We start from the raw sequence: 57671 nt of genomic DNA, 5'->3' as shown, positions 1-57671 counted from the left end.
ACAATTATTCTTTTAGTAGTCCTTTCCGGACATCTCACTTCCATTGCTCAAACAGATACGATTCCTTATGGTATCGTCAAGAACATGCCTGTTTTCTACAAGCAACTAAAACAACAGCTCACTTATCCGATGGCGTGGGGAAATTCCTCTGTCCGCAAATTCGATAAGTGGCGCTCACAGGCACGGGAAGTATTATTGGAATGCATGCAGATTCTCCCTCCCGTTCCTACGGATTATGATATGACAATAGTTGCTACAGAACGGCGCAACGGATACGAAGTCCGGAAAATAATGTTCAATGTATCAGAATGGTACCGTATCCCCGCATACCTGTTAGTACCGGATGGTAAAGGCCCTTTTCCGGCAGTTGTCATGCTGCATGACCACGGAGCCCACTTTTCTATTGGCAAGGAAAAGATGGTACGCCCGTTCGGAGTAACTCCAGAGATAATGGCGGATGCCGACAAGTGGGCGGTAGATTGTTACGACGGACAATATACAGGAGATTATTTTGCCGAACACGGATACGTAGTATTATCCATAGATGCTCTGTTCTGGGGAGAACGTGGCCGAAAAGAAGGAGTAGATTATGACGGACAACAGGCTTTAGCTTCCAACTTCCTGCAAATGGGCAGTTCTTGGGGTGCTTTTATCAATATGGATGATGTGCGGAGTGCAGAGTTCCTTGCTTCGCTCCCATTTGTCGATAAGAACAAAGTGGGTTGCCTCGGTTTCTCAATGGGAGCCTACCGTTCCTGGATGCTTTCGGCAATCACCGACTGCATAAAAGCCTCCGCCTCCATCTGCTGGATGAATACTACCGAATATCTGATGACATTAACGAATAATCAGAATAAAGGCGGCTCGGCCTTTTCAATGCTGATACCCGGTCTGCGCCGCTACCTGGATTATCCGCACGTGGCAAGCATTGCATGTCCCAAACCAACCTTATTCTTCAATGGTACCCAAGACAAACTATTCCCTGTAGAAGGAGTAAAAGATGCCTATAGCATCATGCAGTCTGTTTGGCAGAGCCAGAAAGCCTCCGACCGTCTGGTTACTAAAATATGGGAAGAGAAGCACTTTTTCAATAAAGAGATGCAACGGGAAACATTGGAGTTCTTTAATAAATGGTTGAAATAAATCAAGTTCATACTCCAATCATGAAACGAATCGGAATACTATTCACATTTTGCATAGTCGGCATCACCCTATGCCTGGGGCAATTGCCACACACCTTTACACAATATACCTCTGAAGATGGGCTTGCACAAAAAACCATACAGGGAATTATGCAAGACCATAAGGGAATCATGTGGTTCGCCACATGGGACGGACTTTATAAATTTGACGGATATACATTCAAGAACTATAAAGCACACCCGGGAGACAGTATCGGACTAAGCAACAACCGCCTGGACAACATAAAAGAGGACAAATACGGCTATATCTGGGTGCGAAGCTATGACCACCAGGTTTATCGGTTTAATCCAAGAACCGAGCAATTCCAGGCAATTCCTTATGAAAACTATCTGTCTCAGGACATATATGTGCTTCCATGTGGAGATGTATGGGTGGTTACTGCACTCAATGAATTAATCCGCATAACCATTCAGCCCGACACCCGGGAAATGAAAGCTACAAATTTCTTCAAGTCCCATCAAATCTCATCTTCAGAACGGATTAACTCTATCTTTCAAGATAAGCAACAAAACCAGTGGATACTTACAGAAAACGGGTTATACAGGTTGAGTAAGGATAAGGAGGAAGAGCAACTATCCTCCTACTTCGTCTCTCCCTCCATAAAGGATAAGCAACCCTTTTATGACGTATTAGAGAATGAACATGCCATTTACTTCACATCCAAACGGGGATGGATGTACGAATACCACCCCGATAACGGTCAGTTTTCAAGAGAGGAATTCACCACCCACTCCTCTATAAAGTCTGTCCGGCAACTGAAGCACAATAAACTATTTATCGGTACAGCTTCCGACGGCTTCTTCATTCACGACCTCAAAAGCAAAAACTTCCGTCATTACAACACCGCCACCTGCCCTTCATTAAGGGATAATCAGATTAAAGAAGCATATGTAGACTCCAACGGAGAAGTCTGGATACGTCTGAAGACTAAAGGAGTAACGCACTTCAACCCGGAAAACGAACAATTCGATTTCTTCATCCTGAAAGATAAATATGGGAAAGACATAGTCGATTCCCGACCTGAAATGTATATCTATGAAGATATAAACGGGGCCTTATGGTTGCATCCCTCCGGCGGTGGACTTGCCTGGTATGACCGTAAAAACAACCGGATAAAGCCATTCTACAATCCTGCTTTGCAATCCGGATGGAGTTCCGACAATAAAGTTACCGCCGTTTTCACAGACAAACAAGGTAGCCTATGGTTGGGCTCGTATGGAAACGGACTGGAGAAAGTCTCTTTCAATACCAACCACTTCCATCTTTTGACAGCCGCTCCGGATGATCCTGAATTTCCCGGCAGCAACATTCGTGCTATCTATCAAGACCGTGACGGATATCTATGGACCGGAAACAAAGATAAGATAGTGCGGGTTTACGACAAAGAACAACGCTACATAGGTAATCTTACAGCACAAGGAACCATTTCTCCCCACACCACAGATGAACTGGGCATTGCCTATGCCATTACGCAGGACCACGAAGGAACTATCTGGATTGGTACCAAAGGCAACGGGCTATTTGCAGCCACTCCCCAAAACAAACCATTGACCTATCGCCTGAAGCAATACACAGCCGATACTAACAACATATACAGTCTGAGTGGTAATGAAATCTATAGTTTGTATGAAGATAAACAGCAACGAATCTGGATTGCAACATTTGAGGGCGGAGTAAACTATCTGGAGAAAGGAGTGAATGAAGAATCCGCCCGGTTCATTAACTACCGGAACCGGTTAAAAAACTACCCCATTACCCAGTGTTACCGCACGCGCTTCATAACTTCCGATGCCCAAGACAATATCTGGATAGGCAGTGCCACAGGATTGCTGATGTGCGAGGGAGATTTCAGCGAACCGGAGAATATCACTTTCCATCGCTATAGCCGCATACCGGGTAACCCGCAAAGCCTCAGCAATAATGATGTGCACAATATCTTTTTCACTCAAAAAGGAGAAATGTATGTGGCTACTTTCGGAGGTGGGCTGAACAGATTACTATCACTCGACAAAGAGCAGGCCACATTTAAAGCCTATACCATGAAGAATGGGCTTCCCTCAGACGTGTTATTATCCATCGAAGAAGATGCAGACGGCAATTTGTGGTGTGCTACCGAAGAAGAGCTTTGCAAGTTTATACCGAACACGGAGAAAATCACAAACTATCCTTCCAGAGTTTTTCCGAGACGGATTAATTTCAGCGAAGGAGCTGCACTACGCACACATTCCGACTATCTGATGTTCAACACTGTGAAAGGTATCCTTTATTTCTTTCCGGATTCAATCCACACCAGCACTTATACTCCCCCAATCATTTTTACCCGCCTGCAACAGGCGGAAAAGACGGTAACACCCGAAGAAGGCGGCATACTAACCACCCACATCGATGATACCCAACTCCTGACATTGCCTCATGACAAGAATGGATTCAGTATTCAGTTTGCAGCGTTGGACATGAAATACCCTGATAACATTTCTTACTCCTACCAACTGGAAGGGTTCGAAAAAAACTGGAATGATATAGGGAACCAGCGCACCGCCACTTACACCAATCTTCCTAAAGGACATTATACCTTGAAGGTTCGCTCCACCAACAGTGACGGCGTATGGGTAGAAAATACACGCACATTAAATATCATTGTGCTCCCCTCCTTTTGGGAAACCCCTTGGGCGTATCTTCTCTATGTACTCTTCATCCTGTTAGTCATTTTCACAGCCGCCTATATTCTATTTACAATTTTCAGGCTTAAACATAAAGTCTCTGTTGAACAGGAGATTTCAGATATTAAGTTACGCTTCTTTACGAACATCTCTCATGAACTGCGCACGCCGTTGACTCTGATTGCCGGCCCCATAGAGCATGTATTGCAACATGGCAAGCTGGATAATGAAGAAAGGGAACAATTGGTGTTAGTGGAACGCAACACGAACCGTATGCTTCGCCTTGTCAATCAGATACTGGACTTCCGCAAAATCCAGAACAAGAAGATGAAAATGAGAGTGCAGCAGATAGACCTTATCCCCTTCACCCGCCAGATTATGGAAAGCTTCAACAGGCTGGCAGACGAACATCAAATAGACTTTGGAATGACTACGCAAGTCTCCCAACTCAAAATATGGGCGGACCCGGATAAACTGGAGAAGATATTATTTAACCTTTTATCAAATGCATTCAAGTATACGCCTCAGGGCAAGCAAATTAAAGTGATCGTGCAGGACGGAGAAGATGAAGCAGTGATTGCGGTAGAAGACCAAGGCATTGGCATTGCCGAAAGCAAACAGCAGTCGTTATTCATCCGTTTTGAAAACCTGGTGGACAAGAACCTGTTCAATCAGGCCAGCACCGGCATCGGTCTTTCGCTCGCAAAAGAACTGATTGATATGCATCACGGAACGATAAATATCCATAGTAAGCCCGGTGAAGGAAGTTGCTTTACGGTAAAACTCCCCAAAGGCAAGGAGCATTTCGACGAAACTGTTGAGTTCATCCTGACTGATTACACCATAACCGATGTTGCTCCGGGATACATGAATGCCTCACTAACCTCCCTTGCCGAAAGCGAAGAAGAGAAACTGAATAATGAAAAGGAGACCATCCTGATTGTAGAAGATAATCAAGAACTACGCTTCTTCATCAAAACCATCTTCATCCAGCATTTCAATGTGATAGAAGCCGAAAATGGAATTATCGGATTGGAAAAGAGTAAGAAATACCTTCCGGATATCATTATCAGCGACGTGATGATGCCCGAGAAAGACGGCATTGAGATGGTGCGTGAGCTTCGCGAAGACATGAGCACCAGCCATATTCCTATCGTAATGCTTACAGCCAAGTCAACTATTGAAAGCAGAATAGAAGGTCTGGAATCAGGGGCGGATGATTATATCACCAAACCCTTCAGTGCAGCTTATCTGAAAGCACGGATTTTCAATCTGATTGACCAGCGCAAGAAATTGCAGGCATTGTTCTGTGCCAGCCTGTTGCCCACATCCATTGAGCAACAACCGGACAAAGGAAAAGAAGAGGCTCCCTCCCTCTCTCCCAACGACCGGAAATTCATGGATAAGGTAATGGAGACCATAGAAAAGCATCTGGATAACGGCGACCTCATGGTTGAGGACATTGCCAATGAAGTAAACATGAGCCGCTCCGTATTCTTTAAGAAGCTGAAAACACTGACCGGACTATCGCCCGTTGAGTTCCTGAAAGAAATACGCATGAAACGTGCCGCCCAACTGATAGAAACTGATGAATACAGCATGGCTCAAATAGCTTACATGGTGGGGCTTAATGATTCTCACTATTTCAGTAAATGCTTTAAGCAACAATACGGCATTACCCCAACTGAGTATAAAGAAAGCCGGAAACTGAACATGGATTGACGAAAGGCTATCGAATGCATTTTGCCAAGGCTGCGGCAAGATTTCCTTGCTACTAACCTTTGATTTACAGACTTTTATTCAGGAATGACAAAACAGCTTCCTGTACCTTTATCCCGCAATCATGCGGCATATCCCATAACTCAGTAACAAGTTTATCACCTGCCGAACGGCTTTCCCAAACCTTCCTCATTTCGGCAAAAGCTGCATTCACTCCCACCGGAGGAAACAACTTATCATGCTCGCCATTCAGGAAAAACATGGGTTTGGGACAAGCGATAGAAGCAATATGTGGATAATCCAAATAACGTCTGATACCCGGCAACATATTGGCAAACCCTCCTCTTTCGCGTCCATACTCCCACGAGAACTGGCAATCCGTAGTCACCATCCAGCAAACCGCAGCTCCTGCCTTTACTTTATCTGTCAGCGCCGAAAGCATCCAGGCACGGTACGCCCCCATGGAGAAGCCCACACAGCCGATGCGTTCAGGGTCAACTTCCGGCAATGTCGCCAGGAAATCAGTGGTGTACATATCTTCATAGTTCATAAAAGCACTCCAACTACGTCCCAACATCATAAAGTTGCCTGCCACAGCCATATGTCTGTCACCGTCAATCCCTTCTTTACGCCCGCGTTCGCCCCAGAATATGGCATCAATAGAGATAACCACATAACCATGAGCCGCCAGATAATCGCCTACATATTGCCCACCATAGCATTGTTTAGCCCATGCATCAGCATCAGCCAACACCTCGGGAGACACACCGAAGGGACGAATCATTTTCTCTTTGCCAATTGTATAATGCCCTCCGTGGTCATGAAGAAGTACAACTGCCGGAAATGGTCCTTCGCCGTCAGGAACCAGCATATAGGCATTCACACGCGAATAGCCCGTCAGGTTGAAACGCAGTTTCCTTGCTTTATACCCATCCCGTTGTTCTTCCGCAACTACCTCCAACTTATAATCAGTAGTATAAGGAGGCGGGGCCAACATGGCATCCAGTACTGCATTACGCGCCTTTTTACGCCATTTCTTAAAGTTCTTGACCGGACTGTTTCCCCAGGCCATAGGGTAAGTCAACTCTTGCTTTAGCTGGTCCAGAAAAACCGGCATCTCTCTTTCCAGCTCGTAGCCGGATAAATGCTGAGAAAGGGCGGCCACCGAAGTGACCAACCCTAACACGCAAAGAATGAATTTGTTTATCATATCAAAAACATATATTAATAATTCGGATTTTGTTTCAAATTAGGATTATTATTCAACTGAATGGCAGGTATCGGATAAATTCCCCTCCACTCTTCCGTAACGCCGGTTTTATAGAACCAGGTATCTGTGAAGTAAGATCCAAAACGAATCATATCACGGCGGCGTTGATTCTCCCAGATGAATTCACGGGCTCGTTCTTCTTCTATCTTTTTCAGGGTCAGTTCATCCCAATCGGCCACTCCGCTGCGCCGACGCACCTGATTGACCAATTCGAGTGCTTCGTCCAACTGTATTCCTTGCCTGAACAAAGCCTCAGCCTTCATAAGAAGAACATTGGAATAGCGTTCCAAAATATAATCATTATCCGCTTTACTGCCGGACCATGCTACACCTATCGGTGAATATTTCAATACCCGGTAGCCTTCATTATCCTGTGCGGCAACCATATCTTTGATAGTTGTCAGTACGAGTTGAGTACCTTTATCATCGCATAGCGGAGTCACTCCATCCTGATAATACTGAGGTCCGTATTCCAGAAGTTCCAGCCGTTCATCACCTTCTTCATATCTCTTCAAGGCATCATCAGTGAAGCAATATCCATTGGCCGGAGCAAAAGATAAGTTATACTTTTTCTGGTCGAGGGCATGCTGAGTATAAAGTATAAACTCATTTCCATCCACACCTTTCGACGGGTCTACTGCAAAGGAAGAAATGACTTCCGACGAGTTTGCTTCGTTGGTGGCAAGGAAACAGTCTCCCACTTTATTTTCCAAGGAATAGGCATTTGTTCCGATAACATGATTACACATCGTCACCACATCAGCCCAATGAGCCTCGCCGGCATACACCTCAGCATTCAGGTAGACGGAAGCTAACGCTGTATATACCGCCTCTTTTGTCAAACGGGGATAATAAGCAGCACGATTCACTTCTTTAATGGAAGGCAACTCCGCAGCCGCCTCTGTAAACTCTTTCACCACGAATTCATAAACTTCCTTTCTGGATGCCGTTTTCGGCAAATCATTCGCGTCCACTTTAGCTCCTGTGAAAAGAGGAACATTTCCGAAATAATCCATCGCATAATAATATCCGTAGGCACGAAGAGCCCGTGTCTCTGCAATCAAGGCTTTCAAATCATCTTTCATGGGAGAGGACTCCATACTGGCTATCACAGCATTGGCAGCACCGATTCCCGGAAACAAATAGGTTCCCCAGCAGGTCTCAAGACGGGCATTGTCCGGTGTTATCTTATGCGCCATTATCTGCATATTACCTTCGTCATACCAACCACCACTGGCACGCCCCGGACAGAAAAACTCATCCGTTCCAAACTCTCCTATTCGCCAGCCATCACCGCCTGCCCTGGACATATATGCCAGATATTGATATACACCGACTACAGAAGAGAGAGCTTCTTCTTCTGTCTGATAATAGGTCTCAGGAGAAAGTCTGCCATATAATTCTTCATCCAGATTAAGGCAACCGGACAACATACTGATTCCGACGCCACAGGCAACTATGCTTTTAAATATTCTTCTTGTTTTCATCTTCTGATAATAAATTAAGGTTAAAATGAAACGTTGATACCCATTGTGAAAGTACGTGCTTTCGGATAACTCAGATAGTCGATACCCATCGGAGCCACACCGGTTCTGGAAACTTCGGAGTTTACTTCAGGATCCAGACCGGAATATCCAGTAATGGTGAACAGGTTCTGACCGGAAACAAACACACGTGCACGGGTAATGCGCAACGGTTTGAAACTGAAATCATAGCCCAAAGAGAGATTGTCCATACGCAGGAATGAACCATCTTCTATAAATCTGGAAGAGAACACTTTGGCTTCTTCACGACTCACACCGGCGGTCACAGCTTCTTTCAATACATTTCTACCCGGCAGGTTATTCAGATAAGAGAGGTTATTTGCCGTACAGTTATATACATCATTGCCTACACTACCACGCAGATTCATACTCAGGCTCCAGTTTTTATAGCGCAAAGTAGTAGAGATGCCGTATGTAAAGTCGGGCTGTGCGCAACCGATGATTTCAGACTCACCATCATTGGCAAATTGTTCTTTTCCATCCTTGATACCAATGAACTTCTTTCCATAGAAAGTTCCCAAAGGTTGCCCCGGCATAACCAACTGGGCATAAGACCCGGAAAGACCCTGCCCCTGGCAAGGAGCCACCTTCATATTTTCCCCGGTCCACTTATCATTCGACAGACTTATCAACTCATTCTTATTACGACTGAAGTTCATATTTACATCCCATGAGAAGTCCTTTGTACGCAGCACACCGAATCCTAAATCAATCTCAATACCCTGATTCTTTACTGAACCTACATTGGCAATCTGCGAAGTAATCAAAGACGGAGAAGGAACTGCTACGGAAAGCAACAAATCGGTGGTTTTCTTATAGTAATAATCAATACTACCATGAATTCTTCCGTTGAAAAGTCCGAAATCCAGACCTATATCCGTCTGCGCAGTCTGTTCCCACTTTATATCCGGATTGGAGTATTGTTGCGGCAATACAATAGTCACTTTTTCACCGCCTACCAAATATCCGTTAGTGCTGGCTCCCAGCGTATTCAGAGAATTGTAGTTACCTATTTCCTGATTACCTGTGATACCATAGCTGACACGCAGTTTCAGGTCGGTAAGAATATCGCTATGATAGAATTCTTCTTGAGAAATTCTCCAGGAAGCTGCTGCCGAAGGAAAAACGCCCCACTTGTGGTCGGCACCAAAACGGCTGGAACCATCACGACGTACAGTAGCAGTAAACAGGTATTTATCTCCATAATTATAGTTTATACGGCCATACATAGATATCAGCGTATTGCTTTCGGCAAAGCTGCTTATGCTCTCCACCGTCTTTGCCGCAGCAAGGCTATACCACTTGAATGTATCAGACAAAAAGCCATAGGCACGGGTATGGTTACCTTCATCATAAAAATATTGGTAAGAATAACCCAACATGGCATCAATAGAGTGTTTGCCGAACTTCTGATTATACTTCAGGATAGTTTCCAGCAATTTAGAATAATCTTGCAGCTTTTGCACGCTGACGTAGCCGCCATTACCATTGCCAAGCAGGTTGCTCTTGGATATATAGGAGTTACGCTCAATCGAATTATAAGTGTAGCCCAGATTCACCTGAAATGTGAAAGGTTTATAGAAATTCCAGTCTGCAGTCAGATTACCCAGAAATTTCCTGTTCTTACGTTCATCCAGAATCTCCGATGCAAAAGACACCGGGTTGACACGATAAGGAGGTACATCATTGAAATCACCTTCATCATTATAGACCGGATAAGTAGGATTAAAGACATAGGCTTCGTACAGCATGCTACTTCCCATTTCACTACCAACCGTATTGGATACCGGTGCCTGGTCTGCATTTGTTTCACCATAGTTCAAGTTCATGCTCAGTTTCAGTTTGCCATCCAGTGCCGTATGATTAATATTCATGCGGGCATTGGCACTGGTCATACCGGAACCTAACATGACGCCTTCCTGATCACTGTACCCCAAAGATGCCCGGTAATTTGTATCCTCACCCCCGCTCATAAAAGAAAGGTAATGGTTCTGAGAAATTGCCGTACGAAAAATACGGTCTTGCCAGTCTGCATTATCACCTTTATCATCCAATGTCAGCCCTAAATCATTCACTACCTTACGGTATTCATCACCAGTCAATACATCCAGCTTATTGCTCACATTAGAAATACCTAAACTATAGCTATAGTCCAATTGCTTAACTCCCTTCTTGCCTTTCTTGGTAGTAATCATAATGACTCCATTAGCGCCACGGGAACCATAAATGGCAGTAGCGGAAGCATCCTTCAGAATATTGATGGATTCAATGTCATTAGGGTTAATAGAAGCCAAGGGATTCGCCGACTCCTGATCGAAGAAGTCCGTATTGCTACCATTGGAAGCAATGTGGCTGGAACTTACACCGGCAGAGCTATTAATAGGTACGCCATCAATTACATATAATGGATCATTGGAAGCAGAGATGGATGTACCTCCACGAACACGGATGGTATTAGAGCCACCGGGCTTACCGCTATTCTGGCTGATATTTACACCGGAAAAGGCACCCTGCATTAATTGCTGAGGACTCAAATCGGTACCTACTTTAAACCGATCGCTACTAATGGAAGAGACTGAACCGGTTAAATCAGATTTTTTCATCGTACCGTAGCCTACCACCACTACTTCTTCCAAAGCCTGGGCATCATCCAGCAGTACTACATCAATCGTACTCTGTGAACCTACCACAATTTCTTGTGCCACATATCCTATATAAGAAAACACAAGAGTGATTTTTCCTGAGGGAACCGGCAAAGTATACTTACCATCCATATCGGTAATTGTTCCTACGCTTGAATTACCCTTCACCGTGACATTCACACCAATCAGCGGTTCTTGCTTCGAGTCAGTCACCGTTCCAGTAATCGTCTTGTTTTGTGCGTACAGGCATTGTGTCAATATCAATGCCAATACAAAACATAACTTTCTAAAATCAAAATGCAGTTTGTTTTTCATATTAATACATTTGGAGTTAATAAATAAAGATTCAAAGTTTCTCTATAAGGTTTTGTCTTTCACCTTGCCATGCAAAGGAGGGGATTATCTTGATTTTTAAGGTGAAAAATATGCTCAAATCGGTTAAAAAAATAGTCCAACTGGCTCGGAATGCCTTTATAGAGGGGCTTTAAACAATTATTCCACATATTTTCTACACTTTTTCCCCCTCGGCAATCGTTTATTTTACAACAGAGAGGTTTATAAAAAATCCTCTCCGATATATTCTCAAAGAAAGTATACCAGAGAGGAAAGAACATAGAATAATTCCTGCTTATTTCAGGTGTTTCAATATCCACTTCAACTGCCCGTATTCCGTATCATTGGAAGTCCAGTGTTCATTAATCGGAGTTATCAAAGCTTCCTTCGGACAATCCAGTGTATTATAAACAGCATAGCTGGTGGTCGGCGGGCATACATCGTCATTGTATCCCCAGGTTATGTAAGTAGGCACCTTTATCAAACGGGCGAAATTCACCACATCATAATATGCCATTGTCTTCAGCTTATCAGGGGTATCCATACCTTCTGTCCGGAAGAAGTGGGGGTAACCACCTGCACGTCCGGCTTTATAACCGGCCATATCACTCAAAGCAGGATGATTGGCAACACAAGCAGTAACACGGTTATCCAAACCAGTAGTAATCAGAGCTAAGGCTCCACCCTGACTGCCACCCTGGACAATGACATTCTTGCCATCCCATTCCGGCAAAGAAGTCAGCAGATCAATGCTACGCACACACCCCAGATAAACACGCTTCATATAATAATTATCACGATTATCCAGCCCATTGTTCAGATAACCGTTTTCTCTACCGTTAAAGGCATTACTGATTTCTTTGAATTCTTCCTCAGACATTGTCGGGTTCAGTCCATGTATCTCGATTTCAAAACGGATGCATCCTTCTTCCGCATAATACTTATGGCGCAGAGGTTCCTTGATGGTTTTGATACCTGCTCCCGGAGGACAAAGCACAACCGGACAAGAGCCTTTCGCTGCGTTTTTCGGGTAAAAAAGATAGCCATAAATACCCTGTCCACGATTATTCAGCATTAACTTAATAAAGTAACAATCCACTTTATCTGTGCAATATTCTTTTGCCAGTTCTTTCGTATAAGTCAATGGATACTTGGCAGCTTCCGCTTTATTGTTATCCCAGAATTCATTGAAGTCTTTGGGCATCTGCGTATAAGGCTTGATGTTTTCCGGAGAGAAACCGACTTTCACATGATGCTTATAACTCTTTCCATCCACGGTTGCCGTCATCCGGCAGTCGCGAAAGCCCGGTTCTTTCATTGTTCCGATAGGAATTACGGCTTTACCTTTTTTCAAGGTAACAGAACCAGAGGTTTCAGCAGGCATCATATCTCCGCCTATCTCATAAGATACGGTCACGCCATCCTGTGGAATACCATATTTATAGAATTGCACTTCAACCGTAGCTCTTTCTCCGATCTTATAAATCCAATCAGCATGATTGGGCACAGTAACCCAAAGCACATCGCTCCGGTACGGGTAGTTCTCCGCGATAACAAACGACAGAGGAAATAACAGAGCAAATAACAGTACCAATAAGTTCTTCTTCATCATTGTATTCTAATGTTTTTCTAATTTCTAATTGATTTCAGTTCTAATCAGCGTTTTATATCCAATAGTTCATTACCGTTTTTCACCGGATTCCATCCGTCGTTTCCGGCAAGTACGGTTTCTATTTCATAACCTTTGGTGTTTTTCAGTTGATGGGAGAAAGGTGCACGCGCTTTCGGATCGGCTCCTTCGCCCGTACTTTCATATTCAGCATAAAACACCGTCTTCTCAGCCTCTTTCTTCCCCCAATTATTCCAACCGGCAGGAACGATATGCTTACCTAAATTGCAACGGATAAAGACAGCCTGCGCATACGAACGCCAGGGACGTGAGAGATACACCTCCGTTACGCCCTCATCAGCCGTCAGCCGACAATCATAAAATACATAGCCATACTTCTGCCCCTGATCAGTAGAAGGCGCCGTCACATAACCACCTCTTTTGCTATGGATATGGCAACGGTTGAACACTGCCGTAGACCAACCGAAAATGAAATCCACCGTACCTTCTACGTAGCAATCTTCATAGTACTGACGACAATCTTTTCCATAAGTATAGAGCGTATCCTGGAAACCGAGGAAACGGCAGTTCTTGAAATAAACGCGATCAGCACTCACAAAACAGGCTACAGCCTGCCCTACCGGTCCGGAAGAATTTTCGAACGTGATATTCTCTACATAAAAATCGGGAGCATAAATATAACAGGAAGATGATCCGGAAGTCCCTTTTTCCTCACCGAAGCAATTCTTCTTCTGCGCATAATCGTCATAGGAAAGCACCGCTCCCTCTTGCCCAATCAGGGAAATATTGATCTTGCTTTCCGGAACTACGATTTTTTCTTTATACACACCTTTGCGAACCAGTATCGTAGTGCGCACATTCTTACGGAAATCAGGCACGGCATCAATAGCCTCCTGTACCGTAAAGAAATCTCCGCTTCCATCCTGTGCCACCACGAACTCATAGTGGCGAACATATTTCGCCAATTCCGGAACTTCTTTAACAATCGCATCTATAGCCAGACCAGCCACAACACGTCCACCATAAATATTCAGGTGCGTGTTATCTTCGCGACCTTTCGGTATGGCGGCAACCTGATTAGCAGATACCCACATGAATAATTTCTTAGACTCTACCGGACCCATGCCCTCCACAAGGTCATGAGTAACCTTATTCATATCCACAAATGCCACACCCAACTCTTTTGCCACATTTCGCGGAGAGTCCAAGTAAGCTCCGTGCGTATCAATCAATTTGTTTCCGTCTGCCGTACCGAAGTTACGACGCACAATGGAATTAAACAAAACCGGAATGCCACCTTTGGCACGCGTCTCGTTCACAAAGCGTTTCAGATTCTCATCAAAAGTGCTACCCGGTGCCGTGTATCGTTTTGGGTCCGACTTTTCATCATTGTGCCCGAACTGGATAAATACATAATCCCCCTTCTTCACCTGCGAAATCACCTTCTCCCATCGCCCTTCATCAATAAAGCTCTTGGAACTGCGTCCATTCACAGCATGGTTATCCACACGAATTTCCTCAGAAAGATATCCGGGTAGCATCTGTCCCCAGCCACGTTCGGGGTTCCCACCTGTCAGTGACTTATCAGCCATAGTGGAGTCACCAATCATAAAAATAGTAATCACAGGTTTGTCCGCTGTGAAAGCCGAGAGCAGAAAGAACAACCCCAGCAGTAATGTCAACTTATGTTTCATAGTTCATTATATATAAAATAGTATTATTATTTTCCGTGTGCAATATTACCTAAAACCAGAGGGTTTGAAGTGTAAAAAAAGTCGCAATCGGTAGAAAAATTAATATTAATCGTATATTTGCCAGCAAAATAACTAATTTGACTGGCAAAATGAGAAAGACAAGAAGTAGCACCTTCATTCTTGAAAAAGAAATTACCTGGGAACCCGCAGGCGAAGGAGTAGTGCGCCAAATCATGGGTTATGACGGACAAGTGATGCTTGTAAAAGTGAAATTCGAACAAGGTGCCGTTGGTACACCACACACCCATTACCATACACAAACCACCTACGTGGCAAGTGGAAAATTTGAGTTTACCGTGAACGGGGAAAAACAAATAGTAGAAACCGGAGACGGCATCTACATTGAACCGGATGCAGAACATGGCTGTGTATGCTTGGAAGCGGGCATTCTGATAGACTGTTTCAGTCCTATGAGAGCTGACTTCCTAAAGCGCTAATACCTTGTCAACAAGAAGTTAAGAGTTTGTCAACAAACTCTTAACTTCTTGTTGACAAATTCTTAACTCCTTGCAAGAGATTGATAATCATCATTTCACAGGTTTCCAATCGCTACACATTCTATAGATGTAGCTTAAATCACTATATTGGGCTGCTTCCTTTTTAGTCAACTGTTTCGCCCACTCCACACGACCGGTCGTTGAAGCACCTTCTCCCGTACTTCCGTACTCTGCATAGCGGGCTGTTTTTTCATTTTCCACATTCCCCCAGTTGTGCCACCCTTCGGGACAGATATGTTTTCCCATCTCACAATTAATGAATACGGTAGCGGCATATGGTCGCCAGGGACGCCCCAGGTATACTTTATTCACTCCCGGCTCGGCAGTCAGCCTGCAATTTCTAAAAACATAGCCCACTGCAATATCTTTGGGGGTGGAGGCTGCTGTCACATAAGAATTGGTTTTACTACGGATTTCACAATTCTCAAATAAGGCGGTAGAAGGACCGAAGATGAAATCGGTGGTTCCTTCAATGTAACAATCCACAAAATAAAGGCGTGTGCCTGCAACACCAGTATAAATGGTATCCTGATTTCCCAAAAGACGGCAATTTATAAATACCAGTTTGTCACCCTCCGTATGAAGTGCAACGGCTTGCCCCAGTCTGGGTGCATTATTTTCTATAGTCAGGTTCTTAAAAGTAATACTGTTGCCCTGTACTTTCACCGTATAAGTACGGAAAGTTCCCATCTTATTAATATTGGCATGGTCATCATAAGTGATAATGGTATTTTCCACACTTTCACCGATGAAATCCACATTCTGAATCCAAGACGGGACAATCACTTTCTCTTTATAAACGCCATTTTTTACCAGCACTGTTACTTTATAATCCATAAAAGCGCGGATGCCTTCCATTGCTTCTGTCAGCGTACGATAATCACCCGAACCGTCGCGGGCTACTACAATCGTATCTTTCCATTGGGTCTGTGCCGACAGTGGCGAAGGCAGACGCTCCCATTCCAGGCTTGCCATGATAAACGGACCTACTGCTTTGGGGTCGTTACTGCGGATTGTTTCATTAATATAATAGGTGTAGTCACCCATACGGTAGTCCTTACCACCCAAACCGGCAACAGCACAAGCTTTAGTAATGGTCACCACACCGTCTTTATCCACTTCGATAAAGTTATTGAGAATACCTTTATATCCTTTCAAAGCTACTTCCAGATAAGATTTATCAATATAGCCTTTACGCACAGCCTTGAACAAGGCATATACGAACATGGTAGAACAGGAAGACTCCAGATAGTTGCCCTCTTCACCGCTCTTATCCAGCACCTGATACCATAAACCTGTCTTCGGATCTTGTATACGTTTCACTTGGGCAGCAATGTTATTCAGGATAACCAGCATGGAATCACGTCCCGCCTCATGTTTCGGAATAAAATCCAGTGCATCTACAAATGCCATAGCATACCACCCCATAGCACGTCCCCAGCTATGTTGTGACTGTCCGGTAACGGGATCTGCCCAACGCTCCTTACGGCTTACATCACAGGCATGCCGATAAAGCCCGTTCTTCGGATCATACGTATGGCGTGCCACTGTTATGAACTGGTTCACAATATCCTTATAATCCTGCACACGGTTATTGCGGAAAGCATATTCAGCATAGAAAGGTGCTCCCATATAAAGACCATCCAACCACATCTGATTCGGGTATACTTTCTTATGCCAGAAACCGCCGTCCTCATTACGTGGATGGGTATCAAGCTGACTACGTAATAAGTCGATAGCTTTCTTATATTTCTCATCTTTCGTCTGTTCGTAGATGCGGAACAGGAATTTACCTGAATTCAAGCGGTCAATGTTATATTCATGCAATTTATAAGTTTCAATGCTTCCATCCTTGTGTATCATTGTGTCTGCATAAGCCAAGGCATAGTCGAACATTTTCTTGTCCCCATACGTATCATATACATCCAGCATGGCTTGTAATTCCAGTCCGTGACAATAATCCCATTTCAGTTTCGGTTGGAAATCCAACTGCCAGGATTCCGGGCAACGAATCATTTCCGATTCTACCATACGTACCGACCACGGTTGCTTATCGCTTACCTTCTGAGCGGCCAAATGGGTGGAGCAAATCAGTGCTCCCATAACAAAAGTTTTACAAAGCAGATTGTTCATCATTCTGTTCTTGTTTTTAGGTATATAGATTATTTTAAGTAATGTGACAAAGATAGCGGTTCTCCCCTAATCCGTTGTGTACTTTTCGACCGAAAAGGTGCATTATTTATTTTCGTCCTCCACAAGCTTAGTTTTTCGTGTACGAGAACAACCGTTTTCGTGCGCGATAACGAGTTTTTTTGCCATTTATTTGCATTTGGAACAAAAAATGCAGGAAAATAGACGAAATTTGTATTGATATACATCAAATAATGTGTATTTTTGGCCCCAGAAATAAGAATTAATAATTTTAAATCAACGTATCATGAGTTTAAATCAAAATGCAGTGGGAAAGATGACCAACTACAGATGGACCATCTGTGCCATGTTATTTTTTGCGACAACAGTAAACTACCTTGACCGTCAAGTGTTGTCATTGACGTGGGATGAATTTATCAAACCCGAATTCCACTGGGACGAATCACACTACGGAACAATCACTTCTGTCTTCTCTATTGTTTATGCAGTCTGCATGTTATTTGCCGGTCGCTTTATTGACTGGATGGGTACTAAAAAAGGGTTCCTCTGGGCTATTGGTGTATGGTCGGCAGGTGCTTGTCTTCATGCTCTTTGCGGTATTGTAACCGAGCATTTCGTAGGTTTGCACAGCGCAGCCGAACTAATGGGAGCTACAGGTGATGTAGTGGTAACAATTGCAACTATCAGTATGTACTGTTTCCTTGCTGCACGTTGCGTACTGGCACTCGGTGAGGCTGGTAACTTCCCCGCAGCTATCAAAGTAACTGCCGAATATTTCCCAAAGAAAGACCGCGCGTATGCTACTTCTATCTTTAATGCCGGTGCTTCTATCGGTGCTTTGGTTGCTCCGTTGACTATTCCTTTGCTTGCCAAAGCTTGGGGCTGGGAAATGGCTTTCATTGTAATTGGTGGTCTCGGATTTATCTGGATGGGATTCTGGGTATTTATGTATTCCAAACCTTCTGAAAGCAAGCACGTGAACAAAGCTGAGCTTGAATACATCGAACAGGATAAGCATGAAGAAGGTGCGGCTCCAGTTGTAGAAGAAAAGGATGAGAAAAAGATGAAATTCTGGCAATGTTTCAGCTATAAACAAACCTGGGCATTTGCTTTCGGTAAGTTCATGACTGACGGTGTATGGTGGTTCTTCCTATTCTGGACTCCTTCTTATCTGAATACACAATTTGGTATCAAAACTTCCGAAGGATTAGGTATCGCACTAATCTTTACTCTGTACGCCATCACAATGCTTTCAATCTATGGTGGTAAACTACCTACCATCATTATGAATAGAACCGGATTGAATCCCTATGCAGCGCGCATGCGTGCAATGTTGATTTTCGCATTCTTCCCGCTGGTAGTGTTATTAGCACAACCTTTGGGTACAATTTCACCTTGGTTGCCGGTTATCATGATTGGTATCGGTGGTGCAGCTCACCAATCCTGGTCTGCCAATATCTTCTCTACTGTAAGTGATATGTTCCCGAGAGCAGCAATTGCAAGTATCACTGGTATCGGTGGTATGGCTGGTGGTTTTGGTTCTATGATCCTCCAGAAAGTAGCAGGTAACTTGTTTGTATACTCATCCGGAAGTACGATAGTAGACGGAAAAGAAGTAGAAATGACTCATGACTTATTAGAGCAAGGTGCACAGTTCGTACGTCCCGCCATGGAATTCATGGGATTCTCCGGTAAACCTGCAGGATACTTCATTATCTTCTGTGTATGTGCGGTGGCTTACCTGATCGGTTGGGTTGTAATGAAGGCTTTGGTACCTAAGTACAAACCTATCACAATAGAATAATTCTCTATATTAAGGTATAAATAAAGCGCATGTAGTCTTACTTAAAAGATTTACATGCGCTTTTTATATTGAACTATAACAAGAAACTGCTTGTTCCCCTAAAATATCCTCCCGTGAAATAAGAAATTGACGATTCACACGAAAAAACAAGGATGGGTTGATGCACTCCGCAACTTCATCCAGTGTTTGTGGAAAGATATACTCTTTACCGTCAATCAGTACCACCTTCACTTTGCAGTCCTGAATATAGAACAGTAAAATCATATCTACCGAAACAGGTAACAGCTTATCTCCTTTTATAGGAATAAGAAAGTGTATTTTATAACTTTCCTGCTTTTTTAGAGAACGTATTAATTACAATAAGGAACTGTCGGGAGTATCTGAAACATGGAGACAATCCAGTTTCCGGAAAGCCTTTTCCATATCGCTTTTACCTATGGGCTTCAACAAATAGTCTACACTGTTTACTTCAAAAGTGCAGAGGGCATATTCATCATAAGCCGTAGTAAAGATGATAGGACAAGCTACATCTACATGGTCAAATATTTCAAAAGCGGAACCGTCTGCCAAATGAATATCCATAAAAAGTAAATCGGGCATGAGATGTTCAGCAAACCAATCCAGTGCTGCTACAATACTGTCAAGTACAGTTTCAACAACCGTTTCCGGCTTTACTTCCTGCAATAGAGCCTTCAGATTACGAACAGCGCCGTTTTCATCTTCTATGATAATCACTCTCATCAGGCATTTGGTATTAAAGGGATACGAACAATAAAATTATCACTTTCGGTGATTTGTATTTCTCGTTTATAGAGCAAATAATAACGTTTCATCAAGTTAGCCAGTCCGATGTCGGTTCCGCAAGAAGCGGTAAGCTTGGATTGCACGGGATTGGAAACAATCAATTCTTCTCCTTCGGCATATATACTGATATTCAGTGGACGGCGAACGCTTATTTCATTATGCTTCACCGCGTTTTCTATCAGCATCTGGATGGCCATAGGAGGTAGATAACAGTTTTCATACTGTTTATCGATATGGATATCAAAAGAAAGATTATCTTCATATCGCATCTTTAACAAGAACATATAGGCGGAAGCAAAAAACACTTCATTTATCACATCTATAGGCTTCATTCCCGGAAACAGGCTTTAGCTCTCGAACACATCGAAGAACGAAACCAGTTCCGGAAAATGAATCAGTGTTGCCACAGAAATGAAAACAATAAGGATAAATCAAAGTATATCTCTTTTTCATTCTTGTTGTTTAGTTGCAAAGATAGGATTTATTGCTCAGCCTCAGCCGCCTGCTTTAGAATTCTTGCCGTGATATACATCTCGGGACGGAATTGGCTGTTCACAGTATCAACTTTTGCATAAACCTCGACAGAGCGGGTGTCTTCATCCACTTTCTGGCCAATGGTTATCAGCGTAGCTTTGAAAACACTCTTTCCCATGCCGTTGAAGCGAAACAGCACCTTAAATGTACTTCTTGCCATACTCGTCTTTTTTAAGTGCAAAACTAATTATCAACGAGTTGCACCTTGATAAGACTACCGAAGCAACAAACTACCATTTACGACACCATGTGTTAAAAATCACCTTTCACAGGGTAACGATTAGAAAACCTAACTGCTTCATAAATCCGCTTTCCTTTGCACTATCTCATTTTTTCGTCTGTCCTCTTTTGTCTTCACAAACGCCTTATTAACAAGCATTCCGAAGTTTTTTTCCCTTTTCATTAGCCTTTTTCAGAGATTTTATGTAACTTTGTCTTCCGCGAACATAATAGTAGTAGTTGTTTAAATGTTATAATCGAGCACTATAAATTTAACACTTTTATTACTATGTTTCTATTTTTCAATAATATATTTATCATCCTTATGTCTAACTCACGTTGAATAGGAACATTTCACCTTAAATGTAAATGAGAATAACAAACAGCCATATTCAATACCTAGGAAGTAGTCCTCTAGATGAAAAATGGGGATTAACAGTTACAACTGTAGGATATCAGCGTATTCCAGCCCACAGTATCTATCCATCCAACCAACAACATCCACAAGGATATGTATTCAACCCACAAAAAGGACGTATACTTTCAGAATATCAGCTGATATATATATCCGAAGGTTCCGGATACTTTGAATCAGCTTCCTGCAAAAAACAAAAGATCAAGGCCGGCACCATGCTATTAATTTTTCCGGATGAATGGCACACATACTATCCGGAAGAAAAAGGTTGGTATGAACATTGGGTGGGTTTCAAAGGTAATATGATTGAGAACTGGATCGCCAATAAATTCTTTTACAAAGAAAAACCAGTTTTTGAGTTAGGAATTAGTTCCATCATTATTGGCTTGTATGAAGATATAGATGCGCATGCATCCAAAGAAGATGCCGGATACCAACAACTCATTTCCAGTATTGTCTTATATTTAATGGGTGAGATTTATTTCAAGGATAATAACTCTGCTTTCAAAGAATCTACAACTGTCAGAAAGATTAATGAAGCCAAAGCTCTTATGAAAAGGAATATCAGTAATCCCATATCCGCAGAAGAGATTGCTAAACAGTTAAACGTTAGTTATTCATGGTTACGAAGTAGGTTTAAAGCCTATACAGGAATTTCCCCCACACAATATTATCTGAATTTACGTTATATAAAAGCGAAAGAAATGCTCTGTACAACCCATATGAGCATTTCAGACATTGCCTTCGCACTGAATTTTGAGACAGTGTCGCAATTCTCCTCATTTTTTGCTAAAAAAGAAGGCATTTCTCCCAGTACCTTCAAAAAGAAATATCACTTAGACTAAAATCCATCCAACAAACCAAATGTCGAGTGAAATGGATCACCCGAAGTTTCCGGTGCATGCGTTAAAATCATATTCTCCAATAATTAAATTTCAGGCGAATAACTTGCACAGCCTAAAAATAAAGAATGCTGTATCTCTGACTCCCCTGAGTTGTGCCCTGAACATATTGCATTGAACGATTCTGCAGCTGCATTGGTAGCCCTTCTTCGGAAGTAGTTTAGTATAGTAATGTAGTTGTTCTTGAAAGTTCTTATATCAATATTAAAGGACTCCCTTTTCATTCCCAATACTTTCTCATACCACTTGGCTAGATGTACTCCTTGCTTGTGTTTAGATTATCTAAGATTAAATAAGTTTCTGAGTTCTGTCATGAGTTCATAAGCGTGTTCCAACACGGGAAAATGATCAAAGAGTATCCGTATCCGCCGGGATTGCTCCGGCTTCCATTTGTTGGAGGGCATCATCAGGACATACTTGGTACGTGCAAGTATTTGAGGCATAGTTTCTCCGTTATATTTTTAAGGAATAAAGTCATGTCCGCATTCATCACAAAATTCTGTAATATCTGCACTACGAACTCCCTCTATGATGGCTACAAGAGCACCTTTCTTGCCATGAGCATCCTTATTAGTGACAATAGCAAACACCTCGTTACAACTAAAGGAAGTTTTGTCGATACTCAAATAAGGACCGCAATTCTTAGGGAAGACAACGTAGCAGATGCCGCTACTTTCAAGCAAAAACATACCACTCTACTGGCTATAACCACTAAGGGTATATTTGTATAGACGGAAAAGGGTATCACCGTTGACACCATACAAATGACCAATGGTATTTATGCTCAGAGGCTCAATCTTCTCCTTTTAAAAAAGAAACCAAATCGGCGATAATAGGGTACCACCTTCTTGGCAGTAGTCAATATCATAACTGAAAATTTCACCCATGTCTTTATCGAGCCATTTGCATTTGCGCATGTGAAGAAACAGGGGAACACCATGGGGAATTCTGACGAATCTCATCAAGCCATACGTGAAAAGAACCCGAAAGTTTCTCTACTTTAAATATATTGAATACGCCCTTCAAACCCGAAGGGAGAAATTCCCAAAGCATATTTTCTGTTGTCATGCCGCAAAGTAACAATTTTATCAACAGGAGACATGCACCGGAAATTTCGGGTGATCCATAAAAGTTAATATTTTAGAAATGACAATCTTACGTTATGAAGTGAAAATACCTGTCATCAGAAAAATGTGTCATTTTTAATATATTTCAAGTCAATAAATACAAATGAAATTGATTTAAAAAAGGCAAATTTGCAAATAGATTATAGACAATATAAAAATGAGATAAATATGGAAGATAAAACGGTTTATGCAGGACTGGTTGGAGTAGGGTTGAATACGTATTGGGCACAGTTCCCCGGACTATATGAACGTTTGTGTGGCTATCAAAAGCAAATAGCAAAGCAATTGGAACAGGAACATGTTTGTATTGTGGATGGTGGAATGGTGGATGAGCCCGAAAAAGCAATAGCTATTGTCAATGAGTTGAGACGGAAGTCCATTGATGTATTGTTAGTATATATTTCAACGTATGCCCTTTCATCTACGGTTTTGCCTTTAGTACAACGATTAAAGATTCCTGTACTATTATTGAATATACAACCGACGTCTTGTATTGATTATGCTTATCTGAATAGTTTAGGCGATAGAGGTTTGATGACCGGCGAATGGCTGGCAAATTGCCAGGCTTGTTCAATCCCTGAGGTTTCGAATGTATTCAACCGTTCCGGTATTCATTATGAAATCATTACGGGTTATTGGGATGAGGCATACGTTTGGACGGAATTAAGGGAATGGTTGGAGGCGGCTGTTGCCAAGAAAGGAATGCAAAATAATCGGATGGGCGTATTAGGACATTATTATGGTGGTATGCTAGATGTTTATTCTGATTTGACTTTACAGTCTTCTACATTTGGGACTCATATCGAGTTGCTGGAAATGTGTGAGCTAAAAGCTTATCGAGATGCCATTACTTCGGATGAAGTGAAACAGAAATTAGCAGAGTTCCGGGAGCGTTTTGATGTGGTTAGTGAGTGTGAAGAAAGTGAGTTGGTCCGGACAGCCAGGACATCTGTTGCCTTAGATAAATTGGTTGAAGTACATCATTTAGGTTCAATGGCATATTATTATGAAGGCTTTGCCGGGAATGATTATGAGAATATTGTCACTTCGGTTATTGCTGGTAATACTTTATTGACAGGGAAAGCTATTCCAGTTGCGGGAGAATGTGAGATTAAGAACGTGCAAGCCATGAAGATTATGTCTCTATTGAATGCCGGAGGTTCATTTTCAGAATTATATGCCCTCGATTTTAAGGAAGATGTAGTTCTGTTAGGGCACGACGGACCTGCTCATTTCACCATGGCGGAAGGACGGGTCAAACTGGTTCCTCTTCCGATCTATCATGGAAAGCCTGGTAAGGGTTTGTCTATTCAAATGACGGTTCGGCATGGAGCCGTTACATTATTGTCGGTTTGTGAAGGGAAAGACGGATTGTTTCTGTTGGTCGCAGAAGGCGAATCCGTTCCTGGCCCTATTTTGCAAATTGGAAATACCAACAGTCGGTATCGCTTTGCTTGTGGTGTCCGTTCATTTATAAATAATTGGAGTAAAGCTGGTCCTTCACATCATTGTGCTATCGGAATCGGACATGTTGCCAGTAAGATAAAGAAATTGGCAAGTCTATTGAATATCTCTTGTGTAGAAGTGAAATAAAAAAGTAAAACCGAAACGTATGAATTTGTTAAAATATACTTTGCTTGCTACCGGTTTGTTCCTATCAGGTATAAATCATTGGGTAAGTGCCGAGGAACTGAAAGAAATGAAACGTATGTTTGTCTCTCCTCCAGAATCGGCAAGGCCAGGCGTTTATTGGTATTTTATGGATGGAAACCTTTCCAAAGAAGGTATGACTAAAGATTTAGAGTCTATGAAACAAGCAGGAATCGGGTCTGTAGTCTTTTTGGAAGTCAATGACGGCATACCTCGTGGTAACGTGGATTTCTTAAGTCCGGAATGGAAAGACTGCTTTAAACATGCAGTCAAGGAATGTGAACGCTTGGGGATTAGTATGATTTTGGGAATCGGACCGGGCTGGACAGGCAGTGGTGGTCCATGGGTAAAAGGCGAAGAATCAATGCGACATCTGGTTTCTTCTGTTACCAGAGTAACCGGTGGCAGTAAGCAGACAATCGCTTTAAAGAAACCTTTGCCTAAACATCCTTTTTTTGGTGAAGGGAAGTTTACACTGGAATTGAAAAAAAGATGGCTCGATTATTATGAAGATGTGGCTGTTTTGGCTTTTCCGGCAACAAACAGTAAGGTCTCTATTAAGGATATAGAGGAAAAAGCCCTGTATTATCGGGGCCCTTATAGTTCTGTTCCGGGTGTAAAACAGTTTATTCCGCGAGAGGAACAAGATAAACTGTTGGAACCGGGTGATGCTGTTTCTGTAGATCAGATTATTGATTTGACTTCTTTATTGAAGGATGAATCGGTTATTTGGGATGTTCCTTCTGGAGAATGGATGATTATGCGTTTTGGGATACGTAATAATGGAGCTGTCACTCGCCCTGCACCTCTTCCAGGCGTTGGTTTCGAGTGCGATAAGACGGATACGACAGCGTTGATGGCGCATTTACGTACGTTTACAGGAGCTTTATTTGATTTTATAGGCGAAAGAGATACAACTTTGACTGGAGGTATTAAAATTTTGCACATGGATAGTTGGGAAATGGGAACCCAAAATTGGAGTCCTCGGTTAAGAGAAGAATTCAAGAAGCGCAGAGGGTATGATTCACAACCTTATTTTCCGGTTTATGCGGGGGTAGTTGTAGGCGATAAAAACATCAGTGAACGTTTTCTTTGGGATTTACGTCAAACTATGCAGGAATTAATGTTGGAAAATCATTCCTTGTTTGTCAAAGCTTATGCTCATCAGCATGGTATGCAACTCTCCATAGAACCGTATGATATGAATCCTATGCAGGATTTGGAGTTGGGAGCTTCTGCGGATATTCCGATGTGTGAGTTTTGGAGTCCGGGAGGTTATAATACATCGTTCAGTGCCATTGAAGGAAGTTCGCTGGCGAATATCAAAGGGCAACGTGTGGTCCCTTCGGAAGCTTTTACGGCGTCTGGTGATGGTTGGCGTCAACATCCCGCTTCTATGAAGAACCAAACAGACTGGGCTTTTGCGGCGGGTATTAATCGATTGACTTATCATACATTTCAGCATCAAGCATTACCGGATAGCTTACGTCCGGGAATGACTATGGGAAAGCATGGAGTGCATTGGGACCGTAATCAGACGTGGTGGCCATATGTGGATGCTTATCATACCTATGTGACTCGTTGCCAGTATCTGTTACAAAAAGGACAAACAGTTGCAGATATACTTTATTTGGCACCTGAAGAGGCCCCTTTTGTTTTTCGGGCTCCGAAATCGGCCTTGACAGGTGATTTTATGGTAGATAAACGGGAATATAATTTTGATGCCTGTCCTCCAAGTCTGCTTTATTCTGCTTTTGTGGAAGATGGAAAAATAAAATTCCCTTCAGGGATGGAATATCGTTTGTTGGTATTACCTACGTTTAAGACGATGACTTTGGATTTGCTGAAAAAGATAGAAGCACTGGTGAAAGAAGGAGCTGTTGTGATTGGGCTTCCTCCTTCTCAGACACCGGGTTTAACAGATTATCCGAATTGTGACCGGAAATTGCAGCAGACAGCAGAAAATCTTTGGGGCGGAAATAAAATGCCGGAAGGATTGGTGTTCCATACTTTGGGTAAAGGTCGTATTGCTTGGGGAACAGATATCCAAAATCATCTGGATAACTTGTATCCTGATTTTGATTTGACTTCAAAGGTGTTGAGAGAGATGCAAGTACCGATTGATTTTATGTCTGATCAAGGAATGGTTCGATATATTCATAAGCAGATGGATGATGTGGATTATTTCTTTGTCTCCAACCGGATGGATAAAGACATGTCGGTGTATGCTCATTTTCGTTCATTCGGTAAACAACCTTATTTATGGGATCCTGTAACCGGAAAGATTTCCTTGATACCGGTTTCGAAAGATAACGGGAAACAGACTTCTATGGAATTATCGTTTGCATCTTATCAGAGTTATTTCGTTTTCTTTTCTGGGAAACGGTTATCACCTTCTTCTGCATCAACGAATATAAAAGGGGAGAGAGTGTTGATGTCATTACAAGGTTCTTGGTCTGTTTCGTTTGATCCGAAGTGGGGCGGACCGAAGCAGATCGAATTTCCGACCTTGCAAGATTGGTCTAAACAGTTAGATTCGGGAATTAAATATTATTCAGGAACTGCTGTTTATACGAAATGTTTTAATTATGAAGATGTTTTGTCGAGTTCTTTATTTTTGGATTTAGGACTTGTGAAGAATATTGCCCGGATTTGGTTGAATGGAAAAGATTTAGGAACAATCTGGACATCTCCTTGGCGGGTTGATATTACTCATGCCTTAAAATCGGGTAAAAATGAGTTGAAAATTGAAGTGACCAATTTATGGGTAAATCGATTGATCGGGGATGAACAAAAGGAAAATGATGGTATTGTTAACAGGCAATGGCCGAGATGGTTATTGAAAGGAGAAAAACGTCCGAGTAATCGTTATACATTCACTACATTCTCTCATTACAAGAAAGATTCACCTCTGTTAGAGTCTGGTTTATTAGGTCCAGTACATATCATTCAAGTATTGGAATGAAATGATTGGATTATTGTTTCAAAACCAACGAGCCCCCAAATAATTCTCATTACTTTTTCGATTCTCGTTGGTTTTAAATCCGACTTCCGTAAATAGGTTTCTAACCGAAGGTGTATTTGAAAAGAAAGTATCTATATTTTATTCAATAGTCCATTAAAAAGAAAGTGTGCTGAGAGTATATCATAAAAAATGGTATAATTATAATCAATGAAAAAAACATTAACTTTAAATTATAGAATCATGGAAACATAGTAAATGAATCGGTAAATTACTCAAGATAAGAGTAAAGCCAGCTTTTAAAAAGAAAAGCAACGTGTGAGTATAATATTAAAACAAGAATCTTAATCGCATCTTATAACTTATGAAAAACAAGAATTTGCTAATTGATTTTGAGCATATATGCTTGATGAAATACATTTTTAAGTGGCGTTCTACTTTGCTACTCTTGTGCTTGCTGTTATTTGCTAACACATGGGGGTATTCTCGAACGGAGTTAGTTAATCTTAATCTGAAAAATGCAACCGTAAAAGAATCAACAAAAGATAAGATTACAGGTAAAGTTGTAGATACAAAAGGTGAACCTGTAGTTGGTGCCACAGTAAAGGAAAAAGGGACACCCAATGGTACTATTACAGATATTGAGGGTAAGTTTTCAATAGAAGTAGAGGCGAACTCTTTACTAGAAATATCATATATAGGGTATAAAACTCTGACCGCAAAAGCAGTAGCGGGAAAATCGCTAACCCTTACACTAACAGAAGATACGGAAATGTTGGATGAGGTAGTTGTTGTTGGATATGGTATACAAAAGCGTAGAGATGTAACAGGCTCCGTCACTTCCATACGAACAGAGCAATTAAAAGACATGCCTCAAACAAATATAAGTCAGGCATTGCAAGGAAAAATACCCGGATTAAAAATTACTAATACTTCCTCATCGGCCAATGGGGCAGGGACTACAATTCAAGTTAGAGGACAAAATTCCATCAGCGCAAATTCTGAACCGTTAATTATATTAGACGGCGTCCCCTATTCAGACCCTTTGTCAGAAATAAATCCAAACGATATTGAATCTATTGAAGTGTTAAAAGACGCTTCTTCGGCAGCCATATATGGCGCAAGAGCAGCAAGTGGAGTTTTACTAATCACTACCAAAAGAGGTGAAGCGGGTAAAGTGCAAGTTGGATATGACGGATATTTTGGTATGGATAAGATGTATATGCCCTTTGACTTGATGAATGCCCAACAATTTTATGACTTAAAAAAAGAGAGATATGGATTACAGCATTTTTATCCTAGTCAAATTGAAAATTATGAAAAAGGCATTGATACAGATTGGCTTGATCTGGCTATGCAATTAGGGCAAAGACATCAACATAACATTTCTGTATCAGGGGGATCTGAAGCTACCAGATATTATTTTGCCGGTTCTTTAGGAAAAGTGAAGGGTATTGCCATAAACGATAATTTTGACCGTTACACATTTAGAATAAACTTGGATAGTAAAATTAACTCATGGTTAAGGATCGGTACTAACACGCAATTGGGTTATTATCGTGCAAAGGGGGAAAAAGCAAACATTCAAGAAACCTTAAAAATGAATCCATTGGCAACTCCTTACAATGAGGATGGTTCTATAAATTTTCACCCTATATCTGAGGTTACCAACGTTACTAATCCTTTGGATTATCTCAATTTCCAAAAGGAAGTTGTAACGAGATCTGTTATAACAAATAATTATATTGAAATAACGCCTTCTTTTATAAAAGGACTGGCTTACAAATTGAATGCTGCTTATAATTTCAGAAACAGTATAACTGAGGGTTATAGAGGAAGAAATACTTTAGCTGGTATTAAAGTTAATGGACGTGGGTCTAATTCTAATACTTATAAGGAAGGGTGGCTTATAGAGAATATCATTAATTACAAGCGCAGCTTTGGATTAAACAATTTTGATTTAACAGCTCTTTACGGTGCAGAAAGAACGACAAATAAAAATCATTCTATAGATGGAACCGGATTCCCAAGTGACCTTCTTACATATTATCAACAAAAGTTAGCCACAGCTTGGTCGCCTTCCGATTCATATAGTCAAGTATCATCCATTTCTCAAATGTTTAGGTTGAACTATAACTATAATAGTAAATATCTGTTTACATTCACACTCCGTAGAGATGGATTTTCCGCCTTTGGTTCCGATTCTAAATTCGGTTTGTTTCCTTCTTTTGCGTTTGGATGGAATATGGATCAAGAGAAGTTTATTAAGAAGATCCAATGGTTAGATCAATTGAAATTGCGCTTTTCTTATGGTCATAACGGTAATCAGGCAATAGGCGCATATTCTTCACTTGCCGGAATGGCTAATCAAAACTACTTGGACGACGAAAAAAATACATTAATAGGATATTATCCTAGCAAATTAGCGGATCCAACCTTGAGTTGGGAAACTACAAAATCATTTAATATAGGATTTGATTTTTCTATTTTTAAAGGTAGATTAATTGGTACTTTTGATACTTTTTTCTCTAGGACATCGGATCTATTATTAAATAAAGTCATTCCGCAAATTAATGGAGCTAACAGTATCAGGCAAAATATTGGTAAAACCAAGAATAGGGGCGTTGAGTTCTCATTGTCATCTGATAATATAAAAAATAGAAATTTCTCTTGGACAACAGATCTTAACATTTCTCATTCAAAAAATAAAATTGTAGATGTTGGTCTTTACGAAAGTAATGGAAATCCGATGGATAATCTTGGAAATTCCTGGTTTATAGGAAAACCTATCAATGTATGGTATGGTTATGTCTTTGATGGAATTTGGCAAGAAACTGACGACATACAAAATTCGCACATGCCAACAGCAAAGCCCGGAGATGTAAAGGTAAAAGATGTCGATGGTAATGGAACTCTTACTCCAGAAGACAGACAAATCGTAGGTTATAAAGATCCAAAATGGTTTGGTGGGTTAACAAATACGTTTAAATACAAGAATTTATCATTAAGTTTTTTAATTACTACCGTACAGGGAATTACCAGAAAAACCGATTTTTTAAACACATACTTTGATGGTCAAAGTAATACTAGATACAGAGAATGGTGGACAAATGATAATCCAATAAATACCTATCCGGCTAATAGAAGTGATTCAAACCCCTATGGAATTATGTTTTATGGTGATGTGAACGATGCGAGCTATTGGAGATTAAATGACATCACATTGTCATATAAGTTGCCACAGAATCTTGTTCAAAAAGTGGGCATGAGGAATCTTGAATTGTATTTTAATGCTAAAAACACAGTGACTATAACCAGTTTTGTAGGTCTTGATCCTGAGTTATCTGCAGATTATGGAATACCAGCTACTCGAGCTTATATATTTGGATTACGCTTTAATTTATAAATACTGAATGACATGAAAAAAATAAGCTTTATAATTTTATCATTCATCACTATACTTACGGGATGTAATGAAGACAATTTTTTGAAAGAAAGTCCGAAAGATCAAGTTTTTGCAGATGAACTTTTCACAACTTATACCGGCTTTCAAATGGCTAAAAACGCATTACTTGAGTTCCCAAGGCAGGAAAGGCAAGACAAAATCCAATCTGCGGAATTAGGATTTGTATGGAAAGTGGGAACAGATGTGGCATGGGCAAATGCTAACTTGAGTTGGTTGAGTGGCTTAAACATATACGACCCGCTACTTATTAATTCAGAAATGCAAATCTTGAACGGTGACCAATTTGGCAATTCCGGCTTATTCTTAATTCTATATAGTGCTATAAATAGTGCCAACACGGTAATCAGCAGAGCGGAAAATTCAAATGTAAACTGGGAAGGAAGTTCGGAGGAAGAAAATTTGGCTAGGAAAAATGAGATAATTGCACATGCTAAATTGATTCGTGCATGGGCTTACCGGCATCTAGTTCTCACTTTTGGTGATGTCCCTTTATCACTAGATGAAATAACAGGAGGCAATTATAGAGACGATTGGGAAAGAACTCCTGTATCTGTTGTTCAAGAGCAAATGGAAAAAGATTTGCTCTTCGCCGAGCAATACCTTCCCGATAATGCACAGGATGTCAGCCGCTTATCGAAAGTGATTGCACAACATTATCTTACAGAATTATATTTATGGCAAAATAGGAATGAAGAAGCTAAAGATAAAGCTATGAGTGTAATCAAAAATACTAATTTTGCACTGATCAAGAATCGATTCGGTGTAAAAAAAGACGAACCCGGTTGTCCTTTTATGGATCAATTTTATAATGGAAATGTTTTGCCTTCACAAGGAAACACAGAAACTTTATGGGCTTTCCCTAATTCAGAGGTGCAGAGTTTGAAGGGGCAATATGCCAATACAATGAAGGCCACTTGGGGTGGTGATTATTCTAAATTAGGAATTCCGTACTGCTTTGAATACGGAGGTCGTGCATTAGGAAGAGTATCAATAACAGCATGGGTCTTTACACTTTACGAATCCGATGATGATCGCGGCTCTGAATATGCTATACGACGATCATATAAAAAATCGGATGGAACAATTATATACACACAGACAGATCCTAAGTATATGACAGCAAACAATCAACAGTGGGCAACTACTCGCAAATGGGAGTGGTCTTTCAAAGAAGAAGTGAAATGGGGAGAGAAAATATCTTATGCCGACCAAGCATATCTCCGTTTAGCAGACACTTATTTGCTTTTGGCAGAAGCATTGCATAAATGTGGAAATAACAGCACAACGGATGGCGCTGCGTTTTATATAAATGAAGTACGTAAAAGGGCAAATGCTTCAGTAATCACCGCTGGGGATGTTACGTTAGATTTCATTTTAGATGAACGTGCGCGAGAATTAGTAACAGAAGAGCTTAGAAGAGAAACGTTAGTTCGAACTAATAAATTAGTAGAAAGAACAAGAAAATATAATCACATTGCTTCTGGTGAAAGGGATGGTGGTTTGGGTATCCAAGATTTTCACGTACTCTTGCCTATTCCACAAAAAGTAATCGATGCTAATTCTTCATCAAAAATGGAACAAAACGAGGGGTATAACTAAACACCATTGATAGAATACCACTTATGAAGATATATTCTATTGGTATATCTTCAAGTGGTATTCATTATTATTGTTTACAAATACGCTTTTCCCCACTTAAAAAAAGCGAGGAATTTCAAATCAAGCATTGCATAATGTAAAAGAACATATTTGTAGATAATATAGTATTAACTTTTTTCAAACCTTTTAAAAGATGGTTTGTTTATAAAACATTTTAATCATGGCTAAATATTGCAAAATCACCAATATAAGGTGTATACATAAAAATATTTATTCTTTATTTTTAATAGGATTTATTACTCTATTTCTATCAGGATGCGAAAAATCCAATCCACAAGCTCATGGACTAAAAGATATTTCTCAATTCCCTTTTGGAATGGCTGTTAAGCCTCAGTCCATTTATACAAACGCGCAATATCGCAACATCATTAAACTTGAATGCAACAGAATAACTCCAGAGAATTCCCTAAAGATGAAACCTATATATAAAGAGAAAGGGGTATATAATTGGAACGAAGCAGACTCCATTATTGATTTCGCCATAAAAAACAAACTAGATATCCATGGGCATGTTCTGATATGGTCAAAATCCGTTCCGGAATGGATGAAAGAGTATCAAACCGATAGGGAAGGATGGAAAAACATAATGAAAGAGTATATATATAAAGTTGTGGGTAGATGGAAAGGCAAAATAAAATCATGGGACGTCGTAAATGAAGCATTTAATGATAATGGGGAAATAATAACTACGGATTTTTGGTATCAAAAAATAGGACCGGATTTCATAGATTTAGCTTTCCAATATGCACATAATGCAGACCCTAACGCCTTATTGTTTTACAATGATTATGGACATGAATATAGCTCTAAAAGACGTAGCGGCATTAACAATATGATTTTTGACATGCTCGAAAGGGGAGTACCAATCCATGGCATTGGATTACAAACGCACACTAGTTTGAACAGAAAATCCGGGGAATTAAAAAACGCCATTGAAACAGCTGCTAAAACCGGACTTAAAGTACATATTTCCGAGTTAGATGTTTCAATGAATAATACTATTAGAAACCCTAATATGATTTTTACTGATTCTCTACAAATCCAGCAAATGAAAAAATATCAGGAAATCACCCTTGCCATGAAAAACATTCCAGCCAAACAACAATTTGGAATTACAACATGGGGAGTATATGATGCGGATTCTTGGTTATTATCTCAATGGTCACCGGAATGGCCGCTATTGTTCGACAGTCTTTATAGCAAGAAAAAAGCATATTATGGGATAATAGAAGTATTAAAAGGAAATTGATATAACCATAGAAAACATTTTAGAAATGAACTGGTTATACGCTTTGAAATAATAGTCTATTTAGAAGTTGTTTAAATTTTGTTTTGTATCATTTTGAGCGTTCTTAAAAAAATGTTTTTTTGCTTTTATGAGGTGTATAGTAAAGCTTAAAAAAATAACTTGGTATGAATGGGAGTTTTATTTTTCCCAGTTGAAGAAACATTTTTTCCCAGTTGGAGAAAAACAATTCAGTAATTAGGATACTAAGTATTGGTGTATAAATGGGAATTTAGCGAAGCGGAGCTTCGCAAATCATGCACCAAGTTATTTTTTAAGCGTTACATAGTAGACTGTATGACAATGAAAAAGGGAAAACATTTTCAAAAGAGGCTTAAAAACTAAACAAAAACTTTTTAAACAAAAACAAGACAGTTTCTAATTAAATACATTAATATATTTTAAATTTAAATCATATGAATTTTATTATTACAATGATTACATGGGGTATGTCTCTTATGTCGTCATCATATACTAACAATACAGAACCGATAGAAACCGTCATATATAGGGGACTTGACAGGTCTGTCAGTCAAACTATTCAGATGGCAAAAAAGTTAGAGAACGAAGTAGATAAATTACCAAGAACTATAGAGAATGGTAAGCTAAAAACGATCAACTGTTTTTGCTGGTGTAGTGGATTTTTTCCTGGTGAACTATGGTATTTATGTGAATATACACGAAATCCGCAAATAAAAAAATACGCAAAGCTGTATACTGCCCGTTTAGAAAAAGTTCAGTATGTTACCGGACACCATGATGTTGGCTTTATGCTATACTGTAGCTATGGAAATGGTTTTCGTTTGACTGCCAATAAAAAATATAAAAAAATCTTAGAACAAGGAGCCCGCTCTTTAAGTACTAGATATAATCCAACGATAAAAGCCATTCGTTCTTGGGATTTCGGTTCATGGCAGTTTCCTGTTATCATAGACAATATGATGAATTTAGAACTTCTAACTTGGGCAGGCAAAGAAACAGGTGATAAGACTTTCTATAATATTGCCACAGATCATGCAAACACGACTATGAATAATCATTTTAGAGAAGATTATAGCTCATATCATGTGGTATCTTATGATACAATAACTGGACTAGCAGAAAGGAAACAAACTTTTCAAGGTTCTGCTGATGAATCTGCATGGGCCAGAGGACAGGCATGGGCTTTATATGGATATACAATGATGGCTCGTGAAACAGGAGACAAATCGTACCTTGAACAAGCAAAAAAAGTAGCTTCATTTGTAATGGACCATCCCAATATGCCAGTAGACAAAGTCCCTTATTGGGATTTTGATGCACCGGAAATTCCTAACACTCCACGAGATGCTTCATCTGCAGCGATTATGGCCTCTGCTTTAATTGAACTAAGCCAAATTGACAAATCTGCAGATTCAGACAAATACTTGTCTTATGCAAAAGAACAAATACGCTCTCTTACTTCTCCTAATTATTTGGCAGAAGAAGGGACAAACTGCAATTTTATTTTAAAACATTCTACTGGACATTTTAGAGGTAATAGTGAAATAGATGTACCTATATGCTATGCAGACTATTATTATATAGAGGCTTTGATGAGATTATACAAATTACTCGGTTTGAACAATGAGGACAAATGAGAGGTCATCTAGCTAAGATAATAAATCCTCAATGACTTTATCACCTATAAAATTTCTTAGTCAATAAATAGAACTGTTTTACTTAGAATTCAAATAAAAACATAGATTTATTAACCATAATGAGATTGTTATAGGTAAGTAATTTTACAATTAAATTACATAAATGTATGATGTTACGTTACTTGTTTTTTTTATTTACTCCTATGCTACTTATAGGATGCCACTATGAAAGAGCATTTGTTTTTCCCAATACAGGAATTGAAATATCTAAAGTAGAGTCGTCATTTCATGTAGACTATTCTATGATTGAAAAGAATGGTAATCTATATATTGTCTTTTATAATTCTCTTCATCAAATGACATTAGCTACTGTTGATTTAAAAACAGGGAAATGTGAGTATGAAATATTGCCGTCTGATATAGAATGGGATAGCCATAATTATGTCACTATGGCTTTTGACAAAGAAGGATACCTTCATGTGGCAGGTAATATGCATGCAGTACCTTTAGTGTATTTTCGTTCTTCAGAACCATACACAATACATGGAATGAAAAAAATTAGTCACATGACAGGGATTGATGAAAATAAAGTTACTTATCCAATTTTTATGGAGTCACCCGATGGTGAACTTATTTTCCATTATCGTTCTGGTGGAAGTGGCAATGGTTTTGAAATTTACAATATATATAATATAAAAGAACAAAAGTGGAGACGGCTATTAGACAAACCGTTAATTGATGGTGTAGGAAAAAGAAATGCTTATATGCAGGGGCCTATTTTGGGAACAGACGGCTATTATCATTTAATTTGGGTATGGAGAGACACACCTGATTGCTCTACGAATCATACTTTATCATATGCAAGAAGCAAAGATTTAATACAGTGGGAAAGTATATCTGGCAAAAAAACGGATTTGCCAATAACCTTTGACAAAATAGATTTCTATGTTGACCCAACTCCTGTTAAGGGAGGCTTATTTAATCCTGGTATTAAACTAGGTTTTGATTCTAATGGTTATCCTATAATCGGTTACCACAAATATGATGAACATGGATATAACCAATTATTTATGGCACGTTATGAAAAAGATGGTTGGTATAGAAAGCAGTTAACCAACTGGGAGTATAGATGGCAGTTCGAAGGTTCCGGATCTATGAAAATAGAATTGGATATATTTACTCCAAAGGTTATAGGAGAAGGTAAAATGTTTTTTGGATATAAGCATGTCAAAGAAGGTAGTGGAGAAATTATTTTTCAAGAAAGAACATTTGAAATAATTGGCAAAAGAGAGATTTCATCTGTTTATCCTGAAAAATACGATCAAGTTGAATCATCTTATCCCGGTATGCAGTCCCATGTTATTGTTGTTGGCGACTACTTATTGCGTTGGGAGGCCTTACCGGCAAATAGGGACCAGAAAATTCAAGGTCCTCTCCCTGCTCCAAGCAGATTAATGCTTTATAAATGGAAATAATTATTTTAAGTATTTTCTATACGGTAAGTTATTTATAGGTAAAATCAATTTATTACTGATGCATTACTATAGCATCTGTAAATAAATATAAAATCAGAAATCCATGAAAAGAAAAGCTTTCAAAATGTTTTTAAAACCAGGCTTTGAAAAAGAATATGAAAAAAGACATGCTGAAATATGGCCTGAACTTAAACAAAAACTTTCGGAAAATGGTATATATGACTATGCTATATACTGGGATAAAGAGACAAATATATTATTTGCTTGCCAAAAAGTCAATGACGAAGAAGTATCACAAGAAATGGATGATACCTCTATTATAAAAAAATGGTGGAATTATATGGCTGATATTATGGAAGTAAACCCAGATCAATCTCCTATTGTAATCCCTTTAAATGAAGTGTTTTATATGGAATAAATGTATATGATGAAATTTACAAGAATGAAAGCATTTGTAAAATGTTGATATAGTAATGCTTTAAATAAAAGTGATTAACTATTGATTTACTAACTAATGTATAACCTTTAATTTTTATATTTTTATGAGACCAGCAATTATGTTTATATTTTTATCTGTTTTTACTATAAACAGTTACGCACAAAATCCAGTATTGCCACCAACTGCATTTGTACCAGATGGTGAGCCGGATGTTTTTGAATACAAAAATGAAAAAAGACTATTTATATATGGATCAAGAGATGAAAGAATTACTGGATATTGTGGTTATGGTCATGATGCATGGTCTGCTCCAATAAATGATTTAACTCAATGGACAAACCATGGAGAAATATTCAATGTGAAGCAAGTACAAGAGATAGGATACGGTAAAGTAAGAGAACAACATTTTGGTGCACCTGATTGTGTTTATAATCCTGTATCAAAAAAATATTATTTATATACTTTTTTAGGAGTTCCGTATAAGCTTGATGGCATTGAAGGTCCGGATATTAATAATGAAAATACAGTGAAAGGCTATTTTGATTTAGGTCCCAAATGCATAGTTGCAGTTAGTGACAGTCCTGCTGGTCCGTTTGTTAATCCGGTTATGTGTGATTGGCCAGCTATCAATAACTGTGGAACTTTCGATCCTTCCGTTTTAGTCATGCCACAAGAAGATGAAGGTGTAAGGGTGTTTGCATTCTGGGGAATGAAAAGAGGGGACTGTTGGGCTGAATTAGATCCTAACGACATGCATACTATTATTAACGGAAAAACAAGAAAACCTGATAGAAATGCATGGTATAGAACACTTAATAATCCATCACAAAATGAATACAAAACTTTATTTGAAGCTTCATCAATTAAACAAGTCGCTAAAGATAAATTCGTTTTCATTTGCTCTACCAATGAATTCATCCCAGCTTTATCTTATTTCTATAGTAATTCGCCGGAAGGCCCATGGCAATATGGAGGAATAATCATAGAGAACAGAACAGGTTGGAATGGCGGAAATAATCATGGAAGTATAGTAAAAATAGGAGATCAATGGTATGTAGTATATCATAGAAACACATGCAACGATTATAATCGCCAAGCCATGATTGAGCCTATAGAATTAAAAATAGAAGGAGATAAGGTTATTATTCCAAAAGTGGAAATGACATCTCAAGGGATATTTACTGAAGGCTTAAATCCTTTTAAAAAATATTATGCAGGAACGATTGCATATTTAACAAAAGGTGTATATATAGCCGGAGACAGGAGGGAGAAAGACGGATTAAACCCTGTTGTCATAGCAGGTAAGAATCCAATGATAGGATGGAAATACTTCAATTTTAACAACACGAAAGAAAAAATGAGTCTAATGCTTAATATGAAAGTAAATAAGACAGATTGTTTAATGAAGTTATATATATCTAAACCGAATGATTTTGACAAAAAAGACAAGCATATATTAATCAATAAAACCAATGTAGGAAAACTCATTCCACAAGATAACAGTTTTCATGATGTAAGTATATCCATAAAGAAGTTAGGAAAACTAAATTTAAAAGGGAAAATGGCATTAATTGCTACATTCGAATATGACAATAACGAAACATTATGTGAAATTAGAGAAATAGAATTTGTAAAAGGACAATAAAGAATTTTATGAGAATCAATAGATGTAAACATTACTGTCCCATTAAAATCTAAAAGAGTCTTTGATATAATTGAACTTTAGTTAGTTATAGAGTTTTTTGAGCGATTAGGCTTTGATGAGCCAAGTTTATTTGATTTTTAATAACGTCCCAATTTCCATGGGACACTAATAAAAAGAAATGTACAATGAATAGACTGGAATTTTTGAAATGTTCACTTTTGTCGTTACTTAGTCCTAGTGTGTTGTTTGCTGATGAGATGGCTAAAAAGAGTGCTCAGATGGTAAACTCTGAAAATAAGAATGCACCGTTGATGTTAGGTGGAAAGTCTCATTACTGGAATAAGAACACAAGGCTTACAATAGCTATGTGGGATTTTTCATGGCTTACCGACCAAGGACAAGGAGGTAAGTATGAAAATATTGAGAGACGAGTGGCGGAAGCTGCTGCTCGGGGATATAACACGTTACGAATAGATTGTTTTCCTTCGCGATTATTACAAAAAACGACCTCTTTTTCTAAAGGATATAATCCGGGAGAGGCTCTGACTATTCCTTGTTGGGGACAAGTTACTACCAGTTTTAGTTGTAATGCTTTACGAAAATTGAAACAACTAGCTGATGCTTGTCGAAAACATAATATCTGGTTAGGTCTTGATTCTTGGGAAAAGGGACACATGATGGGACATAAATCTGCATTGGTTTTAGATAATGAACGAAGTGTGATACCAGAGGCTCAAGAAGAAAAAGCTTTGCGCGATTTTGGTCATACTTGGGTAAAAGCCATTCGGTTAATGAGAGAGGGGGGGATTTTGGAGCGGGCAGTATGGATTGCCCCGATGAATGAAGTTCCTCACTTTGCATCACGTAGTTTGGAGTCAATTCGGAAAATAAGTGCACACAATCAAAATGAAGGAAATGTGAAGTTCGACAAAAACCGACTAACCAATGAACGGTATAAGCAAATAAACCTTTGGATGGCTGAAGAAATAAAAGATGAGATATCAAAAGAAGATATTCCTTTATCTTATTCATCTTTAGGAGCGGAAGGATTTAATGAGCGTTTGCCTGAAATCTATGATGTAGTCGATGTTCATTTTATGCCCAATTGCATATATAGTAGAGAAGAAACGGAGCAGTTTGAGGCATTAGGTAAGGGTGTTTCAAGGAGCATGAATTTTCAGCGTTATGAGAAAGTAGATTTGAGACGTTACTCTGAGTTGTGGGATCAGGCTTGTAAAAGACATTATGCAGAAATGTTATTGCGTACTCGAAATTATATGAAAAGTATATTAGAAAGAACTCTTTTCCCTAGTGGAAAGCGAATGCAAGCGGTTATTACAGAGGCTTTTGGACCTTGTTTTTGGCCAGATCATCGGGATGTAAATTGGGAATGGTATAAACATTATAACGGAGACTCTGCACGAATAGCTGCATCGATGCCTTTTGAAGGCGTTTCACTCTCTAATTATGGAGAACCTATTTTTACCTTATGGGAAGATGAAGATTGGCATCGTAATGCAAATTTGTTTACCTTGAATGTGTTGGAATGATCGGAATAAGAAAAATGGTGTAGAAAAATGAATAAATTAATACTACTGTGGTTTGTTAGTTTACTATTTTCATGTTCGCAGAAACAGGAAAAATGGAGTGAAGTAGCTTCTGGGGTATGGAAGGTTTCTGCCGGCTGCCCAGAAAAGATGAATTTGTTGAGCGAACTTGAGCTTTCTCCCAACAAAAAAGCCATTGATGAAATTGAAAAGGCAGAATTGCCGATATTAAAGGGAGACATAAGTATAGAGATTGTAGATAATAAAACCTACATTCGGTTACCTTTAGAGAAGGATGAAAAAATATATGGACTTGGATTAAATTTTAAGACTGTTGAGCAAAGAGGACGTATACTAAATTTGCATGTTGATCATTATGGAGGTGCTGATAATGGCAGAAATCATGCTCCTGTTCCTTTTTTGGTGTCTTCCAGAGGATATGGTTTGTTTATTAATTCTGCCAGATATATTGACTGTTGGATAGGTACTGCGGTTCGTAAGGATAGCAAGAACCCACCAATCGTTTACGATAGAAATACAGACAGGGAATGGACCGCTCGACCTTATTCTGACAATATAGAGTTTCTTGTTCCGGGAAAAGGTGTAGAAATCTTTGTCTTCTCAGGTAAAAGTATGCTGGACGTAGTACGTAGGTTTAATCTTATGAATGGCGGTGGTGTCATACCGCCTAAATGGGCGCTTGGCTTTTGGCATAGGGTTCCTAGATTATACAATTCAAAGCAGGCTCTAGCAGAAATTGATCAGTTTAATGAGCATGGATTTCCTTTGGCAGTTATAGGTCTTGAGCCTGGATGGATGAGCGCGTCTTATCCATGCACCTATGAATGGGATTCCGCCAGGTTTCCAAATCCGGAGGAATTCATAGATTCTTTAAATAAAAAGCACATCAAGGTCAATTTGTGGATGAATCCTTATATTTCTCCTAAAGGTAGTCTTTATGACAATATATATCCATATAGTGCTTCGCATACCGTATGGTGTGGAATAGTACCTGATTATACTATGACTGAGGTTAAAGAGAATATATCATCACATTTCCAGAAATATCTGTTAGAAAAGGGGGTAAGTGGCTTTAAAATGGACGAAAACGACGGATACGATTCTTGGTTGTGGCCAGATGTAGCAAAATTCCCTTCAGGTAATTCTGCAGAACAGCTAAGGCAGACTTATGGCTTACTAATGCAGAAAACAATAACAGATCTTTATCGAAAAAATAATATAAGAACATTCGGACTGGTTCGCGCTAGCAACGGAGGTGGAAGTTCTTTCCCTTTTGTCCTTTATAATGATTATTATGGTCATCGTGAGTTCATAACAGCACTTATTAACAGCTCATTTATAGGCGTCCTATGGACGCCTGAAGTAAGAGCTTCAAAAACAGCAGATGAGTGGTTACGCAGAATGCAGACCGTTTGTTTCTCTCCTTTGGCAATGTTGAATGCTTGGGCTCACGGAACAAAGCCTTGGTCGTTCCCCGAAGTCACTGAAGATATCAAAGAAATAGTTAAGTTAAGGATGCGTTTGCTGCCATATTTATATACTGCATTCGCCGATTATGCATTCATGGGAGTCCCCCCTATGCGTGCAATGAATTTGGAAGAAGGTTTTATGTATGAGTTGTCTCAGAAAGAAGGCGTTTTTGATGGTACAGACAATCCCTACGCCATGAGTACACGCATGGAGATTAAAGATCAGTTTATGTTTGGCCCCAACATACTCGTTGCGCCCTTGTTTGCTGGCGAAACATCCCGTAAGGTTACATTACCGCAAGGAAAATGGTATGACTTTTATACAGGGAATTATGTGGGAGAAGGCGAGATTATCGAGGTTAATCCTGGCAAAAAGATACCTATATATGTAAAAGATGGAGGCATTGTCCCTATGATTCCTGCTGTTACTGTGGCAAATGACAGGAGAATGCCTTTGGAGATCCGTCATTATGGTGAAAAGGCAGGACATTATAGCCTGTATGATGATGATGGAGAGACTTTCGATTATGAGAATGGCGAATTTACACGTATTGATATAGATGTTAAAGTACAGAATGGTGAAAAGGCAGGAAAAGTAACCATACCTAAAGGTGCTAAAGTCTGGTCTTATTCTAATTTTGAATTTAAATTTATGTAAGAAGATGCTTAATTTATTAAAAACTTATGAAGAATTGCATTTTATCTATTTTATTGTTCTTATCGGTTTCTTTATATGCCGGAGATTTAAAACTATGGTATGATAAACCTGCTTCAGAATGGACTGAGGCGTTACCTTTGGGAAATTCAAGGCTGGGAGCAATGGTGTATGGTGGTACAGAGGTGGAAGAATTACAATTGAATGAAGAAACATTCTGGGCCGGTTCGCCTTATAGGAATGATAATCCTGATGCGTTGAATGCTTTGCCGGAGGTAAGGAAACTTGTGTTTGAAGGCAAGTATGGTGAGGCTCAGGATTTGGTGAATAAGAATTTTCTAACTCCAAGGAATGGTATGCCATATCAGACTATCGGTAGTCTTATAATTAATTTTCCCGGTCATGAGAATGTGACGGACTATCATCGTGAACTAGATATTGAGAAAGCTATAGCTTCTGTTTCTTATAGAGTTGATGGCGTGGAGTATAAAAGGGAAGTGTTTTCTTCTATTGCAGACAATGTCATTATAATGAGGCTTTCAAGTTCTGATGCCGGCAAATTATCATTTGGCGTGTCTTTCAATTGCCCATTGGAGCATAAGGTTTCTATTAAGAACAACTGCCTTTACTTGAAGGCTAAGGGCAACGACCATGAGGGAGTAATAGGGAAACTTTTTGATGAGACACTGGTTAAGGCTGTGAATGAAGGTGGGAAACTGTCATTCGCCGATAATATACTGAAAGTGGAAAATGCCGACAATGTTATTCTTTATATCTCTTCTGCAACAAACTTTGTCAATTATAAGGATATTGGTGGAAATGCTTATAAGAAAATTCTGTCTTATCTGAAAGCAGCCACAAAGAAAGGTTATGAACAGGCTAAAAAGGATCATATGGAAAAGTACCGGGCTTTGTTTGACAGGGTTAAATTAGATATTTCTTCGAAGGATTATTCTAACGAGCCGACAGATTTAAGGATTAATAGGTTTAATGGCAGGAATGATGCCGGATTGGCTGCCCTGTTGTTCCAATATGGACGTTATTTGCTTATTTCATCATCGTTGCCGGGGGGACAGCCTGCAAATCTTCAAGGAATATGGAATAAGGAAAAAGTAGCTTCTTGGGATAGTAAATATACGGTCAACATAAATCTACAGATGAATTATTGGCCTGCAGAGGTTACAAATCTTAGCGAATGCCACGAGCCTTTGTTTAAAATGTTGCAGGAACTGTCGGAAAGTGGTAGTGAAACTGCCAAGGTAATGTATGGTTGCAATGGCTGGGTGTTGCATCATAACACCGATTTGTGGCGTTCCACTGGTATGGTTGACGGTGCTTTTTGGGGTATGTGGCCAAACGGTGGCGCATGGTTGTGCCAGCATCTTTGGCAACATTATTTATATACTGGTGATTTGTCGTTCCTCGAAAAATATTATGATGTTTTGAAAGGAGCTGCCGATTTCTTTTTGGACTTTTCGGTAAAACATCCTGTTTATGGATGGATGGTTACTTGTCCCTCAAATTCTCCAGAGCATGGTCCTCGGGGGGAGATTATTAAATTGGGGTCAACCATAGCAGGATGTACAATGGACAATCAGATAGTGTTTGAAATATTGTGTAACACACGTAATGCATCTAAACTGTTGAAAAAGGACACGGAATATATTGAAAGGCTTCAAAGTATGATTGATATGCTGGCACCGATGCAGATTGGCAAATATAACCAGCTGCAAGAATGGTTGGAAGATGTGGACAATCCAAACAATAAGCATAGGCATATATCCCATGCTTTCGGATTATATCCAGGTAATCAGATTTCACCGTACAAGCATCCACTATTGTTCCAAGCAGTGAAAAACACTTTGTTGCAAAGAGGCGATGAGGCTACTGGATGGTCTATTGGTTGGAAGATTAATTTGTGGGCTCGTATGCAGAATGGAAATCATGCTTATAAAATCATAAGGAACTTGTTTGGAGGACGTACATATCCTAATTTGTTCGACGTGCATCCGCCTTTCCAGATAGATGGAAATTTCGGATATACGGCCGGGGTGGCAGAAATGCTTGTGCAAAGTTACGATGAAGCTGTGCATCTTCTTCCGGCTCTACCTGATGAATGGAGGAATGGCAATGTTGAAGGTCTGAAGGCGAGAGGTGGTTTTACTGTCGATATGGAATGGAAAGGCGGCGAACTACTTTCAGCCAAAATAAAATCTGCGCTAGGAGGTAATTTAAGAATACGTTCTTTTATTCCCCTGAGGGGTGAAGGTCTTACCCAAGCTGAAGGAAAGAATGAAAACCCATATTATTGCAACGCTGAAATCAAGGAGCCTTTGGTTTCAAAAGAAATAGTGGCGGAATACCCTGTATTATTTAAGGTGTATGAGTATGACCTTGACACAAAAGTGGGAGGTGAATATGTAATAGAGCGAAGATAACTGAATAAATAAAACTGTATTAACGAGGAATAAAATACAAACTTTGCTAACACAGTTTTTCTAGAATAAGATATCGAATGTATTGAGAGTTAAGTGATTTGAATAACTCCTTTAGTGTTTGGGATTGGAGCTTAGTTTTCAATTCTGGTCTGGTGAAGTTGTGTTGGCTGTATAAAACGGGATATTCAGCAAATAATATAAAAACAGCCAACTAATTCATACTTAAAGCATTGCGAATTAGTTGTTTTTTTGTATCTTTAGGTATTCCCCCGAAAATAAGGTTTGACGGTCAAAACGGGGGAAATATTCAAACTAAGATACGGCTAAGATACAAAATATTTCAGAAATCCACCCTACTTTGGGCTTTACAGAATTCGATATTCTGGAAAAATATCGTAAGAGTTTTAATAAGAGTGAACTTGGTGGTCTTCATTCCGTGTTTCCATTCGACAGTACAGCAAAAGAGGTCGGTCTGTCACAGCACCGCCTGGGATGCAGGAATTGTTTCAGTCCTTCAGCAAATGGTACTGAAGACTTACACCGGATTCTCTGACCGTTTACTAATGGAACATCTTAACGGGAACATACACTATCAGCTGTTCTGTGGAATCATGATAACCCCGTCCTGCCCTGTAACCACCTACAAGATAATCAGTGCTATTCGTAATGAGATTTCATCCCGTCTTGACATTGATTCCCTTCAGAACATCCTTGCTTCATACTGGAAACCTTATCTTGAGAACCTTCACGTGTGTATGACCGACACCACATGCTATGAAAGTCATATGCGTTTTCCTACGGACATGAAGCTCCTTTGGGAAAGCATCGAATGGCCCTACCAGCATATCCGCATGCATTTCAGGAAGCTCGGCATAAGGTGTCCGCGTAACAAATACACAGATATTGCGGAATCCTATCTTTCCTATTGTAAGAAAAGAAAGAGAAAGGCTTCAAGGACAAGGATGCTGAAGCGTCGCATGATCAGACTCCTTGAAAAACTCATCATACAAAGAGATGACATTCACAGAGAATACGGATCTTGACTCAAATATACACAGGATTATCAGAAATGACTATCCATAATCAGAAAGATTTTTGTACAGGAAAAGGAAATGTTTGAAGGAAAGAAGGTCAGTGACCGTATTGTCAGTATTGCCCGTCATTATGTACGCCCTATCGTAAGGGGTAAGGAGACAAAACCTATTGAGTTCGGTGCAAAGGTCAACAACATACAGATAGACGGGATCTCGTTCATCGAGCACATCTCTTTCAAGGCATTCAATGAGGGCATACGTCTGAGGGACTGTATCCGCATGCAGCAGAAGCTGATGAATGTGAGGGTAAGATGTGTTGCTGCTGATTCCATATACGCCAATAACGCCAACAGGAAGTTCTGTACAAAATATGGGATATCAACATCTTTTGTGCGCAAGGGAAGGACAGCAAAGGACGAGGCAGTGAGGAAAGTTCTCAGAAGTGAACTGTCAAGGGAAAGAGCCACCAGGCTTGAAGGTAGTTTCGGTACGCAGAAACAGCATTACTCGCTATCAAGAATCAAGGCACGGAACAGGAAAACGGAATTCCTGTGGATTTTCTTCGGAATACACACGGCAAACGCCATATTGATGATTGATAAAATCAAAAACAGACAGAGTAAAGCCGCATAGTACATGATTATAAAGAACCTATCTGAAGAAGTTGTCAGGCTTCTTCCGGAACATCATGCCCAAACGGATAAAATTTTAGAGAGGAGATAGAAAAATTACAATAAAAATGGCATATGAGACGATGTTAGGCGGTCATCTTCATATGCCATATTACTTTTTAAAGACATTTACTGAATGTCCCCAATTCATTGCGAGTTAGTTGCCTTTTTTGTATCTTTAAGTATTCCCCCAAAAAACGGTTTGAGGGCCAAAACGGGGGTAATCTAAGAAAGAGGGACATTTACTGAATATCCCATTTTAAGCCATACCTTTTTAATAATATACTCACCTGTGATGCTCTGAACCGATATTCCCTGGAAGTCATAAATCCTTCATTATTCAAAATCCTAGCCATCTCTTACAGACTTTTCTCCTCTCTCACCACAACTCAGGGGAGTCAGAGATACAGCCTTCTTTATTTTCAGGCTGTGCAAATTATTCGCCTGAAATTTAACTATTGGAGAAGAGGATTTTTAACGCATACACCGGCAATTTCGGGTGACCCAATATTCCTCTCTTGCTTTAAACACCTTCACCCCGAACGAACTATTTCCGTAATTGAACTATCCATAATTGTGATTAAACGAAATTTAATCATTCCCCATACAGGTACAAAAAAAGCCCCTTCTCACGAAGCGACTCTCTTCTGCACTCTCCCGTGAAACATATGAACCTCGGCATACTTTAGCAAATTTACCTCAAACAGTCCATATAGATACAGGAGCGCAATAACTTTAAGATGAAAAAAAGGGAAGTCTCACGACTTCCACAATTCTTCTAACCTTAAATCTAAATCTCTATGAAAAAAACGTTCGGCAAATATAGGGGTTTATCATATATCAAGATATTAATAAAAGATATAAAGAAATGAGGAACATTTAAGATTTACTAAATGGGAGCAATAAAGCCTTAGAGAACCGTATCCAACAGGTCGGCGTAGATAGGATTTTGTCGTAACAAATGAGGTACTCCTGTCATAAACAGTTGCTTACGGGCACGGGTAAGAGCTACGTTCAATTTACGGTCAATCCAGACTCCCCCTTCTTCCGTAAGATTGGCAAGGAATTTTAGTTGATAACTACGGTTCACACAGAAGGAATAAATAATCACATCCCGCTCGCTCCCCTGAAAACGTTCGACAGTATCCACCAAAATATCATCCAAAGCCGGAATACCTAAAGCAGCTATCTCGCTCTTAATAAGAGCTATCTGACTACGATAGGGAGTAATGACACCCAACGTCAAAGCAGGCTGAAAGTCAAAACCTGCAGCCTCGTATTGCCGATAGACAGCGATAGCTAACCGAGCTACGAGCTGGGCTTCGAAATGATTCGTCTTTGCCGATTGTGAAGCAGCCTCCGCCACAGAGGGGAGGAAAGCCACGCGACGCACCAGTATATCCGCAAATTCATCGTCTTCCAATCCCGGAGCAAGAGTAAGTTCGCCTTGTTGGTGGGGCAAACCGACAATTTCCAATAGTCCGCCATAAAAAGCACGGTTGGGAAACCGGGCTACTTCCACATTCATGCGCCCCTGGCGACAAAGAATGTCATGGAAGTGATTAGTGGTAAGTGATAGGTGATTAGTAGTACTGGCAACCTTCCGATAGAGGCGTTCAAAAAGGGAATCTTTCAGGTTGTGCAGGCCGATGCTATGCAGACAGTCCTCACAGACTTCGGATTGAGATTCGGATTGGAGCACAACGGCAGGCAGTTGTTTATGGTCACCAATAAGAATAAACTTACCGATAGCATTTTCACCGGCCACATTCCGCGCACAGAGAAGCCCTAACAGTTGCGGTTCCAATATCTGGGTAGCCTCATCCACAATAGCCACATCAAAAGTCTTCAAGCGGAAAAGTTCTGTTTTAGAAGAGAATGTGGAAACAGTGCCGACAAAAACACGACAACGGTCTATCCGCACATGTACTTCACGGCGTGTGGAACAGGGTTCCAGCACATTCTCTATCAAATGGGAACGGAAAGGAGTATCACAGGACAGTTCACTTCCGATACGAATAAAGTCGATCCCGGGCGTTATGGCAGAGAGGGTTTTACAGATTTCATCTACTGCACGGTTCGTATATGAGAGCAGTAATATTTGTTTTCCTTCCCGATAGAAGGCTTCCACCATGCCTCTCAGGGCACGGGAGGTTTTTCCGGTGCCCGGAGGACCTACCAGAAGGAAATAATCTTTTGCTGCCTGGGCTTTCAGGGTGATACGTGAGAAATCATCCGGAGCAGCCGCAATTCGGGCATCGAAAGAGGCATTAAACTCAGGTTCACGCTGAAATAACAATAAATCCCTACGATTCTTGTTTGCAGAGAGAAAAGCGGAAAGCCCCAGATACATACTGCGGAAAGAAGTATCCATAAAATCGTGCTCTATGGCATAACGGCTGTCAAGAGGAAGCACGGAAGTATTTTGTTGCGAAGCACGAAGGCGGATACGAATGTCCCGGTCGGTGATTCGCTCTATATTTCCTTTGAACACCATTTTATTGGTTACATTGTCCGCATCGTTGTTGCGCTGATACAGGACGATGGCATCACCCTCGCGGAAATTCGGCAGGGCTTGCGGGGAGCAGGCAAATGATGATTCGCTCCTGCAAGTTCCGTGTTCGGCATCATGATTCGTCCGTGCCAATATAAGATATGCTTTATGCAAATCTGCGGCATGGTTTTCTTTGATTGTCAGGTCATATAATATCTCTCCCGATTCACATTTCTCTTCGAGCGTAGAAAGCCACAAGGCAGCAGCACCTGCACGCCCCTCATAGTCAATATCTCCCGATTTGGAGGTATACAGTTCTTTTGTGATAAAGTTATACAGCGTATAAAAATAGCACTGTTCCAGCGGAGTAAGTGTCCGAATGCGTTGCGCCACGGCATCGATAGACGGATAAAGGAAACGCTTCCACAGCGTATTGTCCAAATGGCGTTCATTTAGTGTATCCGGATTAATATCTTTCAACCGCTCCGCCGTGTAATGCGGACTGTTACGCAATTGCATGCCATATTCATTCGCCACAATCCGATTACGTACATCCATCACGCGCCGCACCATCGCCCACGACGGGCGGGCAGGATACAATAACGGATAGCGTGTATATAGCAGATATGCCTTTACCTTGCGGTGGTCCATTCCCATGGAATATTCCAGCACCGCCTGATAGAGCAGCATCTGCACTTTATTATTTTCTTTCGGTTCCACTTTGCCCCGGATGGAATATTCGTCCGCTTTACCCGACTTCATTTCTATGAAAGAAGACATGTCGCGCTGCATATAGTCCAAACGCCCTTGCAGGCCCAGTGCTTCGCAAATATACGTAGGTTCCAGCACCGCATCGGTCTTGTCCAGTTCATAGCCGGGAGCACGGAATGTCTCCGTTACTGTCTGCCTGATATGGTCAAAGTGCCGCTTACAATCGGCAAAAAATTCCTTTTCTTTCTCCCTGTCCAGCAAATCGGCACAAGCAGCCAGCTCGATGGAATAAGTACGGAAGGCTTTTTTCATGCAAGTCAGATAGTCCGGTTCCTCTTTGGCATAAATCCATTCGTCCAGAAAAAGATTGGCAATGTTACCAAGTAAGAGAGGACGCGTATTGTCAGGAGTCTGCAAACGTGCCAGCAGATAATTGGCAGGATGGTGCCCATAGTCTTTGAAGCACTCTGCAAGTGAACTGATATCCAGCAGATAATCAGGTTCGAGAATAATGAAGGAAGGCGTCAGTATGCCCGCCTCGTCCACAGCCACATCGAGCAGGTTGACCTGTGCATGGCGCCATAGCAGTTGGCAGGTTTCGGCAAACTCCTCATTCACCTGCGGCACATTATAGCGCACGCGCAACGGTTCGTCGGCAACGGTATCTACGGGAGATACATATAAATAGGTGTCGTCAGCACACTGGAAGCAGACGCGCATCCGGCGTATCCGTTCTTTGGCAGGGGGAGCAACAATATAAGTAGCATCCGCACGGGGAAGCAGGCGATAGAGTGCAACGGGAATATCTTCTCCTGTCAGACGTTTCACAAAGAAAGCCAGCGTCTTGACGTCCCGCAAGAGGTTTTCGCGCAATGGTTCGGCCTGTCGGTTCAGTACGGCATTGGAAGTCAGGCGAAAAGTGTGCAGGCGGTTCTGTTCCACTACGGATAATCCGGCTTTGGAAGCCACAAAACTGATGCGTGCGGAAAGGTCGGTCATTTGCAGACTGCCATCCGGCATTTGTGTGCGACAAAGACGTTCCAGAAACTCACGAAGCTGGCGGTAAGCTGCCGTCAACGGGATGTTTTCGTCCTGACAGACAGTGAGTAAGAAGTGGTAGTCTTCTTTCATTCTTCCTCCTCGACTTCATCAGCCTCGTCCGCGTCGGTCTTCTTGTCCTTAATCATCAGGATACTCAACTCATAAAGCAGATAAAGCGGAACGGAAACCACGGTCAGGGTGAAGGGGTCGCCAGTCGGTGTAATGATGGCTGCGACAATCACAATAATCACTATCGCATGGCGTCGATATTTACGCAGGAAGGATTTATGCACCACTCCCAGGAGCGAGAGCAGCCAGGTCACCAGTGGCAATTCGAAAGCCAGTCCCATGCAAAGCACCAGCATCATGAAATTGTCGATGTAAGAATTAAGGGAAATCTGATTTTCGATAGCCGCACTCAGTTCATAGGTAGAAAGAAAACGCAACGTGAGCGGATAAACCATGAAATAGCCCAGCAATACGCCGAGGAAAAACATCACCGTACCGATACAAAGGGCTTTCTTCACACCGTGACGCTCGTTAGGATAGAGCGCAGGACTGATAAATCGCCAGATTTCAAAGAAAATATAAGGCGTAGCCGTCACCACAGACATCAAAAAAGCGGTGGACATGTGCACAAAGAACGGGGCGGCCAGATTGATATTGATAAGTTTGATATGAAATTCCTGCGTAAAGAATTCATCGTGAAGGTCAAAGACCTTGCCTACGTAACGCAACAGGTCATAGAAGATGAAATCGTTGTGACAGGGTGCCAGTATTACGTTATCAAACAGCCACGGCATTGCAATGAAGTAACCGACAGCCAATACAAACCACACACCAAGTACGCGAAACAGCACACGGCGCAATTCGTCCAAATGGTCCCAAAAGGTTAGTTCTTTATTTGCCATAATTGAGTGATGAGTACAAACTACGGGGCTACGAGCTACAAGTGCTGTTCAGCCTCAATAGCACAGCCACTTGTAGCCCGTAGCTTGTAACTCGTAGCTAATTTATTTGCCTTTCGATGCCGGCTCGTCTATTTCCTCTTTGGTTTTATTGATTTCTTCTTTTGCTTCGTTCACACCGTCCTTGAAGCTCTTCACACCCTTGCCAAGTCCTTTCATCAGTTCGGGAATTTTCTTGCCACCAAACAACAAGAGGATTACCAGAGCGATAATAATCCATTCGGAACCGCTGGGCAGGAAGCCTAATAAAAGTAAGTTTGTCATATCCGTAGTCTTTTTAAAATTTGTTGCAAATATAATAGTTTCACCACAGAATACACGTTTTTGAATGAATTAAAACGAAAACAATGGAGATGAAACCGAAAAACAATGCTATCGTTTACCTAATATCAATCCTGATAATACACTCTTTTCACCCGCGTCGAAATGCTTGTCAACACTTCGTAAGGAATGGTTTCAAGTATATCAGAAAGTACCGTGATGGGTAAGTGGTCACCAAAAATCTCTACCGTATCCCCTTCCTTGCAATCTATATCCGTCACATCAATCATGCAGACATCCATGCAGATATTGCCTACATAAGGTGCACGTTGCCCATTCACCAAACAGTAGGCATGACCGTTGCCAAGATGGCGGTTCAATCCGTCGGCATACCCGATAGGCAATGCAGCAATGCGCGAATCACGAGTCAAGTGTCCCTTGCGGCTATATCCCACTGTATCTTCTCCAGGAACCTCCCGTATTTGCAGGATAGTCGTTTTCAGCGTACTGACATTGTTTTTAATGCTGTTATCAATCGGACTGACACCATACAACCCGATACCCAGACGCACCATATCAAACTGTGCTCCCGGGAAACGTTCGATACCTGCCGAGTTGCAGATGTGCCGAAGTATCTTATGAGGGAATGCTTCCTGCAACTGCATGGATGCCACCTCGAACGTGTCTATCTGTCCACGCGTAAACGCATCGAACTGCGGTGCATCACTGCCTACAAAATGAGAGAACACCGAACGTGCAATTACCGCATTCTGCCCCTTCAGCCGCTCAATGAGCCGCGGCATATCCCCGGCGGCAAAACCCAGGCGATGCATTCCCGTATCCAGTTTGATATGAATAGGAAAATTGGTGATACCTTCTTTTTCAGCTTCCTTAATCAACGCATCCAGCAGATGGAAGCTATATACTTCCGGCTCCAGTTTATAGTCGAACATCGTCTTGAATGCCGTCATCTCCGGATTCATGATGATGATGCTCGCCGTGATGCCCGCCTTTCGTAGTTCAGAACCTTCGTCCGCCACAGCCACAGCCAGATAATCGACATGATGCTCCTGCAATGTCTTGGCAATCTCATACGAACCCGCGCCATAGGCGGAAGCCTTCACCATGCACACCATTTTCGTCTCCGGTCTCAACTGGCTACGATAGTAGTTTAAGTTGGCTATCATAGCTCCAAGGTTCACCTCGAGGATAGTCTCGTGCACCTTCTTTTCCAGTTCTTCCGTTAAAGCATCGAAGCCAAACTGGCGGGCGCCTTTTATCAATATAATTTCATTTTCAAGCCGCAATTCTCCGCGTGAGATGGCATGCAATAGTGCCTCTGTATTAGGATAGAAAGCCTTTTCCATATCAAACCGCGCAGCGCACGAAGATATTTCACTGCCCACACCGATAATACGTTCAATGCCACGGCTACCTGCCAGTTGCGAAACTTTCCGGTAAAGTGTCGGTGCATTCTGCCCCGTCTCCAATATATCCGAGAGGATGAGTGTACGTTTCAGTCCGTTGCTCTGCGAGCGGCGATAAAGGAAGTCGAGCGCAATGTCCAGCGAAGCAAGATCACTGTTATAACTATCATTAATCAGCAAACAACTGTTTTTGCCCTCCTTTACTTCCAGACGCATAGCCACCGGTTCCAGAGTCGTCATACGCTCCGTTATCTTTCCGGCAGGAAGCATCAGATAGAGGCATGCTGCCAGGCAGTTCAGCGAATTTTCGATAGAAGCATCGTCAATGAAAGGCAGCATAAATGTGTTGTCCATATCCAGGTAACGGTAAGAGATGACAGTGCAATCTTCCTTCTTCTCTACCTTACTTATAAACAGAGGACGCTCCATATCCCTCCGGCTCCATGCTATTTCACGGGCGCTGAGCATGGACTTTGCCACACAATTGCTAATGAATTCGTCGTCTCCGTTATAGATAATCACATCGCAGTTCTTGAACAGGGTCAACTTCTCCATGCACTTTTCTTGCAGGGAAAAGAAATTCTCCTGATGGGCACCGCCGATGTTGGTCAGTATGCCGATAGTAGGTTTGATAATATTCTGTAGGGCACGCATCTCTCCCATCTCCGAAATGCCCGCCTCAAAAATAGCGAGTTCGGCCTCTTCGTTCATCTGCCAGACAGACAGAGGTACGCCGATTTGGGAATTATAGCTGCGTGGCGAACGAACAATCACACGTTCGGGGCTAAGCAATTGATGCAACCATTCCTTTACAATAGTCTTTCCGTTGCTACCCGTGATACCGATTACCGGTATCTGGAACTGTTCACGATGTTGCTCGGCCAACTTCTGCAAGGCTTTCAGCGGGTTAGAAACAACTAAGAAGTTGAGAGTTGAAAATTGCCCCAACTCTCCACTCTCCACTTTTTTAAAGGTTTCCTTGCTGACCACAAAGTTGCGGACACCGCGTGAATATAAATCAGGTATGTAACGGGCGCCATCATTGCGCTTGGTAGTTAAAGCAAAGAACAACGTTTCTTCGGGGAAACTCAAGGAACGACTGTCGGTAAGTAACCAGTCTATGGTTGCCGGCGTGTCCCCCACACGTCGTGCACCGATGCGTTCGGCTATTGTTTCAATCGTATATGACATATTTCTTTCTCTTTTTGGAAATCTAAGTACGGGTATTTTTTGTTAAGTCGGTCTATTTTTAACACAATTTGTCCTAAAAAACGCTTATACTCGTCTGATTCCGGATGGAAGGGCTTATGAGATAGCGCTTTATTGATATTTTCACTTTCCTGCATAATCTCTAACGCATCCTCGGAGAGGCAAGTCTGCACAAACTTCTCCCATACGTAGCGCACCGCCTGGGGGGACGGGTGCACCATGTCGTCGGCGTAAAAACGATAGTCGCGCAGTTCATCAAGAAGGAGCTCATAAGCTGGAAAATAGAAGACATGCTCGGGAAAAGCGACCTGTAACTGGTCTATTGCAAGCAGAAGGGTGGCTTTGCTCAACTGGTTGGCATGCATGCCATCGCGCACGTGGCGGATGGGACTGACGGTGAAAATGACTTTCAGCCTCGGGTTCCGTGCCAGCAGACCGGAGAGCAGGGAGGTATAGTCCGATACAATCTCCTGCACGCTGAGTTGGCGGCGGGTGAAGACGGATTCCGGTTGTTTATGGCAGTTTGCCACGATGTGTCCCGTTTGTTCGTACACCCACGATGTGCCGAAAGTCAACAGCAGACACCCCAATTGATGAATGCGTGCATGTGCTGCTTGCAAACGGGTGTTAATACGCTGTAATGCCTCTTCTGCCGAAGGCGAAGAGAAATCTCCGTGATGCATCGGGCTATGCCAGCATTCACGGTAGAAGAACAAGTCCTCTTCTGTATAAATTCTGCCCGTCACCACCTCGCGCAAGGCTACCGAGACGGACAGCGGATTATAGAGAACACCGAAAGGATTGACATCCGGACGGAACTTGGCATCCGCCAACAGCGCACCCATGTTGGTGGCAAAGCAAGAGCCCATCAACAAGAGTTCGTCCGACTGGGTCAGCCGGGGCAACCCGGAAGGTAATTCAACAGGGGTAAGAAAGTCCATAAACAAATCATAAGAGTTGGATGTAGTCTACATCATCATATTTTTCCGGATAGAGAATTTCACGATAGCCATCGCCTGGATAGAAGTGAACGGAATATCCATCGGCTCATGGTGCGGGTTATAGCTCACCAGTTTGATGCAACCTTCCACATCGGAACGGTTTATGTATTTCACCGCCAAGTATTCATCGCCATCAACATTGAATGAAACCAGATACATCTCACCATAAATGAAACTGTTGAAGTTGCTGATTTCCTTGAAACCCACAATGTCTCCCGACTTCAGGATGGGGTACATGCTGTCTCCACTGATATAGAGTGCACCATCACACATAGGGATGCTGGGAATTTGTATCTTTCCTACTATATACTGGTGCTTATTGGCAAGTAATGTACGCAAATTGGCAGCAGCAGTGATGTCATACAACATCACGCTGCGGTCTTTTATCGCATTGGGCGTTTTGGGATTATGTATTATCCCTACCTCACCGGATACCAGTCCACTGTCATAATTTCTTAATTGAAGAGTGGGTTTCCCTTTCCCCAGCAGCAACCAGTTGTAGTCCACGTCTTTCAGTTTATTCAGCAACAACGGAAAGTCGATGCTATTGCGTGCAACCCAGTTGCTAAGTGTGGAACGTGACACACCCAGATAGCCGGCCAGGTCAGCATCGGTTTTAAAGTTCAATACGCGTTTGGCGCGTTTCACAATGTCTGCTACGTTAATTAAGAGGTCTTTTTCTTTTTCCATTTTAAATTCAGTTCTAATGCCTGTTGTTTTCTATACGAAAACCCAATTATATTTGCAGCAACAAAACTAATCAATTTGTTCCTAACCAAGCAAACAAAAGTATGAAAGTTATGAAAAAGAGGAAGTGTTTTTGAAGAAACCCGGATTGATTCAGGTTGTTACAAATCAGTAGGAGGATAATTTATAAAATGTATCTCACGATTGTTCTCTGTGTTTTGCAGGAAATAATCGAATGCAAATGCTCTTCCAAACCCACTGAATAAATTAAAAGCCCCATTTTTTCTGGCTACCGTAAACTTGATAGTCATTTCAAGGGTTTCAGAATGCTTAATCAAGTGTTCCTTTTCCGTATTATAATCTTAAAACTTACATTGGTAAGTTCAACTTCATTTTTAAGAAGTTCCATTGAAGCTACATTGGGAACATTTCCCACACGAATACAGAACCGATAAGGCAGACTCCCGCCCATGGCACGAAGTTTTAATTTCATGGTCACATAAACATGATCCATGTCTTCGATATTTTGCTCATTTACAGTAGCTGCAACATTGTAATTAATAACGTATTAGTTACGAGCTACCGGCTACAAGCTACAAGTAGCTACGCTATGTTCCGAAAGGCACTTG

The 57671-nt window shown here is 41.0% G+C and carries 32 protein-coding genes and 5 pseudogenes (1 of these 37 running past the window's edge); 18 read left to right on the top strand and 19 right to left on the bottom strand.

All coding sequences use genetic code 11. From position 1 onward, the window contains the following. Both QZ135_RS05610 and QZ135_RS05605 read left to right on the top strand, forming a co-directional pair. Window positions 1–1143: the 3' portion of an alpha/beta hydrolase family protein gene (locus QZ135_RS05610; RefSeq protein ID WP_294606633.1), read on the top strand. 12 nt of this gene lie to the left of the window's left edge; only the last 1143 of its 1155 coding nucleotides appear in the window; its start codon lies beyond the left edge, outside the window; the stop codon is at window positions 1141–1143. 20 nt (window positions 1144–1163) lie between these two features. Further along, window positions 1164–5585 carry a two-component regulator propeller domain-containing protein gene (locus tag QZ135_RS05605; protein WP_294606631.1) on the top strand — a complete coding sequence of 1474 codons (4422 nt, stop codon included), beginning with the start codon at window positions 1164–1166 and terminating at the stop codon, window positions 5583–5585. Between the two features lie 64 nt (window positions 5586–5649). Here the strand turns inward: QZ135_RS05605 and QZ135_RS05600 are convergent, their stop codons facing one another. The 5 genes from QZ135_RS05600 to QZ135_RS05580 all read right to left on the bottom strand — a co-directional run bounded on the left by QZ135_RS05600 (window position 5650) and on the right by QZ135_RS05580 (window position 14695). Continuing rightward, a complete protein-coding gene (locus QZ135_RS05600) occupies window positions 5650–6792 on the bottom strand; it encodes an alpha/beta hydrolase family protein (RefSeq protein WP_294606629.1) in 1143 nt (380 codons plus the stop codon). Between the two features lie 14 nt (window positions 6793–6806). Next, the gene (locus QZ135_RS05595) at window positions 6807–8339 is read right to left on the bottom strand and encodes a RagB/SusD family nutrient uptake outer membrane protein (RefSeq protein WP_294606627.1); all 1533 of its coding nucleotides are present in this window, start codon (window positions 8337–8339) and stop codon (window positions 6807–6809) included. Window positions 8340–8359: 20 nt separating this feature from the next. Further along, window positions 8360–11353 (bottom strand): TonB-dependent receptor, encoded by a 2994-nt coding sequence (locus tag QZ135_RS05590; RefSeq protein WP_294606625.1) that lies wholly within the window; start codon window positions 11351–11353, stop codon window positions 8360–8362. A gap of 313 nt (window positions 11354–11666) precedes the next feature. Next, window positions 11667–12983: an acetylxylan esterase gene (locus QZ135_RS05585; RefSeq protein WP_294606623.1), complete on the bottom strand. Its 1317-nt coding sequence runs from the start codon at window positions 12981–12983 to the stop codon at window positions 11667–11669. A gap of 44 nt (window positions 12984–13027) precedes the next feature. Continuing rightward, complete coding sequence (locus QZ135_RS05580) at window positions 13028–14695, bottom strand: pectinesterase family protein (protein WP_294606621.1); 1668 nt, start codon at window positions 14693–14695, stop codon at window positions 13028–13030. 149 nt (window positions 14696–14844) lie between these two features. Here QZ135_RS05580 and QZ135_RS05575 point away from each other — a divergent pair, with 149 nt between their 5' ends. Then, window positions 14845–15192 (top strand): cupin domain-containing protein, encoded by a 348-nt coding sequence (locus tag QZ135_RS05575; RefSeq protein WP_294606620.1) that lies wholly within the window; start codon window positions 14845–14847, stop codon window positions 15190–15192. 90 nt (window positions 15193–15282) lie between these two features. Here the strand turns inward: QZ135_RS05575 and QZ135_RS05570 are convergent, their stop codons facing one another. After that, entirely contained in the window at window positions 15283–17388 is a 2106-nt protein-coding gene (locus QZ135_RS05570; protein WP_294606618.1) for a pectinesterase family protein, read from the bottom strand. 301 nt (window positions 17389–17689) lie between these two features. On the opposite strand from QZ135_RS05570, the gene QZ135_RS05565 reads away from it, so the two are divergent. After that, the gene (locus QZ135_RS05565) at window positions 17690–19207 is read left to right on the top strand and encodes an MFS transporter (protein WP_294606616.1); all 1518 of its coding nucleotides are present in this window, start codon (window positions 17690–17692) and stop codon (window positions 19205–19207) included. A 102-nt stretch (window positions 19208–19309) separates the two neighbouring features. Here QZ135_RS05565 and QZ135_RS05560 read toward each other — a convergent pair. The 3 pseudogenes from QZ135_RS05560 to QZ135_RS05550 form a co-directional block, all read right to left on the bottom strand. Beyond that, window positions 19310–19948, bottom strand: a pseudogene (locus QZ135_RS05560) (LytTR family DNA-binding domain-containing protein); the annotation flags it as partial. Next, a pseudogene (locus QZ135_RS05555) lies at window positions 19948–20319 on the bottom strand (histidine kinase); the annotation flags it as partial. The pseudogenes QZ135_RS05555 and QZ135_RS05560, both read right to left, overlap by 1 nt. Before the next feature lie 173 nt (window positions 20320–20492). Further along, window positions 20493–20678 (bottom strand): annotated as a pseudogene (locus tag QZ135_RS05550) (efflux RND transporter periplasmic adaptor subunit); the annotation flags it as partial. Between the two features lie 455 nt (window positions 20679–21133). On the opposite strand from QZ135_RS05550, the gene QZ135_RS05545 reads away from it, so the two are divergent. Further along, window positions 21134–22024 carry an AraC family transcriptional regulator gene (locus QZ135_RS05545; RefSeq protein ID WP_294606614.1) on the top strand — a complete coding sequence of 297 codons (891 nt, stop codon included), beginning with the start codon at window positions 21134–21136 and terminating at the stop codon, window positions 22022–22024. Between the two features lie 83 nt (window positions 22025–22107). Here the strand turns inward: QZ135_RS05545 and QZ135_RS05540 are convergent. Continuing rightward, window positions 22108–22485: pseudogene (locus QZ135_RS05540) on the bottom strand (transposase). Between the two features lie 57 nt (window positions 22486–22542). Beyond that, window positions 22543–22770: a hypothetical protein gene (locus tag QZ135_RS05535; protein ID WP_294606612.1), complete on the bottom strand. Its 228-nt coding sequence runs from the start codon at window positions 22768–22770 to the stop codon at window positions 22543–22545. A 606-nt stretch (window positions 22771–23376) separates the two neighbouring features. On the opposite strand from QZ135_RS05535, the gene QZ135_RS05530 reads away from it, so the two are divergent. From QZ135_RS05530 to QZ135_RS05470, 13 genes and pseudogenes are all read left to right on the top strand, one after another. Beyond that, window positions 23377–24801, top strand: a complete 1425-nt coding sequence (locus QZ135_RS05530) for an L-fucose/L-arabinose isomerase family protein (RefSeq protein WP_294606610.1) — start codon at window positions 23377–23379, stop codon at window positions 24799–24801. Window positions 24802–24820: 19 nt separating this feature from the next. Further along, on the top strand, window positions 24821–27823 hold the full coding sequence (locus QZ135_RS05525) for a glycosyl hydrolase (protein WP_294606608.1): 3003 nt from the start codon (window positions 24821–24823) through the stop codon (window positions 27821–27823). 361 nt (window positions 27824–28184) lie between these two features. Then, window positions 28185–31226: a TonB-dependent receptor gene (locus QZ135_RS05520; RefSeq protein ID WP_294606606.1), complete on the top strand. Its 3042-nt coding sequence runs from the start codon at window positions 28185–28187 to the stop codon at window positions 31224–31226. Between the two features lie 12 nt (window positions 31227–31238). Further along, window positions 31239–32885 (top strand): RagB/SusD family nutrient uptake outer membrane protein, encoded by a 1647-nt coding sequence (locus QZ135_RS05515; protein WP_294606604.1) that lies wholly within the window; start codon window positions 31239–31241, stop codon window positions 32883–32885. A gap of 220 nt (window positions 32886–33105) precedes the next feature. Continuing rightward, the gene (locus QZ135_RS05510; protein WP_294606602.1) at window positions 33106–34194 is read left to right on the top strand and encodes an endo-1,4-beta-xylanase; all 1089 of its coding nucleotides are present in this window, start codon (window positions 33106–33108) and stop codon (window positions 34192–34194) included. 452 nt (window positions 34195–34646) lie between these two features. Beyond that, the gene (locus QZ135_RS05505; protein WP_294606600.1) at window positions 34647–35849 is read left to right on the top strand and encodes a glycoside hydrolase family 88 protein; all 1203 of its coding nucleotides are present in this window, start codon (window positions 34647–34649) and stop codon (window positions 35847–35849) included. A 167-nt stretch (window positions 35850–36016) separates the two neighbouring features. Next, a complete protein-coding gene (locus tag QZ135_RS05500) occupies window positions 36017–37324 on the top strand; it encodes a BNR repeat-containing protein (protein ID WP_294606598.1) in 1308 nt (435 codons plus the stop codon). 103 nt (window positions 37325–37427) lie between these two features. Next, on the top strand, window positions 37428–37742 hold the full coding sequence (gene rhaM, locus QZ135_RS05495) for an L-rhamnose mutarotase (protein WP_294606596.1): 315 nt from the start codon (window positions 37428–37430) through the stop codon (window positions 37740–37742). 124 nt (window positions 37743–37866) lie between these two features. After that, a complete protein-coding gene (locus QZ135_RS05490; protein WP_294606594.1) occupies window positions 37867–39408 on the top strand; it encodes a family 43 glycosylhydrolase in 1542 nt (513 codons plus the stop codon). Between the two features lie 185 nt (window positions 39409–39593). After that, complete coding sequence (locus QZ135_RS05485; RefSeq protein WP_294606592.1) at window positions 39594–40958, top strand: cellulase-like family protein; 1365 nt, start codon at window positions 39594–39596, stop codon at window positions 40956–40958. Between the two features lie 27 nt (window positions 40959–40985). After that, on the top strand, window positions 40986–43103 hold the full coding sequence (locus QZ135_RS05480; RefSeq protein WP_294606590.1) for a TIM-barrel domain-containing protein: 2118 nt from the start codon (window positions 40986–40988) through the stop codon (window positions 43101–43103). A gap of 26 nt (window positions 43104–43129) precedes the next feature. Then, window positions 43130–45538, top strand: coding sequence for a glycoside hydrolase family 95 protein (locus QZ135_RS05475; protein WP_294606588.1), 2409 nt, complete (start codon window positions 43130–43132; stop codon window positions 45536–45538). Window positions 45539–45866: 328 nt separating this feature from the next. Continuing rightward, window positions 45867–47205, top strand: a pseudogene (locus QZ135_RS05470) (transposase). 948 nt (window positions 47206–48153) lie between these two features. On the opposite strand, the gene QZ135_RS05465 reads toward QZ135_RS05470, so the two are convergent. The 8 genes from QZ135_RS05465 to QZ135_RS05435 form a co-directional block, all read right to left on the bottom strand. Then, on the bottom strand, window positions 48154–51579 hold the full coding sequence (locus QZ135_RS05465) for an AAA domain-containing protein (protein WP_294606586.1): 3426 nt from the start codon (window positions 51577–51579) through the stop codon (window positions 48154–48156). Next, complete coding sequence (gene tatC, locus QZ135_RS05460; RefSeq protein WP_294606584.1) at window positions 51576–52400, bottom strand: twin-arginine translocase subunit TatC; 825 nt, start codon at window positions 52398–52400, stop codon at window positions 51576–51578. Before tatC ends, QZ135_RS05465 begins: the two co-directional genes overlap by 4 nt. 102 nt (window positions 52401–52502) lie before the next feature. Beyond that, window positions 52503–52721, bottom strand: coding sequence for a twin-arginine translocase TatA/TatE family subunit (tatA, locus tag QZ135_RS05455; protein WP_009131717.1), 219 nt, complete (start codon window positions 52719–52721; stop codon window positions 52503–52505). Window positions 52722–52846: 125 nt separating this feature from the next. Continuing rightward, window positions 52847–55336 (bottom strand): bifunctional UDP-N-acetylmuramoyl-tripeptide:D-alanyl-D-alanine ligase/alanine racemase, encoded by a 2490-nt coding sequence (locus QZ135_RS05450; RefSeq protein WP_294606581.1) that lies wholly within the window; start codon window positions 55334–55336, stop codon window positions 52847–52849. After that, window positions 55312–56295 (bottom strand): GSCFA domain-containing protein, encoded by a 984-nt coding sequence (locus QZ135_RS05445; RefSeq protein ID WP_294606579.1) that lies wholly within the window; start codon window positions 56293–56295, stop codon window positions 55312–55314. Before QZ135_RS05445 ends, QZ135_RS05450 begins: the two co-directional genes overlap by 25 nt. 27 nt (window positions 56296–56322) lie before the next feature. Continuing rightward, a complete protein-coding gene (locus QZ135_RS05440) occupies window positions 56323–57045 on the bottom strand; it encodes a helix-turn-helix domain-containing protein (RefSeq protein ID WP_294606577.1) in 723 nt (240 codons plus the stop codon). Between the two features lie 158 nt (window positions 57046–57203). Then, window positions 57204–57353: a hypothetical protein gene (locus tag QZ135_RS24890; protein ID WP_365978491.1), complete on the bottom strand. Its 150-nt coding sequence runs from the start codon at window positions 57351–57353 to the stop codon at window positions 57204–57206. Between the two features lie 23 nt (window positions 57354–57376). After that, a complete protein-coding gene (locus tag QZ135_RS05435) occupies window positions 57377–57556 on the bottom strand; it encodes a hypothetical protein (RefSeq protein WP_294606575.1) in 180 nt (59 codons plus the stop codon). Between the last annotated feature and the right edge of the window lie 115 nt (window positions 57557–57671).

The organism is uncultured Bacteroides sp., assembly GCF_905207245.1.
GTDB lineage: Bacteria > Bacteroidota > Bacteroidia > Bacteroidales > Bacteroidaceae > Bacteroides.
Note: the sequence above shows the minus strand (reverse complement) of the source record. Positions and strands in the feature narration are given on the sequence as shown.

Bases quoted from the DNA above. Each gene is read 5' to 3' on its own strand.
- QZ135_RS05580 (WP_294606621.1), bottom strand. From the start codon at position 14,695: ATGAAACATAAGTTGACATTACTGCTGGGGTTGTTCTTTCTGCTCTCG.
- QZ135_RS05535 (WP_294606612.1), bottom strand. From the start codon at position 22,770: ATGTTTTTGCTTGAAAGTAGCGGCATCTGCTACGTTGTCTTCCCTAAG.
- QZ135_RS05450 (WP_294606581.1), bottom strand. From the start codon at position 55,336: ATGTCATATACGATTGAAACAATAGCCGAACGCATCGGTGCACGACGT.
- QZ135_RS05590 (WP_294606625.1), bottom strand. From the start codon at position 11,353: ATGAAAAACAAACTGCATTTTGATTTTAGAAAGTTATGTTTTGTATTG.
- QZ135_RS05485 (WP_294606592.1), top strand. From the start codon at position 39,594: ATGAATAGACTGGAATTTTTGAAATGTTCACTTTTGTCGTTACTTAGT.
- QZ135_RS05510 (WP_294606602.1), top strand. From the start codon at position 33,106: ATGGCTAAATATTGCAAAATCACCAATATAAGGTGTATACATAAAAAT.
- QZ135_RS05490 (WP_294606594.1), top strand. From the start codon at position 37,867: ATGAGACCAGCAATTATGTTTATATTTTTATCTGTTTTTACTATAAAC.
- QZ135_RS05600 (WP_294606629.1), bottom strand. From the start codon at position 6,792: ATGATAAACAAATTCATTCTTTGCGTGTTAGGGTTGGTCACTTCGGTG.
- rhaM (WP_294606596.1), top strand. From the start codon at position 37,428: ATGAAAAGAAAAGCTTTCAAAATGTTTTTAAAACCAGGCTTTGAAAAA.
- QZ135_RS05440 (WP_294606577.1), bottom strand. From the start codon at position 57,045: ATGGAAAAAGAAAAAGACCTCTTAATTAACGTAGCAGACATTGTGAAA.
- QZ135_RS05545 (WP_294606614.1), top strand. From the start codon at position 21,134: ATGAGAATAACAAACAGCCATATTCAATACCTAGGAAGTAGTCCTCTA.
- QZ135_RS05515 (WP_294606604.1), top strand. From the start codon at position 31,239: ATGAAAAAAATAAGCTTTATAATTTTATCATTCATCACTATACTTACG.
- tatC (WP_294606584.1), bottom strand. From the start codon at position 52,400: ATGGCAAATAAAGAACTAACCTTTTGGGACCATTTGGACGAATTGCGC.
- QZ135_RS05605 (WP_294606631.1), top strand. From the start codon at position 1,164: ATGAAACGAATCGGAATACTATTCACATTTTGCATAGTCGGCATCACC.
- QZ135_RS05475 (WP_294606588.1), top strand. From the start codon at position 43,130: ATGAAGAATTGCATTTTATCTATTTTATTGTTCTTATCGGTTTCTTTA.
- QZ135_RS05575 (WP_294606620.1), top strand. From the start codon at position 14,845: ATGAGAAAGACAAGAAGTAGCACCTTCATTCTTGAAAAAGAAATTACC.
- QZ135_RS05595 (WP_294606627.1), bottom strand. From the start codon at position 8,339: ATGAAAACAAGAAGAATATTTAAAAGCATAGTTGCCTGTGGCGTCGGA.
- QZ135_RS05525 (WP_294606608.1), top strand. From the start codon at position 24,821: ATGAATTTGTTAAAATATACTTTGCTTGCTACCGGTTTGTTCCTATCA.
- QZ135_RS05445 (WP_294606579.1), bottom strand. From the start codon at position 56,295: ATGGACTTTCTTACCCCTGTTGAATTACCTTCCGGGTTGCCCCGGCTG.
- QZ135_RS24890 (WP_365978491.1), bottom strand. From the start codon at position 57,353: ATGACTATCAAGTTTACGGTAGCCAGAAAAAATGGGGCTTTTAATTTA.
- QZ135_RS05530 (WP_294606610.1), top strand. From the start codon at position 23,377: ATGGAAGATAAAACGGTTTATGCAGGACTGGTTGGAGTAGGGTTGAAT.
- QZ135_RS05520 (WP_294606606.1), top strand. From the start codon at position 28,185: ATGAAAAACAAGAATTTGCTAATTGATTTTGAGCATATATGCTTGATG.
- QZ135_RS05480 (WP_294606590.1), top strand. From the start codon at position 40,986: ATGAATAAATTAATACTACTGTGGTTTGTTAGTTTACTATTTTCATGT.
- QZ135_RS05565 (WP_294606616.1), top strand. From the start codon at position 17,690: ATGAGTTTAAATCAAAATGCAGTGGGAAAGATGACCAACTACAGATGG.
- tatA (WP_009131717.1), bottom strand. From the start codon at position 52,721: ATGACAAACTTACTTTTATTAGGCTTCCTGCCCAGCGGTTCCGAATGG.
- QZ135_RS05505 (WP_294606600.1), top strand. From the start codon at position 34,647: ATGAATTTTATTATTACAATGATTACATGGGGTATGTCTCTTATGTCG.
- QZ135_RS05570 (WP_294606618.1), bottom strand. From the start codon at position 17,388: ATGATGAACAATCTGCTTTGTAAAACTTTTGTTATGGGAGCACTGATT.
- QZ135_RS05500 (WP_294606598.1), top strand. From the start codon at position 36,017: ATGATGTTACGTTACTTGTTTTTTTTATTTACTCCTATGCTACTTATA.
- QZ135_RS05585 (WP_294606623.1), bottom strand. From the start codon at position 12,983: ATGATGAAGAAGAACTTATTGGTACTGTTATTTGCTCTGTTATTTCCT.
- QZ135_RS05465 (WP_294606586.1), bottom strand. From the start codon at position 51,579: ATGAAAGAAGACTACCACTTCTTACTCACTGTCTGTCAGGACGAAAAC.
- QZ135_RS05435 (WP_294606575.1), bottom strand. From the start codon at position 57,556: ATGGATCATGTTTATGTGACCATGAAATTAAAACTTCGTGCCATGGGC.